Source organism: Thermoflavimicrobium dichotomicum (genome assembly GCF_900114055.1).
Taxonomy (GTDB): domain Bacteria; phylum Bacillota; class Bacilli; order Thermoactinomycetales; family Thermoactinomycetaceae; genus Thermoflavimicrobium; species Thermoflavimicrobium dichotomicum.
In genome coordinates, this window is the sequence record NZ_FORR01000018.1 from 1 (window position 1) to 57,671 (window position 57,671).

Here is a 57,671-nt window from a genome sequence, read left to right on the forward strand (position 1 = left end):
GGTATCCCTCCATATTCCTGGTGGAGCTAAGCGGATTCGAACCGCTGACCCCCTGCTTGCAAGGCAGGTGCTCTCCCAGCTGAGCTATAGCCCCATATCTGGTGGGCCTAGGCTGACTCGAACAGCCGACCTCACGCTTATCAGGCGTGCGCTCTAACCAACTGAGCTATAGGCCCATATCCTTTGATTATCTCTTTATTATTCGTTCTTTCATGTCCTGACAGGTATATACTATATCATCCTTCTAGTAGAAAAGCAATAGGATTTTTAATAAAAAATAATTAAATTTATTATGATAAATCGGATATTATAACAACATTGAATAAGACATGCCAATTTTATGAGGAAAATACCGATTATCCGTACAAAAATGCCGAAACTTCGGCACAAAACAAGAAATTAGGTATGCACTTTACTATATTTAGGGTTTGGCACACTTTTTGCATTTCTAGTTTTGTGAAACTGATTTGAAAGGGGACTTAAAAAAATGAAAGCAGCTGTAGTCAACGAGTTTAAAAAGGCACTTGAAATTAAAGAGGTAGAGAAACCAAAACTGGAGTATGGAGAAGTACTTGTAAAAATTGAAGCTTGTGGTGTCTGCCATACGGACTTGCATGCCGCACATGGAGATTGGCCTGTAAAACCGAAACTTCCATTGATTCCTGGACATGAAGGGGTAGGAATTGTGGTGGAAGTGGCCGAAGGGGTCAAATCTGTCAAAGTAGGAGATCGTGTTGGCATCCCTTGGTTATATTCTGCTTGTGGTGAATGTGAATATTGCTTGAGCGGACAAGAAACACTTTGTCCACATCAATTAAATGGAGGGTATTCGGTAGACGGCGGATATGCTGAATATTGTAAAGCACCCGCTGACTATGTTGCCAGAATTCCAGAAAATCTGGATCCTGTTGAAGTTGCACCGATTCTCTGTGCGGGGGTAACAACCTATAAAGCGTTAAAAGTTTCAGATGCAAGACCTGGTGAATGGGTAGCGATTTACGGAATTGGCGGTTTAGGACACATTGCACTTCAGTATGCAAAAGCAATGGGATTAAATGTTGTTGCGGTTGATATCAGTGATGAAAAAATGGAACTTGCCAAAAATTTAGGTGCTGACATCGCAATTAACGGGTTAAAAGAAGATCCGGTCGAAACAATCCAGAAAAAAGTAGGCGGCGTACAAGCAGCGATTAGCGTCGCGGTAACGAAAAAAGCATTTGAACAAGCCTATCAATCAGTAAAACGTGGCGGAACCTTGGTTGTAGTCGGTTTGCCAAATGCTGAATTACCGATTCCTATTTTTGACACAGTCTTAAACGGGGTGACTGTAAAAGGTTCCATCGTAGGTACGAGAAAAGATATGCAAGAAGCTTTGGAATTCGCTGCAATGGGGAAAGTCCGCCCAATCGTGGAAACGGCTCCATTAGATTCCATTAATGAAGTATTCGATCGAATGATAAAAGGGCAAATCAATGGCCGGATTGTGTTGACCATGCAAGAAACAAACTAATTCTTCTTCAAAAAATAGTGAGCGCTTTCATTTTAGCCGTTCAAAAAGGGGCTGAATCCCAAAAGAAATTTAACCTTTTGGGTCAGCCCCTTTTTCTTTTAATAAATATCTAAGTTTACGGACAGTGATGTTTAACCGTTCCGCCGCTTCTTTCCTGTTCCCTACCGTTTCCTTTAACGTTTTCATCACAAAAGACCGACCGATCTGCTTTTCCAAATCCTTTACTAAGGATAGCACATGTTCCAAATTTATTTGATCACTGTCCTTCCATAATGAGAGAATATAGTTTGTCCAATCATGCAGGTAAGTTTCCAAATCCATGTCATCCCTGGTGTTTTTTTCATCTGGGATCACGTGTAACGAATTTGTTTGCGTTCTCATTTTTTCAGGCAGGTAATGGGGAGTAATGACATTTGTTTCCCCTTCGGCCAATGTCACTGCCCGCTTCACCACATTAAAAAGTTCCCTCACATTTCCCGGCCAATGATATCGTTTCATTTGCAAGATCGTGCCATCCGAAAAAGATAGATTGGAATTCAATTTTTTCAAGAAGTATTCGATGAAAAGCGGCAGATCCTCTATTCGCTCTCTGAGCGGAGGAACCGTTAATTTCACTACGTCTAACCGATACAATAAATCTTCCCTGAATGTTTTTTCAGCTACGGCTTGGGCAAGGTTGACATGGGAAGCGGCAATGATCCGGGTATTTGTTCTTCGGACTGTCTCGCCGCCTACTCGAATGTACTCCCCTGTTTCCAACACCCTCAGCAATTTCACTTGAGTGGCAAGCGATGCTTCTCCAATTTCGTCCAAAAATAAAGTCCCTCTGTTGGCTATTTCAAAGATGCCCTTTTTTTCTTTCACAGCCCCTGTAAACGCTCCCTTTTCATGACCAAACAACTCGCTTTCCAAAAGGGTTTCAGAAACGGCGCCACAATTGATTCCGATAAAAGGTTGATCATAGCGCATACTCGCATGATGGATAAAATGCGCTAACACTTCTTTTCCTGTACCTGTCTCCCCTTCAATAAGCACATTGACATTTTTTTTCGCAATTTTGTAGGCCAGTTTGGCTAAATCGTTCATTACTTTGTTTTTTCCCACAATAAAACCAAGTGTTTCAGCCAACTTATACATATCCGTTTGAGATGATGTTGAACCGCTGCCTAATAATCCTTCGATCAATCTTTCCAATTCTTCAATATCGTCAAATGGTTTCTCGATATAATCGCTTGCGCCATATTTAATCGCTTCAACCGCTGTTTTCACCGTACTATAGCCAGTCATGACAATTGCCTTACAGGATGGCAATTCTGTTTTCAATTGTTTTAACAGATCCAAACCGTTTGTATCCGGTAATTTTACGTCAATTAATGCAAGATCGAATGATTGTTCTTTGATGAGTCTTGAAAAATCTTTTCCACTAAATCCGAGTTTTACGTGATAACCCTTTCCTTCCAGTAAGTGCAGAAAAAAATGGCCTACTTCCCGTTCATCATCAATCACTAAAATATTTTCCATGGATTTCCTCCATCCTGAAATTTAGCGTTACTGCTTTGCCGGAAGTTTCAATATAAACTGGCTTCCCTTTCCTAGTTCGCTAATCACTTCAATTGTTCCGCCGTGGGCTTCCGCTATTCCCAGACTGACGGATAATCCAAGTCCAGTTCCTTTTCCTGGCCGCTTTGTTGTAAAAAACGGGTTGAAAATTTCTTGTAAATGCTGTTCGCTTATTCCTTTTCCATTATCCTTGACTGAGAGAAGAACCCAATGTTTTTCATTTTCCAGGACTGATCTTGTTTCAATCGTTATCACTTTTTTGGGGATATTTGTATCTTCAAGAGCATCTTTTGCATTGATTAAAAGATTTAAAATGATTTGTCCAATTTGCTGAACATTCCCTTCAATGAATTCAATCGAATCATCTAATTTTTTTTGAATCATAATATTTTGCTTTTTGATTTGATCCCCTACTAACCCCAGCACTTGTTCAACAGCCTCATTGACTGAACAATCTTCAAACACGTATTCATCTTGCCGTGAGAAGGTCAATAAATTTTGGATGATAGTTTTGCATCGTTTCCCGCACAAATGGATATCTGACAGGAGTTTATACGAGCGGTCATCTTTTGGTACAGATCTTAACAACAGTTGAGCATTTCCGAGAATAGCCGTTAACGGATTGTTCAATTCATGAGCGATTCCTGCTGCCATCTCGCCAATTGCAGCCAGTTTCCCGGATTGCAATAATTGAGCTTCAATCCGGCATTTCTCTGTGATGTCATTGATATAAATAATGGCGGCATACATGTTTTGACTCTCATTAAACACAGGATATGAATGAAGTTCACATACCCGTTGCTGGATATGAATCTGCCGATGAACAGGTTTTTTGGTTTGAAGATTTTCCATGATCGGACTTTCATTGATATCCATTGATAGCAGTTGATGAACGTTTTCGCTATCACTTAATTGAAAAAATTCTTTCGCCGCGTCATTATAGCGTAAAATGTTTCCCTGCAAATCAACCACCAATATCATTTCGGAAACGGCTCGAAAGGTTTCCTCCCACTCTTTTTTACTGGTAAGAACCTCATTATAAAGTCTAGCATTTTCAATACAAACAGCCAATTGATCGCAAAGTTGCTGGAAAAAGGAAAGATCCGATTCATCATATTGGACGGTTTCCTTACTTCCCATACTTAGCACACCAATCACTTTCCCCTTGCTAATAAGGGGGATTAAGAGCACACTATGAATTCCTAACGCTTCATAAACTTTATTTTCAATATAATCGTCTTTTTTTGCCTGTACCTGATAGAAAATCTTTTCGAGGGATTGAATTACTCTCCAATAAAGAGAATTTTCTTTCGGTAGAACAAAACCGATTGGGAAATAAAACGCGTTTGTTGGATAAACATTGGTTAACACCAATTTTTCATTTTCATATAAAGACAAGCTGATCCTTTCTAGTGGGAAAATCTCTTTTAATTTATCAAAAATGTTTTTTAACATCTCGTCCATGGACATGTCAATGTTAAAACTTTTGGTTACATCATTGACAATTTCCAACTGCATATTTTTCTTTTTTAGTTCAACAACCATCTTCTTTAATTCTGTATAATAACTTTTTTTGGAAGACTGAACTCCTGTTAGAAGATTAATCATTTGTTGCCGTTCGTTTATCTGCATCATTACCATTCCTTTCTCAATATTTCTTCAATATCTTCAACCGTTATGTCTCGAGGATTTGTAATCATGCAGGCATCATTTAAGGCAATCAGGCTCATGTTTTGTATTTCCTCTTTCTCCAAACCAATATCGGATAATCGTTGGGGAGCTCCAATATCCACTGCTAGATTTTTTACATATTCAATTGCTTTTTTTCCTGCTTCCATATAAGACATACCTCGAATATCAATACCAAGGAAAAGAGCAATATCAGCAAATTTTTTGGGGTTCGCCAGAAGGTTAAATTCCATTACATATGGAAGCAAAATGGAATTTAAGTCGCCGTGAAGGATTGGATACTTCCCCCCTACTGCATGTGACATGGCGTGTACGGCTCCCAGAATGGCATTGGAAAAAGCAAGGCCGGCTTGCAAGCTTGCCATCGCCATATTTGTCTTGGCTTCCCTGTTTATTTGTGAAGCGACAGAAGGACGTAAATGTTCCGCTACCAATGAAATGGCATTTTTTGCCTGGACATCGGTTAACGGAGTCGCGGCCAAACTTACATACGATTCAATTCCGTGCGTCAAAACATCCAATCCTGTTGAAGCGGTTAAACGGGCACTTTTGGTTGATAATGTTTCCGGATCTATAATCGCAATGTCAGGAATAAGCGATTTGGAAATAATGGTCATCTTTTTTTGTCCGACAGTATCTACGATTACTGAAAATTGCGATACTTCCGAGCCTGACCCGGCTGTGGTTGGAACCATTACTTGCGGAGGAAGGGGATTTTTAATTTTGTCAATTCCTTCATAATCATGAATTCTCCCGCCATTCGTTACAAGAATCGCAATCGCTTTTGCCGCATCGATGGCACTTCCCCCGCCAACACCAATAATCGAATCACATTCATTCTGGATATATACTTCACATCCCTTTTCCACTTCTTTATCTTTTGGGTTAATGGTTACATCATAAAATGTCGTATGTTTTAAACCAGCTTGTTTACAACTTTGAATGACAATATCCACCCACCCAGCTTCCATAACACCCGGGTCACTTACAATAAATACGTTTGTAGCCCCCAGCCTAAGACAACTTTCTCCTACTTGGTGAATAGAGCCATTTCCGAAGATGACCTCTGGCATCACAAATTTGTGAATATTCATCTTCTCCCCACCTATCGAAGCGTTGTATGGTAACATTTTAAGCGCTTTCAGTATATAGTACAATACTATTCACGCTTATATCTTTATTCAAACCATTATTCCAGTATTTGATTCACAATCAGAATCAGTGAATCAAGAATATGTTTCCCTGATCAAAATCTTAAAATCTTTCTATACAAATGAAAAAACCCCTAATTTGCTATCTTAGGAGTTTTCTGCTGGTGCCGAGGGCCGGACTCGAACCGGCACGGTAGTTACCTACCGCAGGATTTTAAGTCCTGTGCGTCTGCCAATTCCGCCACCCCGGCATATTTTTAAGTTTTCGCCGGAACATTTTAGAGTATAGCATGATATTTTGCTAATGGCAATATATTTTTTATTTCTTTTATCACCTTTATATTGTAACCAGGATCAAGGCCGCTATCGATTCTCTTTTTATCCATGATCCTCATCTCAGGGATTTAGAAGCGGCCATCCTCATTTTCTGAGGATCAGCCCAAAGGATAGGTTTTAAGAACATGATACATGGGGGTCATCCCCAGCTTTGTTTCATAAAGAACGATTCGATCAACGATCCATGTTTGTTTCAGATTGGCTGGAAAAGCTGGAAGAGAGAAGGCGCTATCTTTACATTTCCGTGCCAGGGTAATATGTGGGCGATAAGGGCGATCTTCTGCTCTAAAACCAATGGGTTCCAATGTTTGAACCACTCGTTGTTGCAACATTTGCAATTGAGACAGGTCGCCTTCCATCCCCATCCAAAAAATGCGCGGCTGATTTTTATTCCCAAACGTGCCCAAATGAGAAAAAGACAAAGAGAAAGGACGAATAGTGGATACAACCTTTTCCAATGCTGAAACCACTTGATCGATTTTTCCTTCTGTACAATTCCCCAAAAAAAAGAGTGTAATATGGTAGTCTTCAGGATCTACCCATTTTTGAAACGGGAAAGCTTGCTTCCATTGTTCCACTTGACCAGCAAGTTGCTCTTTTGAACCGCTTGGGAGAGGAACTGCAACAAAAATCCGTTTCGTTACGATGTCTTTCATTTTGTGTCTCCTTTCTTCCAGTTGAAAAGTAGTGGCATATGATTATAATAACAGCGATCATACTAATGAAAAAACGATCGAAAGCCATCAATGAGACTATCCTGAAAATATGGATACATTTCTCCCGCGCTTCGGAATGGGTTCCTTCCTCCGTGACGACTTCTGTACCATCACAGTCACTCCGTAAGGAACCCATCCCTCCGCTTAATATTTTTCATTCTTCTGATGGTGTTCCCCGTCACATGAGGGTCTATTGACAACCCCGACATATTACGGCAACTTTGCCAACAAGCTGATCAATTAATGGACCAAGCAGATGATCCCAAGCAAGGTTACTCCCCAATAGCTCAAGCCATCTCACTCCCGTTCCACCTCTGGCTCAGCCAGAGTCACCTATTTCTCCAAAAGCTTTCCCAGCGGTTGAAAGATGGTTTGGATCAGCTGTGTAGGACCAGGCATGTCAGGAAAGAAAATCAGCAATACGAACAATATCCATCCAACTCCAATCAGCACTGCAAAGGTCACTTTATCTTTCCGCTCATTTTCCTTGATTTTCTTCCAATGATATCCGGAAATCAGCACCACGAGGACGGTGATGGATAATAATTCAACCCATCTCACTTTTGCTTGACCTCTTCTTCTGGTTTAGTCGTACCTATTGTAGATAATCCTAATCTTGCTACTTTGACTTTCGTTTCATATTTCACTTCCACTTCTGGAAATATTTGATCCCAACGATCCTTCTCTTTTTTCCACACTTGCGGATATTTACGGTGAAAAGTCTCTGCAAAACCAAATATATCCACATTCCATTCCCGTGCCTGGGCCAGAGCCATCCTCTCTCTATCTTCAATATCTTTGGCTACTGCCTTTTCCACTTCTTGCAAAAATTTCGGGTTTGTGAATTCCAGGTTTGTCGTATTTTGAATCACATCTACTTCCGTATCTATTTTTACTGTCATGCTCCATTTTCCATTTTGGATTTGTGGTATGAGTTGTGAATTACTCTTCACCAGATTCAAGGAAACCAATCCTTCTTCTGCTTCTTTCGGTTTTACTGTAATCAAAGCGGTTTCAATCTCATTTCTCAACCATAGCATTCCTCTCGTTACCCGATCATTGATCCATCCCACCATCCTGTCTTTTTTGAAAAGGGCAGTACCATAAATGTATCCAATAGATTTTTTCTCATCTTTTTCTTCATTAGAGGAAGGTAATTTTTCGACCCAGGGTAGAGCTGCCGTTCCACTCTCGCCCGTTAACATTTGTGCCAAATCTTTGACTGTCACTTTTATACCCGTACGCATTTCTGCCAGCTCACGCAGGACTTCTGACGAATTGCGCTCAATCTTTGGAATTAACATTAATATCTCCTTAGCCTTTCCTTTGCTCACAAATACATCTGCCCGTTCACGTGGTTCGGTGTATCTCATCCAGAAGTCAATGTGTTCACGAAAGCCTTCTTTTGCCAATTCCTCACCAATAATGAGTACTTCATTATGTCCCCAAAAGATACGACGTGGAAGCTTTTCCTGAAGCTTTGCCATGGCATCGGCAAGTGTCACTCCAACAGCAGATCGGACAAATGTATTCTCATCTCCACCACTGCCTTCCGTTTTCATGCCACTCATCTCTCCTCCACCACCTCTTGGTATGAACACTTGAATGGAAAGTTCCACGCCTTTGTCTTCCTCAGGTTTATCCAGAGCAGCTGCGGTAATCAGTATCAAATCATTCACTTCAATCCGGTCCCAACAACCCGCAAGGGGAAGAACCGCCAGCCACAGAGAAAAGAGGATCTTTTTACGAAACCGAGAAGGAGCGATCATGCCTGTTCCTCCTTTGCCGCAGCCACGCAATACATAACAAAAGAATCGGAATGAGGACTTGCACCGTCATGGAATAAAAATAAAAAACCGTACCCTTAAAATGGGCGACCTCCTGATAATTTCGGGCAATCCAAAGGCTAAGTGGGAGATACAGAAAATGAATGGGCCATACGATTGGGTGATAATGAGAAAGATTTAGCCACTGTGCCATGCCAATTACAATCGCATACGAAAACACACAAATCTTTAAAAAAGCACCCAATACCCAGATGGCCATCACGAGGGCTTCCACATGCTCAAAAAAATCAGCAATACTGATGTAACGTACTGCTTTGATCACTGGATACGTGATATGTTTTGTAATGTCTCCAAATAAAAAGAGAGACACAAAATTAAACAGGATCATCGTTAGCATAACGGCAAATACCGAGATCATACCCCATTTCATCCTGTTTTCCTGACCCTTCATAGCTGGAAGTAGAAAAGAGATCAGGAAGAATTCACCAAACCATCCCTGGGGTACAAATGAGCCAATAATCGAAGGAGTAATTCCCTCCTCCATGATTGGGAACATATATTCGAATTTCATATCTGGAATAAGTAAAAGAATGATCGAAACAAGAAGAAACAATCCTATAGGAACGAAGACCTCCCCACATCTCCCTAATACCTCTGCACCACCAGTTACAGCATATGTACAAACAAAAATCATTCCCAGGATCATCACAAGAAGCGGAGTTTTAAACAAAAAATTCTCCTTAACAAATTCGGCGTATTCCCTAAAAACAATACCAATCGTATGTAGATAATGGAACAAGAAAATCGCTCCAACCATCTTTCCCAGAAATCGCCCCAGTATCTTTTCACTATATTCGATGACTGTTTGTTTTGGATAGAGCTTGTGTAATTGATAGGCTACATATACAGTGAGAAATCCAATACTCGATGCCCAAATCGGCGAAATCCACATATCTCGCTCCGCATGTTTAGCAGTCATAGATGGAACGATGAGAAGCGCCGTTACTACAATAGTTGGATACATGAGTACCGCTACCTGGAAAGGGGATATTCTTCCTTTTTCGATCATTGTTCATCCCCCTTGATTGGATTTGGCTTTTGTCCAGGCGACTGTCGAAAGATACTTCCTTTATTAGCAGGATCTGGGCGGGTATCCATCTTCCACCATGGAGCCCGATACAATACATCTTTCAATTCGCGAGTTTTTAATGGAGCGATGGGTGATAGATAGGGTACACCAAATGAACGTAATGTACACAGGTGAATAACAAGCGCAATAACTCCCAGCATCATTCCAAGCAATCCCAAGATTCCCGAGAGAATCATAATCGGGAAACGGAGCATTCTAATCGCAATCCCCGTTGTATAGCGCGGAAGTAAAAAGGACGCAATTCCTGTAATGGCTACAACCATGACCAAAGGAGATGAAGCCAAACCCGCTGCCGTCGCTGCTTGCCCGATCACAAGTGCCCCGACGATGCTGATAGCAGCCCCCACTTGTTTGGGCAGTCGCACACCCGCTTCGCGTAATGCTTCGAACGTGATTTCCAAAATCAACGCCTCAATCAGGGCTGGAAACGGAATTCTTTCACGACTTTGGGCAATGGTTAACAACAAAGTGGTTGGAATCATCTCCTGGTGGTACGATAGAACGGCTACATAAGCTGAAGGCCCTAGTAAAGCAATGACAAGAAACAGGAAACGTAACCAACGAATCGATGATCCGATCATATACCGCCCATAATAGTCTTCCGGCGCCTGCAATAAGACAAAGAATGTAATTGGTGCGACCAAAACAAAGGAAGTTCCGTCCACCAAAATAACCACACGCCCTTCAAGCAAACTGGCAGCTGCCACATCGGGGCGTTCTGTTGCCAGGAGCTGAGGAAACGGAGAGTAAGGGTTATCTTCAATCATCTCTTCAATATAACCGGTTTCCAACACACCATCGATCTCGATCCGTTGGACTCGCTGCGTTACTTCTTCGACCAAATCCGGGTTTGCCAATCCCTCGATATAAGCAATGGCTACCTCTGTTCGAGTGTAATGTCCAATACCTAACGATTTCATTTTTAATGCTGGGCTCTTAATCCTTCTCCGCAATAGTGAAGTGTTCACTCTCAATGATTCGATGAACCCTTCACGCGATCCGCGTATAACTGATTCAGCTGTCGGTTCCTCAATATTCCGCTGCTCCCATTTACCCAATCCGAAAATGATTGCCTGTCTTTGCCCATCCATCAGGAGTACAGGGTTTCCATTGGCAATGGCTTCAACGGCTTCTATGACCTTGTCTACCTCTACGATTTGGGAAACAGGTATTTTTTCTCTCATCGTATCAATGGAAATCACTTGCTCATGATGATTTTCTGATATCAGCGGAGCGAGTACATGCTGATTAACCTCTTCGATATTGGTTAATCCATCGATATAAACAAGAACGGCACGCGTATTACCCATCATGTTAAAATGATGAAAAACAACATCCGAACAGTCTCTATATATGGATTGTAACGTTTGTACATTGCTATTCAGATCAAATGAAAGCCCCTCTTTAGCCTGTTTTTGAGGTATATTTTGCTGCCTGGACTGATCTAACCATTTCCTGTTTCGCCTGAAAATGCTCATTCCGATCCCCTTGTATTCGTTTTTAATCCATTCTATCCATCGTAAAATGTTCTAAAACATGAGTGTTTACCGTTTGACGAAACCAGCTCTTTCTTGGATCACCAAAGGTTAACTGACGGAACCCATATACGCTGATTTCAAAAATAAAAAGAGAGAGTCTATCACTCTCCCCAGATTGTTGACAAAGTTTCTGTTATATACCGGTTTTCCTTTTCCGTTTCACTCCCGTTGCTTAAATACGAGCAAGAAGTCGTTCAACTGGAAAAGGAAAACCGGGTTTGTCAACGGCCTGGCCTTAGAGAGTCTACCACTCTCCACGTTTCTCCCTCGCTTCGGGCTGGGCTCCTTCCTCCGTGACAACTTCTGTACCATCACAGTCACTCCGTAAGGAATCCATCCCTCTGCTTTATAGAAAATTTGCTCGGCAACATGAGGGGCTTACTTTCTAAAATTCAACTCAACTCTTCCGCCATTTTTGAATCTTTTTTGATCGATTTATTTGTTAATAAGCTTCCAACCACAAAGACAACGGTTGCAATCGGTAAAGCATAAAAAAGCGGATCTACATGTGTCCATGGATAAGCCAGCAAGGTATCCATTCCAAACAGTGTTTTCGCCAGACCGAATGCTTTGGCTTCTTTTGCATGTAAAAAGAGAAAACCGAAAGCGCTGACAACAAAGCCTGCTACCATACTGGCAATCGCTCCTTGTCTGGTGGCTCGTTTCCAATACAGCGCTCCGATTAAGGCTGGCAAAAAACAGGAAGCACAAAGCCCATACCAAAAAGCGGTTGACTGGGCGATGATATTTCCCGGCAATAAGTAAGCCAGGACAACAGCAGCGAACATGCCCAGGAACACACCGATTCGTGATAAAAACAGCGGATTTTTGACTCGTAAGTTGATTCCCAATGTTTTGATAATGTCTTCACTAAATGCACTTCCTTGAACATGAAAAAGAGAAACAATCGTGGAAATCGCTGCCGACAATAACGTAAACAGGATCAAATAGAGAAACCACTCCGGCATGATCTCCTTGATAAATATGGGCATAATCGAATCGATATTGTTATTGGCTACAGCCATCGAGATTTTTCCCTGGGTATTTTTGAAATACAGGTTCGTGAGGGGGCCAATCATAAACGCAGCCCCTGTCATAAAGAACATAAAGACCCCACCGGTCATAACCGAACGGTTCAACGAGCGCTTGTTTTTTACGGTCATACAGCGCATGATGAGTTGTGGTTGAGCCAGTACCCCAATTCCCACTCCCATAATCATGGTACTAACCAATGTCCACCACAGGGGAGAACCCAAACTTGGCATCGCTGTCCAACCCTGGTGCCCTTGTTCAGCGAGTGAAGGTGGAACCATGTTTTTCATCGCTGTTAATCCTTCGTGGCCGGCAATGACCCCTCCAACCGATTGATAAGCGGCAAAGAGGAGAATCACCATCCCCAGTAACATCACAACAGCACAAAACGTATCTGTATACATGACGGCCTTTAAACCGCCACTAATCACATAAGCAGCAATCAAAATCGCGAGTACCCACAATGCTAAATGAAAATCCATGGACAGGCTTTCTTCCAAAAAGCGAGCCCCGCCAATCAATACCACACTTGTATATGCAGGCATGAGCACAAATATCATCAAACCAGAGAAAACAGTGACAAACCTGGACTGATACCGCTTCCCCAACAGGGTTGGAAACGTACTCGCTCCCAATTCGACAGACAATTTTCGTACTCGAACTCCCAGAAAAGCAAACGCAATAAACACACCCACTACAATGTTTAATAACGCCAACCACAGGAGTCCAAAACCATATAAAGCAGATACACCTCCAAATCCGACCAATGAAGAGGTACTGATGAAGGTTGAGCCATAAGACAGGGCCATAATGAGCGGATGAGCATTGCGGCCAGCGACCAAATAGTCCTCCTCGGTTCTGGTTCTTCGATTCCCCAAATAGGCCAGATAAGTCATGATTCCTGTATAGATGAATAGCATGATGATCAGGACAGGCAGGTTCATTCGGTGTCATCTCCTTTATTCCACATCACCAGGCTATAGATCACACAAAAGACTGCTGACAAGATGGTTCCGAGCCATGCTACCGTGATCCAACCATCCGCCATTCCCAGCATCTCTCATTCTCCTCCTATCTACTGCAAGATGAAGAAGATCCGATTTCCTTCCCGCTTGAAGCGCCCTATTCATAAGGACAGGAAAATCGGTTGTTTGCGAAAAACCGATTTCACCCTCTCATTTCTCCTTATAGGATGTTCTCTGGTTTCCTTCTTTCCAGCGTGGGTGGATGAACAGGTATGGACAAACCGGTTCCATCCAAAAATGAAGTCGCTTCAGTAAACCAGCTATCAGGGGCTTTATGTCCCCACAAGGTTTGTCGTCTTGGATCATCCAAGTCCCAACGAATCGGTTGAAAGTCCGGATCACTTGTGAGATAGTCACCTGTATATAGCTCCACCCGGTTGCCATCCGGATCTCTCAAGTATAAGAAGAAGGCATTGGATAAACCGTGTCGTCCAGGCCCACGCTCGATCGCTTGTGTGTATCCCAATGAAGCCAACATATCGCAAGTATGAATAATACTCATCGGTTCACTTACCCAAAACCCGACATGATGAAGCCTTGGACCGTCTCCATTCATAAAAGCAACATCATGCACGGTCGGCTTGCGATGTAACCATGCCGCCCAAATTCGTTCATTTTCCGTAACGGTATATTCCGAACAGGCAAATCCCAATTCATTTACATAAAACTGATAGGCTTTTTCCACATCGGGAACCATGCAGTTAAAATGATCGATTCGTTGCATTCTCGCCCCTTTATATAAATCATACCTTTGCAACAGTCGGTCAACCGTTTTCATCTCGACAAAAAATTCGAGCGGAATCCCAGAAACATCCTGAACCCTGAATGCCCGTCCCATGGCATGCTGACTGCCCTTTTCCAGCCACTTGGTCTTAAAACCCTTTTCTTCAAAAAATCGTGCAAGCGCTTCCAAATCGACTTCTGAGTAAACCTTGTAACTGAGCACCAAAGCCCCTGGCTTGTTCCCTTTCTGAAGTACCAAACAATGATGATGCCGTTCTTCCAATCCACGCAAATACAAATGTTCTCCATCGGATTCAGTTTCGACAAATCCCAAGGCATCCACATAAAAACCCCTCGCTGCATCCAGATCCGTTACCTGCAAAACTGCTCTCGCCGCCCTTATAATATTGAAAGCCATGCTTTCCTCCCCCTGTATCACTTCGGTGCCTTCATGTAATATGGTTTCGGCGATTGGATTTGTCGCAAAAAGTCCCGTACATATTCTTTCAGTGGCTCTTTTTCAAACTCATCAAAATAAGCCATACCCATTTTGATGGGATCGCCAAAGAAGTAATACTCATAATGCGTTTGACGGCCTCCGAACGCACTGAGTGTAATATCCCAGGCCAAACGGAATAACTGGACACGCTCATATCCACCCAGATTTTTCCCTTGCACCGCTCTTTCCAATAAATGTCCGATCTCTTCATTTTCAAAGTCCGCATGCGTCGGGATTCCCATCAAACCAGAAGCGCCCAGGATACGTAAAATTCCGACGATCCGTGGATACATGCGAGGATACCAATTGCGCGCTGCGTTTAAAGGAGCAAAATCGGGTGTCATGACTCCCCACCGATCCAGCTTGGCCTGATGCTCTGCCCGATACAAATGCGACTTCATCGTCTCCAAAATCAGCATGACCTCCGTTCCCTTGTCTTTGACATGCTGAAACTGGTCAATGCCGATCGCTTCCATCAAGCATAAAATCACACCCAATATAAACTCCGTTTTCACGATGTTTTTCGCAACCACTTGATGCGACATATGCACCACCGCATTGGTTTCCCGAAATGTCGCATTGCAAATCTCCGCACTGCCGCAAATAAAGATCCGATCCCATGGTACAAGCACCTTTTCAAACAGAACGATGGCATCGCCTTCCTCAAATCGGGAGCCAAGTGGATGATCCCATTCATTTTTGCCATAATCAAAAGACTCCCGGCACACAAATTTTAACCCTGGTGTATTGTTTGGGATGGCAAATGCGATGGAATATGGATCATCTTTGGAGGAAGCTTTGTTGACAGTAGAGGGAAACACCAAAATTTCATCGGTAATCCCACCTTGTGTGGCGAGCAATCTCGCTCCTTCGACAATGACCCCATCCTTTGTTTTTTCAACAATATGCAAAGCCACATGGGCATCTTTTTGCTCATACTGTGCTTTGGCCCGGTTCACTTGTGGATGAATCAGGGTATGGGTCAAACTCACATCATTTTCCCGGCAATATTCATAATAATTTTTGGCATTTTCCGCAAAAAGTGGATCTCCTTGCGCAAACCACTGATGCGCTGTCCCATAAGCCATCACGCTTGCATTTAAATAATCCGGTGTCCGACCCATCATTCCGCCTGAAACCCGTGCCCATTCCATAATCATTTCTCTTCTGGCAATCAGATCGTCTATCGTCTGTGGGGCAATAAAAGATAGCCCCACTTTTTCTCCAGTCGTTGGAGAAGGATATAGCATTTTCTCCGGTTTTTCATACTGTAAATCATACAGGCGCGCCATGGAGCGAACCACATTCCGAAAAGCTGGATGTTCGGTTACATCTTCCACTTTTTCCCCATGAATATATACATGATTGTTCGCTTTTTTTAACCCCTCAATATACTGCTGACCATTTCTAGCCGGCATTACTTTCGCCCCCTTTGATCCATATGATCAGCTTGATGCCTTTCCAAAGCGAGGAATGGGATGGTTTCCCAATGCAACATGAATCACTTGCATCTCCGTATAAAACTCAAAAGCATAATGTCCACCTTCACGCCCAATCCCACTCTGTTTCATTCCGCCAAAGGGAATACGTAAATCTCTGGTATTTTGCGAATTGATCCAAACCATGCCTGAATCAACCGCCTGAGCCACCCGATGCGCCCGGCTCACATCCTGTGTCCAGACATACCCTGCCAGCCCGTACCGCACATCATTCGCAAGTTCAATCACTTCCTCTTCCTCCTGAAAGGACATCACCGCCAATACAGGACCAAAAATCTCTTCTTGTGCGACTCGCATATGATTCTTCACATGCAAGAGAAGAGTGGGGACAACAAAATTGCCTCCTTCCAATCGTTCATCCAGTTTTGGCTGTACGACTTCAGCTCCTTCTTCTATGGCGATACGTATATACTCCCTTACCCTTTGGGCATGCTTCGGATGAATAAGCGGTCCTACTTCTGTCTTCTGATCCAACGGATCTCCTACAACAATCTTCTCCAAACGTTCCCGCAATGCCTGGACAAATGAATCGTAAATCGCCTCCTGTACAAACAATCGGGAATTGGCCGTACAACGCTCTCCGTTAAACGAGAAAATCCCCCAAATGCAAGCATCCAGAGCCCGATCCAAGTCGGCATCATCAAAGACGATGATTGGTGATTTTCCTCCCAATTCCATCGAAACGCGCTTCAGATGGCCGGCCCCATTTTTCATAATTTCCGAACCGGTAGCCGTTTCCCCCGTAAAAGAAATCAGACGTACATCTGGATGGGCGACCAGCGCCGCTCCAGCAGTTTCACCAAAACCGTGGACAACATTAAACACGCCTTCTGGCAAACCCGCCTGATGAATGATTTCTGCCAGTTTGTGAGCGGTAAGAGGTGACCACTCCGCTGGCTTTAGCACCACTGTATTTCCCGTCGCAAGTGCTGGAGCCACTTTCCATGTTTCGAGCATAAAAGGAGCATTCCATGGAGTGATGAGCCCTGCCACTCCTACGGGTTTGTGGATTGTATAGTTGAGAAATTCATCATCCACCTGATAAGCCTCACCCACCATACGACTTGCCACCATTTCCGCATAAAAACGAAAGTTCTCTGCTGCTCGAGCCGCCATTTTTTGGGTCTGGCGAATCGGCAATCCTGTATCCAATGATTCCAGATATGAAATTTCTTCTGCATGCGCGTCAATTATATCCGCAATCTTGCGAATATACTTGAGTCTCTCTTTTACTTTCATTCGGCCCCAAGGTCCCTGCTGAAACGCCCGAACAGCAGCTTCCACGGCCAATGCAATATCTTCTTCCCTGCCTTCCGCAACTCGATTGATGGTTTCATTAGTAAAGGGATTGATATTTTCAAACGTTCTTCCCGCCTGTGCTTCCACAAATTCTCCATTGATGTACAAGGGAACATCTTTCACTTTTTGCGCTAACATACTTTCCCTCCACACTTTTCTCTATTTTTCTGTTCGTCCATCGATCACCGTATTTTCCAGCGCACCCAAACCATCAATTTCCAAACGAAGCACATCGCCGGGATAAATATGGGAAATCCCTTTTGGTGTTCCTGTTAGAATCACATCATTCGGCTCCAATGTCATAAAAGAGCTGATAAACTCGATCAATTCCGGGATGGTATAAATGAGATCCTTGGTGTTTCCTTCCTGTCTCAATTCCCCATTGACGTACGTACGGAGAGTGAGGCGATTCACATCGGGAACATCATCCCGATCAACCAAATAAGGACCCATCGGCCCGAAGGTATCATGCCCTTTGGCACGGATGGGTGGCCGATAGTAGTTATGAACAAAATCCCTGACCGTTACATCATTGGCAATGGTATATCCTTTTACATATTGAAAAGCATCGGCTGCCCTGATTTTTCGCCCCGCTTTTCCAATCACGACGGCCAACTCATTTTCATAGTGCATATACGTGGCGCCATCCGGATAAACGATCGCTCCCCGGTGACCGATCAGAGAAGTATTGGGCTTGATAAACAGCACCGGCTCCGGTGGCTTTTGAAGTCCTAACTCCTCAGCATGATCGGCATAATTCAGGGCCAAACCGATGACCTTGTTTGGTCGAATGGGCGGCAACCACACGTCGATCTCGTCTTCTGTGTAGGGTTTACCTGACAGGGAAAGCACGATCGAATCCTTTACCGTACCCAATTGTTCACGACCTTCAGCAATAAATCGGACATGCTTCAATTCGCCTCTCCCCCATTCGTTCTCACACCGGAAATTTCACTTCCGTGTAACGTCTTAATACTTCGCAAATTTCCTGTTGCAATTCTTTGGAAGGCAAATCCATTGGCAAACGCAATTTTGGGTAAATTTTGCCCATCATCGCCAATGCCGCTTTAACCGGTCCAGGATTGGTATCCTTGAAAAGGACATCATTCAGGGGCATGAGTTCAAAATGGAGATCCTGTGCTCGTTTGACATCTCCCTGTGCCCAGGCATTGTACAGCTCGGCCACTCGATCTGGAACAACATTGGCCGTTGCACTAATATATCCAGCTCCACCGATGGCGAGCATCGGATAACACAATAATTCAATGCCGGAATATAACAGAAAGTCTCTTCCACAATACCAAAGCACACGATTAACATGCTCAAAATCCTTGTTGGATTCCTTCACGCCGATAATATTGGGACAATCTTCCCGAAGACGGGCGAGTGTTTTGGCTTCCAAATTGACAGCTGTTCGTCCGGGGATGTTGTAGATAATAATCGGAAGGTCAACAGAGTCTGCTACTGCTTTGAAGTGTTGATAGAGGGCATGTTGTGAAGGGCGGTTATAGTAAGGAACAATCACAAGAGCGGCATCTGCTCCCATTTCCTGTGCCAGCTTGGTGAGATAGAGGGTTTCCTGATGGTTTGTGGAGCCTGTCCCAGGAACAACCGGAACACGACCCCGACTCGTTTTGATGGCGATTTCCATAACCCGTTCCCGCTCTTCCAATGTTAACGAACTGGGCTCACCCGTGGTTCCTGTCACGGAAATCGCATGACTTCCACTGGCAATATGCCATTCGATCAATTCGACCAAAGCGGTTTCATCGATACTGTCATCTTCGCGAAATGGGGTGACAATCGGAGCAATGGAACCACGTAATTTTTCTTTTGCTTCACTCAGTCGCACGCGAACCTCCCCTTTGGCACTTTCAATGATGCTGGAAAAGAGCGGCACAGCGATTCCAAGCCACTGTGCCTTAAACCGCACTTACTCCCGATTCGGTCTTCATTTCATGAATGAAAAATACTGGTACCCTGTTTCTTCATGTGATTGAAAAACTTCACCATATTCATCTTATGTTCACGGGCAAATCTTTCAATTTCATCAAAGGGTCGCTGATTTTTCAGCATGGAAATAAGTTGATCATGCTCTTGAACGGACTGTTTGGCACGGACGGGAATAAACAGGGAACCCATTCTGCGGATTGAATCGAGCCGACTCCAGGTTTGGCGAATGTTTTCAATCAAATATTGATTTTGGCAGTATTCATAAATCTGATCATGAAATGTGCGGTTCAATTGACCAAAGCGAACAAAATCAAATTCCTTGAGTGCCTTTTTCATCGCTTCATTCAAATCCTGCAGTTTGGCGATTCTCTCGAATGGAAATGCAAGCGAGCTCAAAGCCGTTGCATAACCTTCCATCACCGCCAGAACCGATAGCGTCTCTACATACTTTTGTTCATCGATGGGTGTAACAACGGCCCCACTATACTGCTTGTACTCAATCAGGCCATCCGCTTCCAGCTGACGGATCGCCTCTCGTACCGGAATGGCACTTAAAGACAGCTCCTTGGCAATTTGACTGATGACAATGCGATATCCTGGTGAATAAGTTCCATCCAAAATACGAGAACGCAAAATTTGATAAGCATATTGTTGTTTATTGACAGGATTTTGTTTTTTCATATCTTTATCATATATGAAATCATATATGATTTCAAGAATATTAATAGAAAATGTGTAAGATAAATACAATTCGATCCCTTTTCTATTTCAGAAAAAGTCGCTCAACCAGAAAAGGAAAACCGGGTTTGTCAACAACCTCAGAGAGTCTACCACTCTCCGAGGCTATACTGATCCGTTTCTCCCGCGCTTCAGGATGGGTTCCTTCCTCCGTGACAACTTCTGTACCATCACAGTTACTCCATAAGGAACCCATCCTCCGCTTCCTTTCATTTTCCATTCGCGGCCTCTCTCTTAAAGAAAAAACCAACTTCCCTCATTCCAATGAGAAGCTGGTTAATTCATCCAAAAATGGATCGAACCGTTTCGGTTCCCGTTATTTGACTATTTTAAATAGTACCATAACAGCTACGATAAAAAGAATCCCCAGTATGTATATCTTGCTGGATTTTTTCGCTGGCTCTTTGGCTCTCGCCAATACAAGCCTTGCTTCATTGGAACCTCGATCAGCCGCTTTTTGTAACCACATTTCTCCTTCGGTTGTGTTTTGCGCCAACACCTCTCCTTTAAGCAAAAAATACCCCAGCTGGTACATCGATGACACATCGCCGGCTTCTGCTGCTTTTCTTAGCCATTTTTCGCCTTCTGCCACGTTTTCCTGATCCAATAAAAGCCAGCTCAAGCTTTTCATGGATTCCAGATCACCAGCTTCAGCCGCTCTTCTTAGCCACATTTCTCCCTGTTCCTCATTTTTGGCTACACCTTTGCCTTGGGAATAATAGTGGCTTAACTGCTTCATCGCAGCAATACTTCCCGCATCAGCCGCCTTGGTCATCCATTCGATCCCTTCCAGTATTTGCTCTTTTCCTTCGATGAGGTATTTTCCCCATTCATACATGGCTTCCACATACTCTGCTTCTGCCGCCTGCTGAAGTAACTTCACACCTTCTGCACGATTTTCGGGATCATTTAAAAGTTTTTTCGCTGAATGGAACAATTCTTCAATATCTTCGGAAGCGCTTGTTTTTTTAGACTCTGTCATCTCGATCTCCCTTCTCACTTTCTCAACAAACTATTTCATTTTTGTAAACGCTCCAGTCATTGGATATAAGGATAAGTGTATGAATTCCCTTTACTTCTTGTTAAATATCTATTTTATTATATACTAATTTTGTAACTTAACTGTACTAAAAAACCAAAAAATATTCAAAGAGCACAAAAACGCCGAACGAGGGAGAAAACGCCCTACGTTCGGCTTATATACTCATCTTTCAGGATATTTTCAGGGGCTCCATGTTAAAAATCAAAGTTGTCCGGATCCGGACCAAAGCGATGGTTTTTATTTAAACGGTCGATTTTTTCCATATCTTCAGGAGAAAGTTCAAAATCAAAAATCTGGGCATTTTCTACAATCCGATGTTCTTTGACTGATTTGGGAATGGTCACTACTCCTTTTTGCAGATCCCAGCGCAAGACAATTTGCGCAGGTGTTTTTTTGTATTTTTGGGCCAATGCCTGAATCGTTTCATCCTGGACCACATGTCCTTGCATGAGTGGGCTCCATGCTTCCAGTTGAATTTGCTGTTCCTGACAAAAGGCCAGTAATTCTTCCTGCGTGAGATAAGGATGAAACTCGACTTGATTGACCGTAGGCTTCACTTCACAGTCAGCCAAAAGATCCTCCAAATGATGTATCTGGAAATTGCTGACACCAATGGCCCGTACCAGACCATCCTTATATAATTTTTCCAAAGCTTTCCATGTATCTTTGTATTTTCCTTTCACCGGCCAGTGGATTAAATACAAATCTACATATTCTACCCCTAACTTCTTCCGGCTTTCTTCAAAGGCCTTCAAAGTAGAGTCATAGCCTTGATCAGCATTCCATACTTTGGTGGTGATAAAAATATCTTCACGGGGAATCCCTGATTCTTTGATGGCTTTTCCCACTCCGGTTTCATTCTTGTAGGCAGCCGCTGTATCGATACTGCGATAACCGGAACGGATGGCCGCTTTTACTGCTTGCTCTACTTCTTCTCCTTCTTTCGTTTTCCACACACCCAGGCCAAGCCATGGCATTTTTACGCCATTGTTAAGCAGGGTCGTATCATGAATGGATTTAGCCATATGTATTCACCTGTTCCTTTCATATCGTTTGATTATGGTGTACTTGAAAAAGTTTATTATATTTCTATTTTTATTGTAACATTTTTTTTAAAATATGAACAACAAAAAACCACCGACACAGCGATATGTGTCAGTGGTTTTTGCCTGGCGTGCCCTGGAAGATTCGAACTCCCGACCTTCTGATCCGTAGTCAGACGCTCTATCCAGCTGAGCTAAGGGCACATGGTTGGAGCGGAAGACGGGATTCGAACCCGCGACCCTCGCCTTGGCAAGGCGATGCTCTACCCCTGAGCCACTTCCGCAAAGAAGAGATGGTGACCCGTAGGGGATTCGAACCCCTGCATGCCAGCGTGAAAGGCTGGTGTGTTAACCGCTTCACCAACGGGCCACAATCAAAAAGCCAACCCTGGTGGCTCGGGACGGAATCGAACCGCCGACACGAGGATTTTCAGTCCTCTGCTCTACCGACTGAGCTACCGAGCCAAATCTGGTGGGCCTAGGCTGACTCGAACAGCCGACCTCACGCTTATCAGGCGTGCGCTCTAACCAACTGAGCTATAGGCCCATATGCTTCTGTTTTCTCTTGTTTTCTCCGTTTTATGTCGCTCACAGGTATATAATTTAACATGATTTTATAATGAATGCAATAGTTTTTTTAAAAAAATCTTTTTGGCCATGCATTCGATTCCATCGCCAAGGTTGCCCCTTCATGGAAGCAACCTGGCAGTATTTTTGAGATTTATTTCAATCGCACTTTCAATACTGGATGATGTCCAGCCTGCACATCTCCTTGTGCCAATACCTGCAGATCCTCTACAAGTTCCATATTATTGATCACCATAGGGGTTACGATCGAACATCCAGACTCTTCAATGACATCCAAGTCAAACTCAATCAATAATTCCGATTTTTTTACCTGTTCACTGACCCGAACCCGTGATTTAAATCCTTCCCCATATAATTTAACCGTATCCAGGCCAATATGAATAAGAACTCTCAAGCCGTTTGGATTCTGTATACATACAGCATGGTGCGTATCAAATAAATGAGAAATCACTCCATCCATGGGTGCAACCGCTTTCCCTTCTGCCGGTATGATCGCAATGCCATCACCGACCATCCGCCGGGAGAACACCATGTCTCCCACTTCATCCAATGAAATCACCTTTCCTGTTACGGGGGCAACCAAAGTGATCCACTTATCCTCTTGCTTTCTTCCTGTCATTTGATCCACTCCAGTTCATTTGTCTCTTTTCATGGAAGAAAAACAATCCTGGCAACAAGTGAAAACTTTTATATATCTATCTATCAACCATCCATTATGCAACGTATTAATTATATTTTCATATATTTAACATTTCAATGATCAATTTAAATTCCCTTTATTCCGTGGATATTTGTACAAAGGAGATCGTCCAGCTTGTTGATAGAGTATCCATCGTATGTTTGTCAACAGACCTCAACACTATAAGAGGGATTTAATAGAGGTTATCCGCAGGCTGAAAAAATACAGTGGGTTCTCCACTTTTTAACCTATTGTTCATACACGATAAACATTATTTTGCAAAAATATGTAGGTATCATACAGTGTGCAGCCAATTCTTTGAGATAAAATCTCCAAAAATGAAAGGCGGGAAAGGATGAGTGAAAACCAATCTTCCACTTTTTCAGAACAAAACAGAGAAAAATGGATTCATGCGATAAACCTGAATGATATCGACTCCATGATCCACGATGGTACTCAAATTCAAAAAGAAATGATCATCTTTATTGAAAAAATATTAGCTTCTATACGTGTGATCGATCAACTTCATTTTGCTGATCTCTTGACGGGGCTACTAAAGGAAGTGGAATCGATCGATCTTGAGCGGTTAAACCGAACCCGTCATTTTGCTTTTCTTCCCGTGATCAACAAGCTGTGGAATCCCACCAGGAAGTGGATCGTTCAATATCAAAAGAAACAACAGCAAATAGACAGATTCATTCACCAACTGGAACAATCCAGAACGCTGTTGATCCAATATACAGAAAAGCTCCAGGAACTAACCATCCAAAATCACGATTTTTATCACCAACTCACCTTCATGATTGAGGCCGGTGAACAGACTTTAAAAGAAATAACGCAGATAAAAATTCCCCATCTTCACGAACAAATCAAGCATGCCAAAAACAGACATCAACAAACACAAGAGCTGCATCGCCTCATTAACTTCGTGCAGCAGTTCGAAAAAAAACTCTACGATTTAAAACTGAATCGCCAAATCCCTCTACAGGTGGCTCGTCAACTCAAGAGAATCTACCCAAATAACCAAGCTTTCGCTGAACAAATTCAAGCATCGGTTATAAGTACTTTTCTCTTATGGAAAAAACAATGGGAACTTGCCATGACCATCATGAATGAAAAAAGAATCATCCCATTGGAAGACCTAAAAAAATCCCAACAGGAGATAATTTCATCCTTAATTAAAACTATTCATATAGAAAAGGAAGGAAGAAAAAAGCGTAAAGATGTGGAAGATGAATTATACAAAATTGGTGAAGAAATAAGAGAAAGCTGGAAGCAAACCCCTGTATAAAATGTAAAACCTCCCGACTTCATCTCATCGGAAGGTTTTACATTTTATGTTTCCGTTTTTCTTCGGGAAGATGATGGTAAGATCAGAAGAGACTGGTGGAGACTGAAGACTGCTAGCCGCTGTAAGGCAGCTTTTTTCTTTGTCTTGCCACCTTCGCACTTTGATCTCCAAGCATTATTATGGATCTTTTGGGGTAATTCATATTTTAAAGACGTATTCATGAAATCATGCCATTGCAATCCATCTTGGGAAACATGTTGAGTTACCACAAGGACAAGAAGGATACAAGATCAGCTTTATTTTTTGAATAGACTGTTTCATTTGACATTTGAGGAGGATATTAGAGCCCATGTCAGATGTATGGGGTGTCATATTCATTATTGCAGGTTTCATACTGGTTATCTACAATTTCACCGTTGTTTATCGAAAAGAAGGCGTGAAGGAGACATGGAAAAAAATCTTTTTCCTATTTCTGGAAACTGCGTCTTATGGAGGGGTCGGCGGTTTGGGAATGTTGCTGATTCTATTGGGAGTTATATTCGTTTTTGTATGGTAGAAACGGAAAAAATAAGGATTTTGAGTAGCAAGCATCGGTGATTTGGTGTTCTGCCAGGCAGATGCCAAATCGCTATTTAATGATGGCAGAGAACAACGAGAAGAACGTTCAATGTCAAATAAAAAACAAGCGATTTGGTATCTTAGTATAGCTGGAAAGAATACCAAATCGCCATGATGAAAAATCACATTTCTTGTGCAGAAGAAGCATTTGTTGATCCGGAACCTCCTGAGCCTCCAGATTTGTAAAGGTATCCAGGTGGATAAGTTGTAACCGACTGAGTACCAGACTGAGTTCCAGGTTGAGTACCACCACCAAGCTGAGTACCACCACCTGGTTGGCCGGGTGTCTGGTTGGTAGGTGGTGGATTGGTTGAATTGTTACCTGTTCCCGGTTGTGTAGAGGGTGGTTCGGTGGTAGCAGGATCCGTTGGTGGTTCGTTGGTTGAAGGCGGATCGGCTGTTGGATTTTCATCCGAATTTGGTGGTTGAGTATTTGGATCTGTGTTGTGATCCTGATTGGGTGTTTGTTGGAGAGGATCGATAATGACCTGGTTTGTTATCCCTATTCCGTACATCACATCAACCACATCGCCATAGGTGTACCAGTCATCTGTTCCGTAGTGAGCATCCAGAGCTTTTACAAAATAACCGGCGTCTACCAGGATTTGATAGCCATTGGATCTCCATTGTTGCAAAATACTTTCAACCACGCTGTATTTTTGTTTTTCCTTCTCTTCTTTTTGGGTGTGATCAGTCTGTTTGGGGGCGAGTGCAACAACCTGAGGGACAGGTTTTTCAACTGCATTTTTCTTGTTTTGCGGCTCTTTTTTGGAAATCTGAATGGGTTTATATACTTTTTCATCGACGGATACCAGAGGGGATTTGCTTTTGGTCTGTTGATAGTAAATATATCCTGCACCTGAAAGAACAACAGCGATGACCATCCCGATGAAAATAAAGAAGAGGTTTTTTCTCATGATGTCCCACCTCTCGCTGTGAACCTCTTTTTCTATATGGGAGCTTTTGAACTTCCAGTTTTATCGTTTTTCATTTATTGATCAGATCAAACAATTCCATTAAAATGACAAATCAGACATATTCTATTCTATCACAACTGTAAAGAAAATGGCTACCTGCAAATTTCAGTTTTACAAGGAAAAATATTGGGGGATCTCTTACCATTTTAACTTAAAGCCCTATCCCTTCCCTAATGGATAGGGCTATATATATTTTCTTTTACTTCAAACCAAACTGCGCTTTTGAAGTCAATTTGTTATTTTGAAACATGGCATTCATATTGGAACCATCTTCATTTTGCCAGGAGTACATCACCGTTTTAATCCCGGCCACCTCGCTTGAGCTCATTTCCGTTCCTTCAAAGCCGATAATTCTCACAACCTCTTCATAGCTCATACCATTTTTGATCTTTTTGAATTTCTTCATTGTCACTTCTTTTTTCTCTTCTGAATCTGGATCTGCTGGTTGAGAAGAGGATTCAGATGTATTGATATCGGATGTATTGGTTTCCTGTTTAGTACTTTCTGGTGTAGCCTCTGTTGTTTTTTCTTCGGCCACACCTGTTTTTTGATCATCATTCATCGATCCAATGATTGCAAGCAGTACAATAAACGCTCCGATTCCCGCCAGCCATTTTTTCATCTGTGATTTCCTCCCGTTGTATTGATCAAATGACTAACTTGAACAGAGCGCAAAGAGTTCGATAGAATAAGTGGAGAGTGTATATGGGGGATGTATAACGAAACTCTTTGCGCAAAAAAACTGGAGTGTAAGTACATCCATTTGGCGATGGCGTACTTACGATCTGCTCACCTTGTTGGCGCAAGATGAGCAGAATCAAGGCGATGTGAATGGAACTGGCACTTCCATCCACAGTCTTCTCTATGTTCGCTTGCTTTCCAGGCATCCCCCCTTTCACATATTCCATTTGCCTAGACGATTAGCCTGGAAGGTGCACCGTAGGAAGTAATAAACACTTTCTCACGGGCACGGGTAGTTGCAACATAAATCAACGAGCGTTCCTGCTTGATAAACTCATTTTTTTCCTCCTCGTCCTCCATCTTATCGATGACCCACTCCGGAGGAACATGTTCTTCATTCATCTCCACGAGAAACACGACACGGAACTCCAGCCCTTTGCTATTGTGCATCGTGCCACACTGAACCTCCGCTTGCGCTTTGGTCATATTTGGCGAAAGCTTTTGCGCCTGGATGCGATGTTTCCCCAATTCTTTGATATAGGCCTCCGCAATGTGATTAAATCGGGCTAATATGGCGATTTCATTGGGCTGAATGCCTTCAGCGATTAATTCTTTTACTTTTTCAACGACAAACTCTTTTTCTTGCTTCGATGTGGCAAAATTTTGGATCTCAGGGACTGTTCCAGACAAGAGCGAAATATCTTTTCCTTGATCTTTGCCACCATCCAGATTATCAAACTCGACACCAGCAATGATTTCAACTGCTTTCCTACGGATTTCTTCTGTTGTGCGATAATTGATTCGCAAACGCTTCGAACGCTGTCCTCTTACATTAATACCACAGTGACTGAGTATCACTTTGCGTGAATAAATACGCTGGTGCGCATCGCCGACAATAAACAGGTCATTTTCGGTCTTTGGCACTAAAGCCCGCAGCAACTTGAATCCTTCCTGGTGCATATCCTGTGCTTCGTCAATAATTGCTGCCCGATAGACAAATGTATTCTGATCCGGATTGGCTTCTAACCATTTCCGTGCTTCTCTTAACACATCCGTATACTCATACAGATTTTTGGCCTTCTTCTGCTCTCTGATATAAGTAACGGTATCCCAAATCCGTTTCCGTTCCGCACGCGAAATCGATCTTTTTCGGCCAATCCGCGGTGTGCTTAGATACTCCTGCCAAGTTTCGATACCATTGAGTTGAATCACCCGTTCATACTCATTGCGCAAGAATACCCCATCTTCTTTGGTCCATCCGAAGCGTTGAAGGGCTTCTTCCCACATGTCATTCATCGTTTTACTATTGCTATCTACACGGCGAATCGTGATTTTTTTGGCTTTCTCCACGATTTGTTTGGCCAAAGCATCAATAGAGATCACATCAATTCGTTCCATTTCTTCAGGCGTACACATGGTCGCCAGGACTTCACGAATATTATTTGCCAGAGTGACCGTAAAGGTGGTAAACAGGACCTTTTCGTTCGAATCCGGGTACAGATCCCGAACCAGGTAGCGTGCCCGATGCCACAACCGTTTTTCCTGTGCCAGCTCCCCCCAATACGCGAACAGGGCCTCGATAACTTCTCTCTACCGTTTCTCTTTGCCGTGGATGGAGGAATACACGCCAACGATCCAGTGGCTCCTTTAATATCTCATCCAACACCTTGTCTGAAGTCACCACCGTAATGGTACGGCTGGAATTCAGACTGGTCACGGCTTCCGCAAAAGTAATGGTTTTTCCTTTCGGTTTGGTATCTACGGCAATCTCTTGTGCAAAGGCCAGAACTTCTTCAAATGATTCCCCACTGACCAATAAATCCAGATACTCATAGGTTTCGTTGGGGAAAATCGGTTTATGGAGCTTAAAATCATCCAACGTTCTGATCCGGCGCACCAGCGGCAGGAACTCACTGGGAACACCTAACTGCTCCAATTGCTCATCCGTAAAAGCGGCAAAAAGCGGTGGCTGCTGTTCAACTGCCGTTTGTACAGGGGTCGGATCTTCCACTTCCACGATCGTGCTTGTCCACATTTGCAGAGTTCCTGTCGTCTGATTGACAATAAACCGTTTTCTCTCAGCCCAACGATAGGCCTCATCATGGTGGTCTACCCAGACAAGCAAAAAGACATCTTCATTGTCGGGACGAACCAGGATGACCCGATATCCCTGGCTTAAACGGGCCGAATAAACATGCGGATCGATGGTTTTACGCAAACGCTCCAGGTTTAATCCATTTATCCACTGATCATAACGCAGTTGGTCGATCATTTTACGCATCCGCTTTTGTTCGCTCTTGGGCAATTTGGCAAAAGAATCCAAAAAAGTGTCTTGAAGCGCAACAATACTCATTTTGAACCTCCTTTTTCTCCCACCGATGCCCAAGCGAACATCGGTGGAGTTTTTGCGTTTCGATCACCTTACTGCCCATTCACCAGGCGATGCCACTGGCTGACATAATCCACTTGCTCGATATCGACTTCTGGCAAGAGCCAAACTTTCCAACCACGCGCACGGATTTTGTCACGGAAATCCGCTTGCAGAGGAGTGAGGAAGCATACTTTCTGATCCGGCCAGGCAAACTCCGCTTCCGCTTCCACAGTGCCGGCACTATTTACAAATTCATAGCCAATCTTTGGCTCCGGGACTCCGCCCAAGACCAGTTGCTTCGCTGCCTCCTGGTATTGCTCATGAATCTGGGACAGCCATTCTTCCGAAAGCTGGACAGAGGTGCTTGTGACACGTACTTCGATCTCTGGACGTTCTTCGGCAATGAGCGGTTTTTCTTCTTCTTTGGATAGTGAATATTCCGTTTCATCGACAGGCTTTTCTACATTTGGCAGCTGATTATTGGAAAGGTCGCTCTCTTTCTCTTCTTCAAATCCGCCATACTCTTCAAGCACTTCACATTGCTGAATGACGACATCCACCGCCTGTTCATTTTGTTCAGGCGGAAATTGATACTTTCGCAGCAGACGCTTGACCATCCGTTTTAAATTCGCCCGGGCACTTTGGCGAACACGCCAGTCGACTGTCCGGCTTTGCCGGATCTTTCTTGCCAGCTCACGAGCCATTTGCTTCAAAACATCGACGCCTAACGCATCCTTTGCTGACTCATATTGCGAAAGGGCATCATAAAAAGCAACTTCATCGTCCGAAAGCCCCAAATCATTTCCGCGTCGCTGAGCCTGATTCATCTCTTTCGCCAAATCGATCAATTCCTGGATCACAGCCGATGATTCAATCAATCGGTTATGGTATTTCCGGATCGCCTCTTCCAACATCTCGGACAATTTCTTCGATTGCACGACATTTCGCCGTGAAATCAGGCGGACTTTATCCTTCAAGAGGCGGTTTAACAGCTCGACCGCCAGGTTTTTATGTTCAAGCTTGCGCACATCTTCCAAAAATTCTTCGGACAGTTCGGCGATATTGGGCTTATCCAGCCCGACGGCGGAATAGATATCCACGACCTCATTGGTAATCACGGATTTGTTGATCAATTGGTTAATCTGCGCCTCAACCACATCCGGAGATTTTTTCGGTTTACGCGAAGGTGCCGTTAACTTCACGATAGCGGCTTTTACCGCTTTAAAAAATCCGATCTCCACACTAAGGGCTTTGGCATCGGGGTGAGTGACACACAAGGCAAAGGCTTGTGCCATGATCGTCACATGCTTGACAAATTCCTTTTTCGCCTCTTCACCGAGACTGATCACATAGTCCGTAGTGGCAGCAATCTGCCGCGCCTTTTCTTTCGCCGTTCCTGTCAGGAAACGGGAATAATCATGCGGATAAAGCATATGCCGGATAATATCGTATTTCTCTTTGACCAGATCCATCGCTTTCTCCGTGTCAATCCCGGTCATTTCCCGGTCGCTGGGGGTATACACTTTGAGGGCTTCTTTCAGTGCCTGGCCGATCCCAATGTAATCGACAACCAACCCCCCCGGCTTATCCTGGAAGACACGGTTGACCCGTGCGATGGCCTGCATCAGATTGTGCCCTTTCATCGGCTTGTCGATATAAATGGTATGCATGCACGGCACATCAAAACCGGTCAGCCACATATCACAGACGATCACGATCTTCAGCTCATCGTCCGGATTTTTCATCCGCTTCGCCAGCAGATCCCGCTGGGCTTTGGTCGTGTGATGTTTCTTTAACGCCTCGGGATCATCCGCCCCGGATGTCATCACCACTTTGATCGTACCTTTATCGATATCGTCATGGTGCCACTTTTTCCTTAGAGCGATAATATGCTTATACAGCTCAGCGGCAATGCGGCGCGACATCGTCACGATCATCGCTTTGCCCCTGATTTGCTGTTGACGCTGTTCGAAGTGTCCGACGATATCCTTGGCAATCAGTTTGAGCCGCTTTTCCGCTCCAACCAGAACTTCCAATCTGGACCATTTTCCTTTGACGGACTCATCCACTTCCTGCTCTTGCATCAGCTTTTGGTACTCTTCATCCAGCTTTTTCTTTTCTTCTTCCGGAAGCTCCACCTGTGCGAGACGGCTTTCGTAATAAATTTTGACCGTCGCCCCATCTTCAACGGCCCGGGTCATATCATAGATATCGATGTAATCGCCAAACACAGCCGGCGTATTCCGATCTGCCAGCTCAACCGGGGTGCCGGTAAAACCGATATAGGAAGCTTGCGGCAAGGCATCGCGCATATGTTTGGCAAACCCGAATTTCACCTTGGCCTCGTCCTGCTTTTTTTTGACTTCGGCCTGGAAACCATATTGACTGCGATGCGCTTCATCGACGATCACGACCACATTGCGCCGATCCGTCAATACGGGGTATTGGTCTTCATCTTCACCCGGTGTAAACTTCTGGATCGTGGTAAAGATGATGCCTCCCGACTCGACAGACAGGAGTTGGCGCAGCTCTTGACGCGAAGTCGCCTGTTTGGGAGTTTGCCGTAACAATTGCTGCGATTTGCTAAAAGTGCCAAAGAGCTGATCATCGAGGTCATTGCGGTCCGTGACTACCACCACGGTCGGGTTATTGAGTTCCTGGACCAATTTCCCGGTATAAAAGACCATGGACAAGCTTTTGCCAGACCCTTGTGTATGCCAGACGACCCCGATCTTCCGGTCTCCGGATTCCTCCGTCGCCCGGTGGGTACTTTCCACCGCTTTGAGTGTGGCAAACACCTGATGGTAAGCGGCCACAATCTTGATGATCTCTTCTCCGTCTACCTGGAATAGAATGAAATGCCGAAGGATATCCAGAAATCTGTCTTTTGCAAACATCCCTCTGATCAATACCTCCAACTGAGAAAGCGACGAAGGAGCCAGCTCTTTGCCATCAATGGTTCGCCAGACCATATAGCGGTCAAAGTCAGCGGTTAACGTTCCATAACGTGCCTCCGTACCATCGCTGATCACTGAAAAAGCATTGTAAGCAAAGAGGGTCGGCAAACTCTGTTGATATGCCTTGACATCTTCAAAGGCATCCGCAATTCCCACTCGCTCATCCGCTGTATTTTTTAATTCAAAGACGGAAAAGGGAATCCCGTTGACAAACACCACGAGATCCAATCGCTTGGGATGAGCGCCACGGTCTTTTACCTGAAACTGGTTGACCACCAGCCAGTCATTTTGCTCCACATTCACTGGATCAACGAGCCAGACCTTTTTGGTCAGATAGCTACCGTCTGCCTGACGTACCGAGACATCGACGCCATCGGTTAACAGTTGGTGAAATGCCTTATTGTTGACCAGCAGGCTCGGGCTTTCCAATGTGCAAACCTTCCGCACCGCTTCCTCGATCACTTCGGCGGGGTACTGGGGATTGATGCGGGAAAGAGCTTCCCGCAACCGATTTTTCAACACCACTTCATGATAATCGTCCCGTTCACGCGCTTCTCCATCCGGGGCAAAGTCAGGGCCATAACCCGTTTCATAATACAGCTCTTCAAACAGCTCCATCGCTGACTGTTCCACATCAGACTCGTAGTAATTCATCGTCTTCGCTGCTCCCTTCTTCGGATAATGGCACACGAATCTCTCCAGACATCAGCTTGGGTAGGAGGGTGTCACGGAGGGTTTTTAGATTATTTGATTCTATAAGATTTAAAGAGATTTTTTCGTAGATAGGTTGAACAATTTTAATAAATTCACGAACAATATCTAAATTTCTTGGGAATGGAAGTTTAAATTCCAATGTTTGTTTTGGCGATACACGTTGTCTACTATTTGTAGATCCAGTAGCATGTTGCTGTAAAAATTCGTTAAATGCGTCACTATTGACAAGCGAAAAAACAAAGTAAGTAAATTCTTTATCTTTTGCCAAATAGTTAATAAACTCTGTCGAGCTCACTGCATTATTAGTTAAACATAACGGTTTCCAGACCCGTTTAGTAGATGGATTCAGTTTTGAAACCAATATTGTATCGGATGTTACCACATACTTATTACTTTTAATTTCACATCCTTTTTCCATTGATGGAAATCTTTTAGAATCAAATGAAGGAATACTATAATGCTCAAAAAGCTCTTCAGGAAATTCTTGTGGCTTTACACTCTTAGTACTTATTGTAGCAATATCTTTAAATTGAATTACTTCCCACCCCTTCGGAATCATGCCTAGCTCGCTTTCGACAAACTCGCCATCTTGAAAAGGTTCGAAGTCGACAAACCAGGATTTAAAGATCGCTTGTGCCATTTCTTCGAGGTCTTTGTTGATTTGGTTGTTTAAATAAATCTTTCCATCAATTGAATCTAATATATTAATAATCTTCTTCATTTCTTGTTGTTTTTTTGGATAAAGAACAGGAAATTTACGTAATGCTCCTAAAGTTAAATATTGTTGGGTTGACCCTCTTAGATTTGAATAGATATATTCTTGAGCAAGATTCGATTTCAAGAAGTAATAAAACCACTTAGCTTTCAATTCATCACCATTAAACTTAAATAAACCAACATTTTTAATTGCATAATTTATTTCTGGGTTGCGCTCAAGATAAACTTCTCCTACCGTTCCGATCATACTAAATAAAATATCCCATTGTTCTACCTTACTTCTTTCATTTATCTTTGCAAAATCTTCATTACTAATAAGATAAGCATTTTGAAAGTCCAATTCATAACCTTTCAAATGTCTAGATGTTACTAAGTACTTCCCACCTTCAACTTTCTTTGGGGAATCATGTGTCCCATCAGTCACTTTAAAACAAAAGTCATCAGCAGTTGTTTTCTCCCACTCCTCAAAACTCATACCCAATCCCCCTCAGACTCTCCCGAATCTTTTCTTCCAATTCTCTCGACTTGGCAAATTTCTCAGCCAAAGATGCGGTGAGTCTTTCCATTTTCTCTTCAAACGGCTCATCATCGTCATCATCTTCCGCAATGCCCACATAGCGTCCGGGTGTCAGGATATACTCATGCTCACGCACTTCGTCCAAGGTCGCTGACTTACAGAAGCCTTGGATATCTTCATAGTTTCCAGCATCTTTGAGCCCGCGCCATGCATGGAAGGTGCCTGCGATTTTCCGGATATCCTCATCGGTCAACTCCCGGTGCACGCGATCCACCATCTGGCCCAACTTCCTTGCGTCAATAAAGAGAATTTCCCCTTTGCGATTGCGTTGTCCATTGGCTGCTTTATTCTTGGTCAATACCCATACACAAACAGGGATTTGCGTCGAGTAGAAGAGCTTACCAGGTAAAGCAATAATGGCTTCTACCAAATCATCCTCAATGAGTCCTTTCCGAATCGCTGCTTCATCCTTTTGGTTGGTCGACATCGAACCATTGGCAAGAACAAATGCGGCTGTTCCACTTGGGGCCAATTTCGAAACCATATGTTGAATCCATGCATAGTTGGCATTGCCTTTGGGTGGTACACCATACTGCCAGCGTGGATCATCAGCCAGGCTATTATGCCACCAATGACTGACGTTAAAAGGTGGGTTGGCGAGTATGTAGTCGGCACGCAAGTTTTTATGCAAATCATTGATAAAGGTATCCGCATGGTGTGGACCAAGGTTATTGTCAATGCCCCGAATTGCCAGGTTCATTTTACACAAACGCCAGGTCGTGGGGTTGAATTCTTGTCCATAAACAGCCACATCACCGATCCTGCCTTGGTGCGCCTTAATAAAGGCCTGGCTTTGGACAAACATGCCGCCTGAACCACAGCAGGGGTCATAGATGCGTCCTTTGAAGGGTTGGATGAGTTCGACCAGGAGCCTGACGACGGTCCGAGGCGTATAGAACTCTCCACCGTTCTTTCCTTCCGCACTCGCAAATTTATTGAGGAAGTATTCATAGACACGCCCCAACACATCCTGTGCTTGCGCTTCCTGATCACCCACTTTAAAGGAGAAGAGATCGATGACTTCCCCCAACCTTTGCTTGTCCAGTTCGGGACGAGCGTAGTTCTTTGGCAGAACACCCTTAAGGGAATCATTTTCTTTTTCAATAGCCAGCATGGCATTATCAATGATCTGCCCGATCTCTGGCTTTTTTGCGTTTTCTTTGATATAGGACCAGCGCGCTTCTTTCGGTACCCAGAAGATATTTTCCGCTATGTATTCGTCCCGGTCCTCTGGATCTGCCCACTCGTCCTGCTTCAACTCCTCATACTTCGCCTCAAAGGAATCTGAGATATATTTCAGGAATAAAAGTCCTAACACGACATGTTTATACTCAGCGGCATCCATATTGTTGCGCAGTCTATCTGCCATTAGCCAAAGTCTTGACTCAAAACCCAATTCTGTACTACCGTTGTTAGAAACTGCCACTTGCTGTCACCTTCCTATTTGATTAATTGATCGTAGATGGTTTGACGCATTTGTTCCCAGCGACGTCTGGCCTCGAGGAACAATTGCCGCTCCCGCTGATACTTCTGGACTAATGTGCGCTGATCCGCTAAAGTAGGCATTGGGATCTTGAGCTCGCCGAGATCAGCGGGGTGGATATTCATGACCGTCGTGCCCCGTTGGAACGTCTGGACAAGCTTTTCGCCAACAGGACTTTCGAGGAAGATTTTGAGATATTCACTTTCCACTTCCTTACTGTTACACCGGATGACGATGAGATTGGCCGAGGCGATGGTATAAAACGGCAGTTCCCGAACGATCGCTACCTTGATTTGTGTACCCCGACAGGTAATGACAACATCGCCGACTTCCAGCTCATAGCGCCTCACTTTACGAATCTCTTCGTTGATGGTGTCCATCGCATCCCAAAGGATCTCCCCATCCTCGATATTGGAAATATTGAGGACGTGGACATCCCCGGGTTGGAGCTTGTTTTTGGTAATGGATTTCCCCCGAAAGAGCTCGGCAATCTCACCTAGCTTCACCACTTTGTATTTCTTAGGCTGAAGCGATTCGAACTGCTCGACATCTGCGTGAGAAAGAAGCGCATCCAGCCGCCAGTCTTCGCGCTCCCGGAATGACTGAGGATCCATCGCCTTCAGGTGATAAAGAGCCAGCTGATTCTCATCATTCAGGTGCAAACTTCCGAGTTCGATCACTGGATTTGGCTCACGCGTCAGCGTAAGCAGGTAGCTCTTGCCCTTATAGTTGCGCAAAGTCCCATCAGGCAAGGAATGGATCGATTTGACAAAGGCATGGCGCAAGATCCACTTGCGCAGCTTGGCAAATCCCCCGCCCGAAAAGGTGAAACGCGAAGGGATGATGGTGGTGAACTCCCCCTGTTCACTTAAAAAGTCAAGGAGATTTTGCACAGCAATCCCTTCGGATTCTCTCGTGAAATAGTAGTCCGTATCCAGCTCCATCTTTACCCCAAACGCGGGAATGGCCAGAATATAGTCGAAATCCTGTTCAAAGTCGAGTGAACTGTAGATGGACAGGTGATGGATCGTCACATGGAATTCATCCCGATACAGAAATCGCAAGACTTCAACCAACCATTTTTCCTGTGCTGTCAGTACAAACTGTTTGTCTGGACATACTTGAATCAAATGAGAAAGCCCAGGTAAAAATTTATGCGCTTCCGGGATGAGCACTTTCTCCACTTGAGCGGGAATGATCCGCTCTGTAAAATAGTCTGTCAGATAACTTGGGCTCACAATCACGCCCGTTCGATCTTGTTCAAATAAGGCAAGGAATCCTTGCAAGAAATCGATCTGCTCTCCAATGACATATAACTCCTTGAACCAATCAGGATCGCCATAAAAATAGCCGAGACGCTGTTCTGTCTCTTCTTTCATCCGCTCATACAGGGTGTGTTCATCGTGGTATAAACCTTCATCCCCCTCGGTGAGACAAGCCTCTTTGGTGAGATGAACACGTAACAACTCGGTGGCGATCTGACGTAACTCTGTCACCTCTCGTTCGATTAACAACTGCTTAAAGCGAGTTAATGGTTCCACGTTCCGATCCTCCTAATCCATCCACTCCTCTCCTATTTATTATACGGTTTTATGAATTGATTTTACAATATTATTTTTTAGTATTGAAATACCAAATATAATACAATCCATTTACAAAATTCTTTTCTGTTACCCATCATCGAGTCACTCTCCCATCGGTCTAAGCGATCGCATCTAATTTTTTCAATATGTTCTCTAACGAAGCTCCCAAAAAATAGTCTTCGATCAGTTCCCAAAATACCTCTGTCGATACTTCTTTTTGAAATAGATGCGTAAGCAGATCGACCGATGTCCGGTGTCGTTCATACACATTGGACAGCACGATATTGTGATAGCCATCCGGATTATCCACGACTCTCTTCAACTGGTAAAACGAGTTAATCCGAATATAGATTTCCGGATTATCCCCTCCAATCACCGAATAAACCAACAATCCCATGGCCTCGAGCAATCCAAACAGCAGAAATGACTTTTCTGTCTTCTGTCTGTCCTTTTTGGAGAGATAGATTTCATAATGATCCAGCTGTCGTGTCGACCACCCTTTCTGGCGCAAAATCTTTTGTGTTTCAATTTCCAGCCATTCGGTAAAGGAGCTGAAATTGCTGTTTACCGTGAATCTTTTCCGGTCTTCATCCATACGCAGAAAAGATCGATAAAAGTTCGCATACTTTTTGTTCAATCGTTCAAATGCCTCTGCACTGGTCAAAAACACGGTGGCGATATTTTCACAGTAATATTTATCCTTGTGCATCTGTTTTCCAAGTGAATGAGCCAACCGCTGTGTAAACTGTTCAATGGTAAAATACTTCCCACTTTGCGCAAATTTCCCCAAAACAATATTGAAGGCCCGCAGGATTGTCCCAAACTCTTTCAGAAAGGTTGACTCACGAGTGGACAGCGAGAAATCGATAAACAGGATCGGATGGATTTCATGGAGAAAATCAAATTCCAGGCAAGGATCTTTCGTATGGAAAAAATACTTGAATTGGGCAAAAGACATTGTTGGGTGATAATCCTGCCACAGTTCTTTCAGGTTACAAACGATGATCGATTTCCCTTTATAATCCGAAACCCGACTGAAATAGCGCCCATACTTCTGCATTAATTCCGTTTCTACATCCGGTTCCACCTGAAAGTACTCTTTCGTAAACAAACTGCGTGGCCGGGCAATAATCGGCGAGTAATTGAGTTTCGCCTTGAAATCTTTCTCAATGATCAGTAAAGCCGTTTTCAGTTTATTATCCACATCTTCTACCTGGTCCAGATTTCGACTACTTTCAAAGATGTAACGAAACTCATCAGAGCTTACTAACAGATTGCGCTGCATTTGCCCTTTGGAATCCTGGGCCAAATTCAATATTTTGCGTACTACTTGGACCAGCTGTTGTTTGCGCAAAGTGGAAATGCCATGGAGCCGTTTTACGTGAACAAAGTCTTTCGACAGAAAATCAAAGTAAGCATACCCCTTGTCCAAATGTCTGGCCGCCCGCCCTATCTCTTGAACATAGTCACACACATTACCCGTCGGAGCAAAATGGTAAACATTGCGAATATCCGGAATATCGATTCCCATCCCAAATGCTTTGGTAGCCAGCATGATCAGCGACTCATTATTTTTAAAACGGAGATAATGTGTATTTTTCTTCTCTTTCGACAAACTTCCATAATAGTAACACAGATGGGAAACCAGCTCTTTAGATCCATATGAACGGGCGAAATTCAAAAACTCATGAATCAATCGAACCATCGGAAAGTAAACCAACGTTTTTTCACGTCGTTCTAGAAAACGGTTCAGACGAAATAGCAAGACTTTGTACTTGATATCCAAATACTCCTTGAACTTCGTCTCAGACATTTCTTTTTGCTGGATCCGAATCTGGATATTTTCCCGTTTGATATAGCCAAAATAACTGATCGGATGAATCAGACCCAAACTGTCTCGCGTCTCGGCATACATGTCTTCAAGTCCGCCATAAATCGCTGTAGCCGTAAAAGTTGCAACCGGGAAGGGAAGTTCTTTTCTCAATTTCTGCAAATAGGCTCCCAAGTACCAGTAATCAGACCGAAACGCTTTTCCCCAGGTAGTGACAATATGCGCTTCATCGATCACAAAAAGCCCGATCTGCCGTTCTCCGATGAGATCGGAAATATCGGAACGACTGAGCAGTGTCTCTGGTGAAATGTAAAGAATGGAGATTTGACCTGCCTTGATTTTTTCGATAATCTCCTGCTTTTCCACTGGCGTGAGGTTTGAGTTGATTGTCGCCGATATATCAATGTTTTTGTTATGGAGCCCCTGTACCTGATCCGTCATCAGACCAATCAGCGGAGAAATGACAATCGTCATTAATCCATACTGCTGGGCCAGGTAGATGGCCGGAATCTGAAACATGATCGACTTTCCTGCTCCAGTGGGAGAAGTAACAAAAATATCCTGATAACTCTGCCCCTGATAAGCCCGTTCTGCTTGCTGGACCAAATCATCAATGATTTGGCCTTGTGATATTTCAATCGTTTCTTTCTTTTTATCCGTTTCATTGACATCACGATACATCTTGAGCTTGCGAAAAGAATCATATCCCCAATATTTTTTGAGAATCTCCAGATAGCGCTCTTCGGGCACAGGCTTGGCATCCAGTTTTTTGGTTGTGAGGACGATTTGCACTTGATCGCGATATAACGACTGAATCACCCGCAAGCGTTTCTTATACGCATGTGGAAAAAGCTCCAAGTCACCCGAATAGGTGATCACAATCTTTTTTTGGTGGAGCTGCCCACTAGTCAGTTTGACCAGGAAAGATAAAAATGGTTCTTCATCTTCCGACAGCTCTAAAAAGCACTCCTGGTACACGCTTTGTTGATCGATTAGTACGTCCTCGCCTTCCATAATAAAAAAGTCGACAACGTTCTGTGGCAGTTCCGTATAAGAAATAAAAAGTTTCCCATCGATCGTCCGGATCTCCCCATAGTATTCCAAAACGTTATGGATTCCTTCTGGCATTTCTTCATCGCTCAGATATTCATTGGTTTCAAGATATTGTCTCATCAGCTTATCATTTTCAATTTGATAGCAACATGGATACATTTTGTCAAAAAGGTTGTTACGCAAAAACAACAGATCGAAATAAAGGGGTAATATGGTTTCTTTTCCCAAGGTGATATATTCTTCATAGGTTGCCCAATAGATGGATGGATCCGGGTTCCCAATCACCTGAAATACTTCAGGGAGCAGGTTTGCCTTGGCTTGTGCCAATGCCTGGATACTTTGGTTGAGTGGTGCGGAAACCAGCTTTTTATATGGGAGTGTTGTCAAAAATGTTTCGTCAAAGCCCTGGAAGATGATGAGGAGTTTCTCTTTGGTTTGTCGGGACCGAAATCGTTCCATATGTTCATGCAATTGGTTCAACATTCGATCTGTCATCATCATAGAATCACCCCATCTCGATGTCTTATGAAACCAAAATCTTTTTCTTGCGAGCCATTCTCTTTAACTTTTTTAATGCTTTTTGTTCAAGCTGACGAATACGTTCGCGTGTTAATTTCAATTTACATCCTATTTCTGCCAGTGTTTTCGCTTCTCCATCTATGAAGCCAAATCGCTGCAGAATGATTTCACGGTCTCTAGGTGGTAGTTGATCAAGCAGTTGCATTATCTCTTCTTTTTCCAATTTCTTTTCTACAAAACGGGCTGGATCTAAAAATTCCTCACTCTTTTCGCTGAGTAATGTGAGATAACTGTTGTCAATCACATCCATTAATTGGAGATCACTATCTGTTTCGTCGCTTATAGGCGCATCCAGAGAATGTATGCGAAGAAAACGATGTTCTGCCAGCTTGGCCTCTTCATATTGATCAGCGGTAATTTGACATTCCCAACAAATCGCTTCTTTATCGATAGAGGAGCCCGTTAATAATTGGCGCTGTTCCAGTCTCTTTATCTTCAAAATGCGCTCATACAAATGAACGGGAATACGAACTGCCTGACCCTGATCCATAATGGCTCGTGTGATACTCTGTCTGATCCAGTAATAAGCATAGGTAGACAGTTGATAGGATTGATCCGGGTCAAATTTTTCAATCGCCTTGATTAACCCCACGACCCCCTCCGCCACCAGGTCATCAGCACTCAAGTCATGACAAAAGAAGCTTCCTGTTACGTACTTTCCAGCGAACTTTTTCACCAGTTGCATATTTTGAACCACCAGTTGTTCGAGAACCTCCGGATTACGAGTGCGCTGATATTCTTCCAATAAATATTGATTCATGCGATAACTGAATGCCTCTCCAGATGGCTCCTGATTCTCCAATTGCACTTCAGGGAGTTCCGCTTCAATAAGATCATCGAGATCCTCCCATTCATCCGGCTCATCACCACTGCGAAATTCCTCTTCTTCTATTACTACACACCCTTTTTCTGCCAGATAAGAGCGAATGGTTTCATCATCAATCTCTATTTGAAAAATCTGCCGAAGCAACTCCCGTGCTTCCGTCAAACGGATCTCCTGATACCCGGAAAAAGCCTGATCCAGTTTTTTTATCCATTCTTTTCGTGATCGATGTACATTCATGGGATCAACCTTCTTTCAAGTTCTCGCTGTTCATCACGAAATCTCCCAACACCATGACGAATCGAAATGCAATCATTTGTCTGAATAGATTATCTGTTATTCCGATTATAACTTCTAACTTTTGATTATTCAATACGATTTTTTGGTATTGTAATATCAAATTTTTGATGAGAAAAAATGGACAAGGTATACAGATAGACGCAAGCCCTTAACCGTGCCATTTTTCTTTTTATTAAACAAAAAAAACAGGCCCACTTCCGGGCCACAGCTTATTGACAAAGTTTCCGTTATATGCCGGTTTTCCTTTTCCGTTTCACTCCCGTTGCTTAATTACGAGCAAGAAGTCGTTCAACTGGAAAAGGAAAACCGGGTTTGTCAACAGCCTCAGCCCACTGCTAGGCCATTTCATTGCGCTTTTGTTTTGTCGAGTTCGACAGCTTTTCTCGGTTCTGGTTTTATTTCCTGCATCCGCTCTTTTGTCATCAGGAATACGCATAGCAGGGATAGAACGGCTGGTATCAAGGTCCAGACGAACGTTTGCGCGATCGAGGATGACAACGCCTCGCTGATTTGATCCAAGATTTGCGGCGGAATGCCAGCTCGCGTTTCGGGCGAGAGCAGGGCATGCGGATCGTTCAGCAGAGAGTTCGTCGGCGGTTGGGCACCTGTGCCGTTTCCGGAAGCGCCGTGGAACGTCTCGGTCAATTTTTCCGTAAAAAGGTTCCGCTGAATAATACCGAATACCGTAACGCCGATCGCCATGCCAAGCGAACGGAGGAACGCGATCGTCGATTGGGCCGTGCCGCGCCGCGATTTGTCGAAGTGGTGGATGGCAGCCATCCCCAATACCGAGAACGAAGCTCCGATTCCAAGACCGACCACGATCATGAACATCGTAACCACGAAACGGGACGTATCCGTTGACAGCGTTGTCAGCATGAAAATGCCTGCTACGAAAATGAGACTGGAGATGATCATGACGTTTCGGTAGCTTGTTTTACTGGACAAAAAGCCTCCCAATTGGGCGGAAACTGTCGTTCCAAGCACCATCGGAAGCAGCAGCAGCCCGGAATTCGTGGCCGAACCTCCCTGAACCCCTTGAATGAAAATCGGGATGTATACAGTAGCGACAATGAACGCCGCACCCGAGAAGATGCCAAAAACAGACAAACATATCAAGGCCGCCGAGATCAGCAACGATCGAACCCATGGCGGTCGCCACGATCGTATTGTCCATCGCCGCGATGAAGATGCCGATCAGGAGACCCGCGACCACGATACCCAGATTACTTTTTTTCTCCTTCATTATTATCCATACTCCTTTAAACTCGCTTGCTTTCCAACACTTTTGCATTTTTGTCCTGATCGAAATGCTGCCTGTATTCGACCATGTCGATGATGCAGCCAGGGCCGATCGTGACATTCGTACCCCGAACGACTTTTGCCCGGGTATATTCCAGATGAATGTCGTCGCCTTCAATCGTCTCTACTGTCAAAACATCGATTCTGGGCAAGATCGACCGTATGAATTTACTGAACGGACTGACCGCTCCCGGCTTTTGAATCCGGATCGTTTCGCCGCCGATTTCTTTGGCCTCGCATGGCGCATACAGCTGAATGTCGATCGTTCCGGCATTCAGCAAACCGTTGATTCGAAAACCGCCCCTTGCGCAAAAAGACTCCGCTTCGCAATGGCTATTGACTTTCAGAAAGCCGTGAATTTCGATTTCTTCACCGGACACATATCCTCCGACGTTTGTTTTGCCATGAACTTTCAATTTACCCGACTCCAAATTGCCGGCAATGCGGGCATCCCCATGAATCTCCGCCATTTGCTCCACCTTTACGTCTCCCTGAATTTTCACTCTCCCATGGCAATGAAAATGGATACAGTCCAGATGGCCGTTTACTTTTCCGACACCGTTAAGGTTCACGGAATGGTACGTGCCACCCTGGCCTCCCATAATACCGGAAATGGTCAAATCGCGTCGCCTCTTTTGTTCCATCATCGTTCTCCTTTCCGCAGATTCGTTACACCTGTGTAAGTTTGCCTATATTCGAGCCGTCCGTTTTTTCAAAGCGGTTCGCATATTCGACGTGCCCGATCCTGCATCCCGGACCGATCACGACGTTCGCTCCGCGAATAACTTTCGCCGAAGTATGTTCCACGTAAATGTCATCGCCTTCGATTGTGTCGACATGAAGAACACCTTCGAAAAAATCGGACGGAAGGTAAAACGTACCAAGCAGTCGTTTCAACACGGATCCGGTACCGCGGCGTACGTCAATTTTTTCCCCGCCAATTTCTTTTATCCGGCACTTGCTGTGAGTTTTCAGCTCCACCGAACCGGCATTTAGCAGCCCGTCAATCGTAAATACCCCCTTCATATGGAGGATTTCAGCTTCGCAGTTTCCTTTGATCGCAAACATACCTTCCAAATTGACGTCTTCGCCGGCCAAACCGCCACGAATGCGGATTTCACCGTTGGATTTCATTTCTTTCGTTTTCACGTTGCCGTCAATATCCATGATTCCGGTGATTTTTGCTTCCCCGGTTTCCAAATGGCCTTTGAGGTACACCTCGCCGATGATATGGCAAGATGTGCTTTTCATATTGCCGGTAATTTCCGTCGTTCCGGAGCATCTAAAAGCGAGACAGTCGAGATCGCTGTCGATTTTCGCATCGCCTATGATTTTTACGTTCTTGAACACCCCTCCTGAAGAACTTCCATTGCCGGTAATGGTCAAATCATAGCGGATGTCGCTTTGCATAAAGCATCCTCCATTTCATTTCAATTTCAAATTCAACTCTTCAATACAGCGAGCCACATCGAGACGGACGACGATTTTGACTCCGTTATCGAAATGGATTTCGCTGGAACTCGAGACCAGCATGATCGAGGAGACGCCCATTTTGCGGGTGACGATCAAATCGCACTTTTTGCCTTCAAATTTCTTGTAATGCTCCTCGAACGTCTGCAACATCATTTTTCCTTCGTCCAGGCTCAATTCTCCGGTTTTCAGCAATGTTTCGAGCAAATAGACACAGAGAATCTGTTGATAAGGAAAGACGGTCCTGTCTCCCATCTGTTGTAGATAAAGGTTCAGCGTCATTTCTGAAACAATGTTACGTTTTATTAACTCTTCTTTCTGCAAAGCAATCTTCGGATTCGGGGACGGTACGGCAGACGATTCGTTCGAAGACAAAAACAGGTCGGCCAGTTCATCCAAAGAATAGTCATCCTTCAATTCCTTGATTTTATTGATACGGTCCAGTATTTGCTGTTTGCGGAAAAACGTCTCCTGTCCGGTAAACGTCGATTTACGGATAAACCAATCTTCGGGAATCAGTTTTTTGCGTTTCCACCGGTACAACTGCCCATACGAAATTCCGGTCAGCTCCAGCAGCTCTTTTTTGGAGATCAGTTCCTGTTCCATCTTTGATACCTCCTTGCGGATAATATAACATAACACTGTTACGTTGTAAAGGGAGAGAAAGTGTATAATCACGAAATTTCCGCCCCCAAGGTATCTTGTATGTATAGCCCTATTTTGAAAACGAAGCTGGAAAAGCCGAAATCACTGATGTAGCATTCAGAGGTATATCCGAAGCTGTTTTTCTGCGGCATTTGCAGTCGAACCAGCAACCGGGGTCACCATACTCAAAAAAGAAAATCATGTGTTAAGAGCAAACAAAACACCCAGTCTTGGACTAAGTGTTTCATTAGCGTTTACAGGTTATCTCTTTTTTCATTCACTTTCATTGCAATCAACTTTTCCACTCGTTGAACGGTTTGCTGGAAATGAACCAGATTCTCGATCATGGATTGGCTTACTTCATGCTTCTCGCCATAACGCTGGATAATATCATCTATTCGTTCCTTAACCGAAATCTTCTTTCCCAAAGGCGAAGTATGCAAATCACAATATGTGATCAGATCGATGAAAAGCCGATCCGTTTCATCTAACCATTGTCCATTATAGGAATAGAGGGGAACAAGATCTGGTCTTGTCCTTTTCACACTCTGATAGGCTCCTGAATGAAAAAGCACGGCTGCCACCACCGGTTTGGGGAAATCTTGCTGATGTGCAAAAATCGCTCCATCTACCGGGTGGAAATGATGTACATTTAATTTCTCGCTGTAACCAATGTCATGCAAATACGCTGACTGAATGAATAAGGGCTTTAATCTTTCCTCCAGATTGAGCCGATTTACAAGCTGTTTCATTTGCTGAACAACGCCAAGAATATGTTGGTACCGATTCGTACTTGGAGAGATGTATTCTGCCAAAACCTTTTCGTCAATCAGACTTTTCGCTTCTACATTTCTGATGTCCAGTAAACGAACTGGATGAGCATCTAGCTCCTCATTCTTTTGATCCATTGTTTTTTCCTTTACATAGATTTTGCTATTAGATTTATATTATTATAAATATAAATTTAATTAAAACCCAACAGAAATCCTCTAAGAAGGTGAAAGCATGAAATTGGTTGGAAACCATGTCTATATCCGCTTTTTGCAGGAATCAGATGCAAACGCCTTGCTTGACTTGCATGTGAGAAACCGGGATTTCTTTCAGCACTACTTACCCCTTCGGGATGACTCTTACTTTACTCTGGAATCCCAGTTGTCAATCATTCAGCAGGCAAACGAAAAGCGAAAACAAGACCAAGCGTATTCTTTTGGCATTTTTCTGAAAGAGACCAACGAGCTTATCGGCAATGTCGCTTTAACAGAGGTTCTTCGTGCTCCTTTTCTTTTAAGTTGTTACATCGGTTATTATCTGGACCAAAAACACAATGGAAAAGGCTATATGACAGAAGCGGTTACCCTTGCAGTCAAGTTTGCATTTGACGAACTCAAGCTGCATCGGATCGAAGCAGGTGTCATGCCGCATAATATCCGTTCGATTCGCGTTTTGGAAAAGGCAGGTTTTCAAAAAGAGGGCATTGCCAGAAAGAGTGTCAAGATCAACGGGAAATGGGAAGACCATCAGATTTTGGCCATTATTAATGAAAATGAATGAGCAAAGAATGGAACTTCATGAAATCATCCAGGATCCATCTTTGAATCCCATTGCAATAATGAAACCGCCTTCCCTCTTTCGATGTAAAAACGCTGAGATGAAAGGCGGTTTTCAACATAATCAAACCGGCAACTTGATCCGGAGTCATTCCAGATTGGAATGCTTGGAGAAAGCGGCCTGATGATCCACAGTATGTCGCGTTGCATAGCTTAAGCAAATCGCATCAAACAAGATATGGACACACTGATCAAACAAGGAACCAAGCGGCTGGACACTCGCCAGTTCACCTTCACGGCGATATTTCGTTGCCGCTGGAATATGCAACACATGGGTAGCCACTTTCGCCAATTCCGATTCCAGATTGGCAGTCACAGCCAAAACAGGACAGCCAAGCTCACGGGTTTTCTGTGCGACCATACAAACGCTTTTGGTGGTGCCAGAGCCAGAAACTGCGACAAGCACATCTCCTTTTTCCAAAGCTGGTGTAATCGTCTCACCCACAACGTACACCGTTAACCCCAAGTGCATCAGACGCATCGCAAACGATTTGCCCATCAGTCCCGAACGCCCTTCTCCCACGACAAAAATACGCTCGCCAGCCTGCAGCAGATCGACGGCGTGTTCCATGCTTGCCCTGATTACCTGTTGAAGGACTGCCTGCATTTCCTTTAAGATCGTTTCAATCTCATTCATCTCGACTAACTCCCTTCCATGAGAAAAGGAATTCCCTGATCGAGGAAGCAGCCGTCACCGGAACAGCTGCTTTCGTAATGGCGGACCCGATAATCAGAATATCCGGGTTGGCCGGAACCAGAGCAGGGAGTGATTTCAGACTGATTCCTCCCGCCAACGCTATTTTCTGTTCTCTCTCACCAAACATCTTCAGCATGGAATGTAACGAATCAGCCGACTGCTGTTGATCTCCCTTTTCCTGCTGGTCTTTGCTCACATGTACGCAGAAAATGGCCTCTTTATATTGACTCAGCATTTTCCTCTGTATCTCCGATGTATGAAGAAGATCAATCATGACCTGTTTTCCATGTTTTGTGCCCATTTCCATGCATGTTTCCACAGTGACCAGCGGCGCTGCCCCCATGACTGTTGCAACATCGGCACCAGCTGAATAGCACATCTCAAATTCGTACGCTGCATTATCAAAGGTTTTCATATCGGCCACGATACACTTCTCCGGAAACCGGGTGCGCAAGACCCTTACACTTTCCATTCCGAATTCCTTGATCATTGATGTCCCTACCTCAATCCAATCCACATAGGGACGGACTTGCTCCGCCAATTGGACTGCCTCTTCAATCGTCATCCGATCCAGTGCCAGTTGAATTTTCATTGGACGTTCACCCCATCTGCATCGGAATCGCTTTTTCTTTTTTCGGTGACCTGACCGCAATGGTTAAAATAACGGACAGGACGAGCGAAACAGCCATGAAAATATAGGAAACACCTGGACCACCCGTGATGGCATTGAGATAACCAACCACATATGATCCGACAAAGGAACCCAATGCTCCCATACTGTTGATCAATGCCATTGCCCCACCGGCAACATTACGTGGCAAAATTTCTGGAACAATGGCGAAGAACGGTCCATAAGGAGCATACATCGCTCCACCGGCGATCACCAACAAAAGGAAGGATAGCCAGAAATTCGAATCCCCCAGTGCATAAGAACCGTAAAAGGCAATGGCACCTACCAACAGGAACGGCCAGACGAAGACTTTCCGTTTTAACAACCGATCTGAATAGTGAGATGCCACCAGCATCAGGATCACCGCTAGGAGATACGGAACCGAAGAGAGCCATCCAGCTGCGACGATTCCAAAGTTGGAAGCCTTTTTCAGAATCGATGGCAGCCATAAAACGAAACCGTAAACACCGATGCTCCAGAAGAAATATTGGAAGGAAAGAAGAATCACATTGCCATTTTTAAACGCTTCCCAATAGTTTTTGACCGGTTTCATTCCCTGTTGTTCCTGTTGCAATGCATCCGCAAGGTCTTGCTTTTCCTGATCGTTTAACCACTTGGCATCTTCGGGTTTATCATCGACCAGCTTCCACCAGAAGAAAGCCCAGATTACCGCTGGCAATCCTTCAAGAATAAACATCCAGCGCCAGTCAAACGCTTCTACCAAATAGCCAGAAACGACAGACATCCAGAGTACCGTTACCGGGTTTCCCAAGATCAGAAAGGTATTGGCACGGGAACGTTCTTCCTTTGTAAACCAGTGGCTGAGAAAGACCAGCATTGCCGGCATAACCGCACTCTCCACAACCCCCAGTAAAAAGCGAACGACAAACAATCCCGTCACACTGGTCAGCATGCCAGTAGCTGCAGCAAGAAATCCCCATAAGATCAAGGACCAGAAAATCAGTTTCTTGGCGCTTCTTTTCTCTGCATAGTGAGCACCGGGAATTTGGAAGAAGAAATATCCAAGGAAAAATAAGGCCCCAATTAAAGAAGATACACTTTCGGTGATGTTCAAATCTTTAGCCATCCCTGCTGCCGCACCAAATCCATAGTTGGCCCGGTCGAGATAAGCCAGGCTATACGTAATGAAAACAATCGGAATCAATCTGAGCCAACGTTTTTTCGCCAATGCGCGCTTTTCCATCTGATTCACTCCTTCGTGTCATTCCTACATTCATTGATAAACCTCGTTAATTGGTCTCGCGTTGGCAGACCATCCATATCCCCCGGAGACATCACGGCCAAAGCCCCAATCGCATTTCCACGAGAAACAGCCACCGGAATGGAAATACCATCCAGAATCCCGCTAATCAATCCAACAGCAAATCCATCTCCTGCACCTACCGTATCGATGACTTCTTTTACCGGAAATCCCGGAACGACCATTTCTTCTGTTGCTGTTCGATAATAAGCGCCTTTGGGTCCCAATTTTACAGCGACCAGCTTCACCCCCCTGTCAAGATAAAAAGCGGCGATATCTCTTGGATCCGAATAACCCGTTAAGATCTGTCCTTCCGCAATGCCCGGAAGGACCCAGTCTGCCTGTACAGCCAGTGCGTTGAGGACGCGAATCATCTCATCCTGACTTGCCCACAATTGCGGACGCAAATTTGGATCAAATGAAATGGTACGTTTGGCCGACTTCATCACAGACAGGGCATGCTCGGCAAACTCCCGTGCAGTATCGGACAACGCTGGCGGAATTCCCGTCATATGCATGTGGCGGGCCGAGGTAAAATACTCCGTATCAAAATCATTCACACTGATCTTGCTCGCCGCTGATCCTTTGCGAAAATAATGGATCTCGGGATCGCCCGAAACCACTTTCGATTTGAGTTGAAACCCGGTAGGATATCGATCATCGATCCCCACCCGAGTGATATCGACGTTTTCACTCTGTATTTTTTCGCGAATATATCGGCCAAAAGGGTCATTCCCCACCTTACTCACCCAGCCAACCCGGTAACCGAGACGGGCCAGACCGATGGCCACATTCGTCTCAGCTCCCGCCAAATTGCGTGTAAACTTTTCCACTTGATGAAGCTCTCCAACCTGCTCCGCAATAAACAAGACCATGGCTTCCCCAAAAGTAACCACATCTAACGCTTTCATTCTGAACTCCTCTTTCTCTATATGGAATCGAGTTATGGCACACATGTAGAAACCGGTTTCATCAATTTATCTCCTATGATGAAAAGATTTTTCTATATCTCTTTCCACATAAATCAACACTTTTTATGAAACCGTTCCCATAAACATATAAAAGAAATTGCTGTATATTTGACAAACCCGGTTTTTCTTTTCCAGTTGAACAACATTTGCCCGTTTTTATTGAGTGGGAGTGAAACTGAAAAGAAAAACCGGCATAAATCGAGAACGGTATCAACAAGATGGAAGCGCTTGCATTATAGACTATACAACAGGCGGAGTTGATCCCCGGATGATCAATTTTCCTGCAAAAGCGATATTTTGCGCAGGCGATCCATCCCCTTCCATGCGCTGAAAAATACGTTCCATCGCAGTCATACCAATTTGATAGGTTGGCTGCGCGATGGCAGTAATCCCTGAGCCAATGAGAGCTGCCCATTCGGTGTCATCAAAGCTGATCACAGCCACATCTTCAGGAACGCTTATCCCTTTTGATTGCAAAGCTCGAATCAACTTGAGCAACACCACACCGTTTGCCGCAAAGATGACTGGTTTTTCCCCTTGTGTTCGTTGTAAAAAGTGATCCAACACTTCACTTAATCGTTCAGGTGATTGAAGATTCACTTCATACAAGTCATCGGCCGAATATCCATATTGATCCGCCAGAGCAGTAAACACAGCGGCACGCTCTCGTCGGGAGCTGACTCCAGCTATCGGCTCACTAACATAAGCAATTCTTTTATACCCTCGATTCAGGAGAAAATGAATCGCTTCACTGGTAGCTTGCTCATTGTCCAGACCCACCGTGTCAAACCCCAGCACAGGTACTTTCCGGTCGATCAGCACGACAGGTGTGCAATCATTCGCCAGCTCACGCAAAAAATCATTGTTTTTCCCTGTTGTATTGATCAGCAAGCCATCAATCCGATGGGACTGTAGCATCAGGATGTATTCCCTTTCCTTCGCCGGATCATTATCCGTATTGCAAACCAGAATACTGTACCCCTTTTGCTTGCAGACATCTTCTGCTCCCCGGAGAACAGCAGTCGAATAGGGGTTAGAGATATCCGCCATGACCATGCCAATCAGATAGCTACGATCCCGTTTTAATCCTCTCGCCATCTGATTTGGCCGGTAATTCAGCTGCTCAATCGCTTCCTTGATCCGGGCTTGTGTACTCTCCGACAGAACGTGATACTGTCCGCCCAAATAACGGGAGACCGTAGTCTTGGAAACACCCGCAACCCGTGCAACATCGGTAATCGTCACTCGGTCTGTCTGCTTTTTTCTCGTCATCTTTATCGATCAACCTTTTTCGGTTTTTTCAATATTTAATGAAACCGGTTTCTGAAATCGGTTTCATTATAGCATATTTATGATAAAAATAACAATAGGATTATTATTAAAAATAATATTTCATTTAGGCCGTGATGCTAGCCAATATTTCGATTTTTAAAACACTAAAAGTCGTGGCTCAAAGATTGGATATGGTATGGTAACCTTATTCTTTCCTTTGATTTTTTCTATCGAAGAAAGAACTAATAATAAAAGAAATAACTCCAAAGACAAACAATATGATCATGATCCAGTAAAAGGTATGATAAACCAATTCGCTGCCACTACGTAAAAACTCTTGAAGTACTACACTCTGTCTTTCATTAGGTTGCTTTACATGTAAGATGATCTGAAAAAAATAGAAGATCCCATAAAGAAAAGTGGAACATGCAATAGCCCAAAAACCAACCAATTTCTTTAATGAAATCATCGTGCTTCTTTTAAATAAGTAATATAGACTAAGAATCGGGTAGAGAATTAAACTCCCTAACAGGATTAACCAGAACTTGGTATAAGGACTGTGATGAATAAAAGACCACAACATAAAAAACCCACCATCATCCCGGGAGTGATAAAACAAAATAGCTGAGGCCAAGAAATGAATAGCCAATAAGTAAATAAACAAAGTAAACCAGCCTATAGATAGATATCGAGAGCGCAAAACATTTCCCCCTTTAGTGATTTAGGAGCAGATTCATTTAATTATTCAAAAAACAAGAACCATTAGTCTAGAGATTGGAAATGAAAAAAGAATGTTTTAAAAAAATGGGAAGGAAGGTTGAGTAGAATACTACAAGAGGATCCACGGTGAATAGCTGTCTAGTATATACTTGGTACAATTGATAAACCTGCTTAACATCAAAATGATCTTATTAGTTTATTATAACAAAAGGAGCCATAACTGATAAAGCGGCTCCTTTTGTTATTGTATGTTTAAGCGTCTGCATGATCTTCTCATATAAAAATAAAGGAACTGAGGAGACCACTGTCCAACACATCCAAAAAGGGGATGACTACCTTAGCCTCTCATTGTATCTGTTCATATAAGTTTACACGACAGCATGCGCAATGAAAACCTATTTTAATTTATTCATCCCAAACAGGGTTCAAGGTGGATAAATTGTCAAAGCCATCATTGGTAACGAGTAAATCACTGTTTTTTATTACTGATATAGAGAGCATCCATCTTCTAAAGATGGGTTAGATCTGTGCAGAGTGGTTAAGACTGATCATCGACCGAATCAACTCAGATTTAGCAAAGATGCAAAGGAAAATGAAGTCATTGATCGATTGAGATATCAGTAAGTGTCATTTATGCTCCTCTGTTACTCAGGTGGTCAATTTTTTGTTTGACATTCACATTAAAAATATAATTATCTTTCCTCTAATTCATTAATTAATTGTGCAAGATTAGGATCATCAATATAATTTTCTATGGTAATGATTTTTTTATTCGTATGAGAGAGTCTCGCTCTTTCTAATAAATTTTTATGAACCACGATGATATCAGTATCCTGAGGAACATCTTCTATTCTATAGTGTTTTACTTCGATACCATTAATATTTTTCTTTTGTAGCCTTTTTCTAAATGACGTTGCACCTAATGCACTACTACCAGCTCCTGCATCGCAAGCAAATGCAATTTTACTTATTTTATTTGTAATAGAGTGATCAATAGATGAACTTAAAATTTGTTTGCCTTCGGATTTCATAGATTTTGATCTTTCTATTGAACTGGTAAAGTCTTCTTCCTCATCTGATTTTTTATCCAATTTTAATATAATAGATGTAACGATGAAGGAAACTGCGGTAGCAACAAGTACTCCTGAAATGATTCCTAAAAAGTTACCTTTAGGCGTTAACGCAAGATATGCAAATATTGAACCAGGACTTGGTCCTGCTACAAGACCTGCATTGAAAAGATTGAAAACTGTAATCCCTGACATTCCTCCAGCGATCATAGCTAAAATTGTAAGTGGTTTCATTAATACGTATGGGAAATACAACTCATGGATACCACCGAAAAAGTGAATGATTATAGCACCAGGAGCAGTACGTTTAGCAGCCTTTTTACCAAACAAGGCAAACGCTAATAATAAACCAAGTCCAGGCCCTGGATTAGAAGCTACCGTAAAGTAAATTGACTTTCCTGCTTTAAGTGTTTCTTGCATACCTAAAGGATAATAAATCCCTTGATCAATTACGTTATTTAAAAATAACACCTTAGCAGGCTCATTGATAAGAGAAAGCAATGGTAAGTAACCAGTATCTACTAATGCTTTAATCGCAGATGTTACAAAGTTATTTGCCAATTCAATAACTGGACCTATAAAGTAGAAGGATAGAATCATTAATAAGAATCCCAAAATACCAATAGAAAAGTTATTCACGATCATTTCAAATCCGGCAGGAATTTTATTTTCAATTGATTTATCGAATTTCTTTATTACCCAACCTCCTAAAGGACCAATAATCATTGCCCCTAAGAACATGGGTATTTCTGATCCAACTATTAGCCCTATAGCTCCAATTGCACCCATTAAAGCTCCTCTTTGACCAGCAATCATTCTGCCCCCTGTACTAGCTAAAAGTAAGGGTAACAAGTATTTTATTGCTGGACCAACTATTTTAGCTAGACTTTCATTAGGTATCCAGCCGGTCGGAATAAACAAAGCTGTAAGTATACCCCATGCAATAAAAGCTCCTATATTAGGTATGACCATATTGGTTAGAAAGCCCCCAAAAGCCTGAAACCGAGCACGAATTGATGGGGTTTTAGGGGGTTCAACGACATTCGCTACATTAGCCATACTTTTATCGCTCCTTTGCTCATTATTAGTTTAATCATAAATACCAATTTATAGGGAGGAAAGTACTGTGCAGTTATACACCAAATTAGGCATATCGAAATTTGTGTATATTATTCAACCATCTTAATTAGATTGATTATTTCCTCTTCGCTGTTTGAATTTTTAAATTTAGTCATAATATCCTCATCAATTAGTAAAGAAGCCAAATCAGATATCAACTCTAAATGCTCCGAGCTATCTACAGCAGCTAAAACAAAAACAATACTTACCTCCTTTTCTTCCGGATAAAACACAGAATTTTTTAATTTTAAAAAAGATATACTGGTTTTTATTACACCTCCTTCATTTTTTGCATGGGGCATAGCAATCCCTGGGGCTATCACTATATAAGGGCCATTAATATTGACATTTTCAATCATATCTTGAATATATTTAGCAGTAATAAATCCCTTTTTTAGTAAAGGATCGGCAGCTTCTTTTATAGATTCCTCCCATGAAGAAACTTCATCTAAAAAGTTTATATTATCTTTTAAATACTCACTTAACATTTTACTTCCCCTTTCAGATTTGTGCTAATATACTTTTGCAATCAGTATTTTTTAATCGATAATAATTTGTTATAATTTTATCTGTAATTTTTTTATTATCAACTTGAGTAACATGCAAAATTGCTTGTTCTATGCCTTTTTCATTTATATATTTTTGTAAAATGACAGACTCTTCATCATGAGGATTATCGAATAGAAATGCAGCAGCAACTGCAACAGTTACATGTTCTATTGAAAGCCCTAAATCAAAAAGTTCTCTGGTTGGTTTAATTAACCGTTCATCATAACCCAGTTTTCGGATTGGAGATCTCCCTACTCGTAAAACATCATCATTAATATTTTTATTTTTAAACCGCTTTAAAGTCTTTTCAATAAAATCACTCATGTCTTCGGATTTAGTATTGAATTTTTGAATGAAATATTGAGATACCTCCTTTAGTGTTCCCCTTACAAAATTTTCAATTTCAGGCTTCTCTAAAGAACTTTGAATAGTACATTCTCCTGCTAGAAATCCAATATATGCAGTTGTTGCATGTCCCATATTTACAATATATAACTTTCTTTCAATATAAGGTTTTAAATCCTCAACATATATGGCATTTTTTATAAAAGGTAAATCTAAATTAACCATTTCCAATTTATTGATTATCCACTCGTAATAAGGTTCTACAAGAGCAATCTCACCCTCTTCACTTTTTTTTGATAAAGCCAGGCGATCAATGACTGAATTAGGGAACCCAACAAAGGAACATATTTCATTCATTTCACTGCTTGAAACATGTCGTTCAATTTCTTGCTTTAAAGTAGAAGAAGCATTGATAGCGTTTTCATTTGCTATAATGTCAATCTTTTTTTTATTTATCTTTGCTCTTTTTAAAAGACCTTTAGATATAATACTAGCAATCTGAGATAAATTATTAACTCCAACAGATGTTGTGATTAGATCGGCATTTACGATCGCATTAATTACTTCTTCTTCTTGTGTAGCACTATTCAATGCTGAAACAGGAGCTATTGTTTCCACTGTATGACTATCATCTAATATTTCAACTTTGTAACTATTATTATTGTTATAACTATCAACCATTTGTTGATTGATATCAACAAAGCAAACTTCATAGCCGGTTTTGTTTAACAAATATCCGATAAAACCTTTCCCTATATTTCCAGCACCAAAATGCAGCGCTTGCATCTTTATAATCTCCTTTACTGAATTTCTATTCTAAATTTGCGTGATATTTCCATAGACTACGCATATCAATATTTTGCTCTCTAATGATCATTAATGCTAGAGTGTCCCCCAGTAATAATAAACTTTGTTCAAATAAACTTGTCATTGGTTGTACAGACGGAATTTCATCAGGTAATTGTAATTTTGTACTTACAGGTATTTTGACGAAAAGGTCCGAAAATTCCCTTATTGAACTCTCAGGATTTGCACCAATATGAGCAACTCTGGCATTAAATTGTTTTGCTTTTTTTGCAATAATTAACGGAAAAGCAGTTTCTCCACTTCCCGAACCTACTATCAATAAGTCTTTTTCAGTAATAGCTGGTTCAGTAATTTGTCCAACAACATAGGTGTTAATGCCAAGATGTGCTAACCTTTTTGCTATTGCTTGTAATGACAATAAAACTCTTCCAACCCCTACAAAGAATACTTTTTCGGCCTTTTGTATTTCTAACAACAATTTATGAACGTCTTCACCATTAATCTTACTTAAAGTAGTGGAAAGTTCATTTGTAATTTCCTTTGCAACATCATAGTAATTAACCATTTTATTTAACCTCCTCGCTTAAACCCTCTAAAATATATTTTTCCATAGACTTTTTATTTTCCGCCAAACTATTACTAGGCATAAATAGACTTGTACTGCCAGCAACTAATATATCAGCACCAGCTCTTACCAACCCTGGTATAGTGTCAAAAGATACTCTACCGTCAACCTCAATCCTTGTATCTAGTCCTTTCTCTTTTATTAGTTGATACAAATCCTCTACTTTTTTTATTGCATAAGACACTTGTTTTTCATTTTTATCAGTAGCAAACCCTGGATTTATCAACATTAGCAAAATCGTATCACACTGTGGTAATACATAATCTAATACGGATAAGGATGTAGCAGGATTAAGTGCTATCCCTACTTTAATTCCATTTTTTTTAATTAATTGAATATAGCGATCAATATGTATGCTTGTTTCTACATGAAATGAAATTTGTTGAACACCAATCTTTATCATCTCTTGTATAAAAAACTCATTATTAT

49 protein-coding genes, 8 tRNA genes and 1 pseudogene (1 of these 58 running past the window's edge) are annotated in these 57,671 nt (G+C 43.0%); 4 read left to right on the plus strand and 54 right to left on the minus strand.

Annotated elements, in window-relative coordinates; translation table 11 throughout:
- Positions 1–18 precede the first annotated feature (18 nt).
- Both BMZ78_RS14515 and BMZ78_RS14520 read right to left on the minus strand, forming a co-directional pair.
- Positions 19–94 (minus strand) — tRNA-Ala (locus tag BMZ78_RS14515).
- 5 nt (positions 95–99) lie between these two features.
- A tRNA-Ile gene (locus tag BMZ78_RS14520) sits at positions 100–176 on the minus strand.
- A gap of 311 nt (positions 177–487) precedes the next feature.
- Here BMZ78_RS14520 and adhP point away from each other — a divergent pair.
- Complete coding sequence (gene adhP / locus BMZ78_RS14525; protein WP_093231161.1) at positions 488–1,510, plus strand: alcohol dehydrogenase AdhP; 1,023 nt, start codon at positions 488–490, stop codon at positions 1,508–1,510.
- A 69-nt stretch (positions 1,511–1,579) separates the two neighbouring features.
- Here the strand turns inward: adhP and BMZ78_RS14530 are convergent, their stop codons facing one another.
- The 26 genes from BMZ78_RS14530 to BMZ78_RS14645 form a co-directional block, all read right to left on the minus strand.
- Positions 1,580–3,031: a sigma-54-dependent transcriptional regulator gene (locus tag BMZ78_RS14530; RefSeq protein WP_093231162.1), complete on the minus strand. Its 1,452-nt coding sequence runs from the start codon at positions 3,029–3,031 to the stop codon at positions 1,580–1,582.
- A 27-nt stretch (positions 3,032–3,058) separates the two neighbouring features.
- Entirely contained in the window at positions 3,059–4,702 is a 1,644-nt protein-coding gene (locus tag BMZ78_RS14535) for a sensor histidine kinase (RefSeq protein ID WP_093231163.1), read from the minus strand.
- Between the two features lie 2 nt (positions 4,703–4,704).
- Positions 4,705–5,853 (minus strand): iron-containing alcohol dehydrogenase, encoded by a 1,149-nt coding sequence (locus BMZ78_RS14540; RefSeq protein ID WP_093231164.1) that lies wholly within the window; start codon positions 5,851–5,853, stop codon positions 4,705–4,707.
- 219 nt (positions 5,854–6,072) lie between these two features.
- Positions 6,073–6,161, minus strand: a tRNA-Leu gene (locus BMZ78_RS14545).
- Between the two features lie 183 nt (positions 6,162–6,344).
- Positions 6,345–6,902, minus strand: coding sequence for an RNA 2',3'-cyclic phosphodiesterase (thpR, locus tag BMZ78_RS14550; protein ID WP_093231165.1), 558 nt, complete (start codon positions 6,900–6,902; stop codon positions 6,345–6,347).
- 393 nt (positions 6,903–7,295) lie between these two features.
- The gene (locus tag BMZ78_RS14555) at positions 7,296–7,523 is read right to left on the minus strand and encodes a hypothetical protein (RefSeq protein WP_093231166.1); all 228 of its coding nucleotides are present in this window, start codon (positions 7,521–7,523) and stop codon (positions 7,296–7,298) included.
- Positions 7,520–8,731 (minus strand): Ger(x)C family spore germination protein, encoded by a 1,212-nt coding sequence (locus tag BMZ78_RS14560; protein ID WP_093231167.1) that lies wholly within the window; start codon positions 8,729–8,731, stop codon positions 7,520–7,522. Before BMZ78_RS14560 ends, BMZ78_RS14555 begins: the two co-directional genes overlap by 4 nt.
- Positions 8,706–9,818, minus strand: coding sequence for a GerAB/ArcD/ProY family transporter (locus BMZ78_RS14565; RefSeq protein WP_175482502.1), 1,113 nt, complete (start codon positions 9,816–9,818; stop codon positions 8,706–8,708). The genes BMZ78_RS14560 and BMZ78_RS14565 overlap by 26 nt, the downstream gene beginning before the upstream one ends.
- On the minus strand, positions 9,815–11,377 hold the full coding sequence (locus tag BMZ78_RS14570) for a spore germination protein (RefSeq protein WP_093231168.1): 1,563 nt from the start codon (positions 11,375–11,377) through the stop codon (positions 9,815–9,817). Before BMZ78_RS14570 ends, BMZ78_RS14565 begins: the two co-directional genes overlap by 4 nt.
- 452 nt (positions 11,378–11,829) lie before the next feature.
- Positions 11,830–13,413: a sodium:solute symporter family protein gene (locus tag BMZ78_RS14575; protein ID WP_093231169.1), complete on the minus strand. Its 1,584-nt coding sequence runs from the start codon at positions 13,411–13,413 to the stop codon at positions 11,830–11,832.
- Positions 13,410–13,526 carry a symporter small accessory protein gene (locus tag BMZ78_RS19505; RefSeq protein ID WP_341849646.1) on the minus strand — a complete coding sequence of 39 codons (117 nt, stop codon included), beginning with the start codon at positions 13,524–13,526 and terminating at the stop codon, positions 13,410–13,412. The genes BMZ78_RS14575 and BMZ78_RS19505 overlap by 4 nt, the downstream gene beginning before the upstream one ends.
- A 128-nt stretch (positions 13,527–13,654) precedes the next feature.
- Entirely contained in the window at positions 13,655–14,635 is a 981-nt protein-coding gene (hpaD, locus tag BMZ78_RS14580; RefSeq protein WP_093231170.1) for a 3,4-dihydroxyphenylacetate 2,3-dioxygenase, read from the minus strand.
- A 17-nt stretch (positions 14,636–14,652) separates the two neighbouring features.
- Positions 14,653–16,134 carry a 4-hydroxyphenylacetate 3-monooxygenase, oxygenase component gene (hpaB, locus tag BMZ78_RS14585; protein WP_093231171.1) on the minus strand — a complete coding sequence of 494 codons (1,482 nt, stop codon included), beginning with the start codon at positions 16,132–16,134 and terminating at the stop codon, positions 14,653–14,655.
- Between the two features lie 27 nt (positions 16,135–16,161).
- Complete coding sequence (gene hpaE, locus BMZ78_RS14590; RefSeq protein ID WP_093231172.1) at positions 16,162–17,652, minus strand: 5-carboxymethyl-2-hydroxymuconate semialdehyde dehydrogenase; 1,491 nt, start codon at positions 17,650–17,652, stop codon at positions 16,162–16,164.
- Between the two features lie 21 nt (positions 17,653–17,673).
- Positions 17,674–18,429, minus strand: coding sequence for a fumarylacetoacetate hydrolase family protein (locus tag BMZ78_RS14595; RefSeq protein ID WP_093231173.1), 756 nt, complete (start codon positions 18,427–18,429; stop codon positions 17,674–17,676).
- A gap of 22 nt (positions 18,430–18,451) precedes the next feature.
- Complete coding sequence (gene hpaI / locus BMZ78_RS14600; RefSeq protein WP_093231215.1) at positions 18,452–19,366, minus strand: 2,4-dihydroxyhept-2-ene-1,7-dioic acid aldolase; 915 nt, start codon at positions 19,364–19,366, stop codon at positions 18,452–18,454.
- A 104-nt stretch (positions 19,367–19,470) separates the two neighbouring features.
- Positions 19,471–20,148, minus strand: a complete 678-nt coding sequence (locus tag BMZ78_RS14605) for a GntR family transcriptional regulator (protein ID WP_093231216.1) — start codon at positions 20,146–20,148, stop codon at positions 19,471–19,473.
- An 82-nt stretch (positions 20,149–20,230) separates the two neighbouring features.
- Positions 20,231–20,401: a hypothetical protein gene (locus tag BMZ78_RS18890; RefSeq protein WP_175482503.1), complete on the minus strand. Its 171-nt coding sequence runs from the start codon at positions 20,399–20,401 to the stop codon at positions 20,231–20,233.
- A gap of 120 nt (positions 20,402–20,521) precedes the next feature.
- Positions 20,522–21,187, minus strand: coding sequence for a tetratricopeptide repeat protein (locus tag BMZ78_RS14610; RefSeq protein ID WP_093231174.1), 666 nt, complete (start codon positions 21,185–21,187; stop codon positions 20,522–20,524).
- 254 nt (positions 21,188–21,441) lie between these two features.
- On the minus strand, positions 21,442–22,272 hold the full coding sequence (locus BMZ78_RS14615; protein WP_093231175.1) for an aldo/keto reductase: 831 nt from the start codon (positions 22,270–22,272) through the stop codon (positions 21,442–21,444).
- Between the two features lie 145 nt (positions 22,273–22,417).
- Positions 22,418–22,494, minus strand: a tRNA-Arg gene (locus tag BMZ78_RS14620).
- Between the two features lie 5 nt (positions 22,495–22,499).
- A tRNA-Gly gene (locus BMZ78_RS14625) sits at positions 22,500–22,574 on the minus strand.
- 10 nt (positions 22,575–22,584) lie between these two features.
- Positions 22,585–22,660 (minus strand) — tRNA-Glu (locus BMZ78_RS14630).
- A 19-nt stretch (positions 22,661–22,679) separates the two neighbouring features.
- A tRNA-Phe gene (locus BMZ78_RS14635) sits at positions 22,680–22,755 on the minus strand.
- Between the two features lie 5 nt (positions 22,756–22,760).
- Positions 22,761–22,837 (minus strand) — tRNA-Ile (locus BMZ78_RS14640).
- A gap of 174 nt (positions 22,838–23,011) precedes the next feature.
- Entirely contained in the window at positions 23,012–23,497 is a 486-nt protein-coding gene (locus tag BMZ78_RS14645; protein ID WP_093231176.1) for a PTS sugar transporter subunit IIA, read from the minus strand.
- Between the two features lie 415 nt (positions 23,498–23,912).
- Here BMZ78_RS14645 and BMZ78_RS14650 point away from each other — a divergent pair, with 415 nt between their 5' ends.
- Both BMZ78_RS14650 and BMZ78_RS14655 read left to right on the plus strand, forming a co-directional pair.
- Complete coding sequence (locus tag BMZ78_RS14650; RefSeq protein WP_093231177.1) at positions 23,913–24,848, plus strand: toxic anion resistance protein; 936 nt, start codon at positions 23,913–23,915, stop codon at positions 24,846–24,848.
- Between the two features lie 349 nt (positions 24,849–25,197).
- The gene (locus BMZ78_RS14655; RefSeq protein ID WP_093231178.1) at positions 25,198–25,404 is read left to right on the plus strand and encodes a hypothetical protein; all 207 of its coding nucleotides are present in this window, start codon (positions 25,198–25,200) and stop codon (positions 25,402–25,404) included.
- A gap of 184 nt (positions 25,405–25,588) precedes the next feature.
- Here BMZ78_RS14655 and BMZ78_RS14660 read toward each other — a convergent pair whose 3' ends face one another.
- The 16 genes and pseudogenes from BMZ78_RS14660 to BMZ78_RS14735 form a co-directional block, all read right to left on the minus strand.
- Positions 25,589–26,383: a hypothetical protein gene (locus BMZ78_RS14660; RefSeq protein WP_093231179.1), complete on the minus strand. Its 795-nt coding sequence runs from the start codon at positions 26,381–26,383 to the stop codon at positions 25,589–25,591.
- Positions 26,384–26,642: 259 nt separating this feature from the next.
- Positions 26,643–27,065, minus strand: coding sequence for a DUF3862 domain-containing protein (locus BMZ78_RS19190; protein WP_245739872.1), 423 nt, complete (start codon positions 27,063–27,065; stop codon positions 26,643–26,645).
- A 25-nt stretch (positions 27,066–27,090) separates the two neighbouring features.
- Positions 27,091–27,330, minus strand: coding sequence for a hypothetical protein (locus BMZ78_RS14670; protein WP_093231180.1), 240 nt, complete (start codon positions 27,328–27,330; stop codon positions 27,091–27,093).
- A 25-nt stretch (positions 27,331–27,355) separates the two neighbouring features.
- Positions 27,356–28,657: a 3'-5' exonuclease gene (locus tag BMZ78_RS14675; RefSeq protein ID WP_093231181.1), complete on the minus strand. Its 1,302-nt coding sequence runs from the start codon at positions 28,655–28,657 to the stop codon at positions 27,356–27,358.
- Positions 28,563–29,477 carry a type II toxin-antitoxin system RelE family toxin gene (locus tag BMZ78_RS14680; protein ID WP_093231182.1) on the minus strand — a complete coding sequence of 305 codons (915 nt, stop codon included), beginning with the start codon at positions 29,475–29,477 and terminating at the stop codon, positions 28,563–28,565. The genes BMZ78_RS14675 and BMZ78_RS14680 overlap by 95 nt, the downstream gene beginning before the upstream one ends.
- 545 nt (positions 29,478–30,022) lie before the next feature.
- Positions 30,023–33,106, minus strand: a pseudogene (locus BMZ78_RS14685) (type I restriction endonuclease subunit R); the annotation flags it as partial.
- Positions 33,087–34,358 (minus strand): restriction endonuclease subunit S, encoded by a 1,272-nt coding sequence (locus BMZ78_RS14690; protein WP_093231184.1) that lies wholly within the window; start codon positions 34,356–34,358, stop codon positions 33,087–33,089. The gene BMZ78_RS14690 and the pseudogene BMZ78_RS14685, both read right to left, overlap by 20 nt.
- On the minus strand, positions 34,348–35,886 hold the full coding sequence (locus BMZ78_RS14695) for a class I SAM-dependent DNA methyltransferase (RefSeq protein ID WP_281244583.1): 1,539 nt from the start codon (positions 35,884–35,886) through the stop codon (positions 34,348–34,350). Before BMZ78_RS14695 ends, BMZ78_RS14690 begins: the two co-directional genes overlap by 11 nt.
- A 14-nt stretch (positions 35,887–35,900) precedes the next feature.
- Positions 35,901–37,484, minus strand: coding sequence for a restriction endonuclease subunit S (locus BMZ78_RS19195; RefSeq protein WP_093231185.1), 1,584 nt, complete (start codon positions 37,482–37,484; stop codon positions 35,901–35,903).
- A gap of 160 nt (positions 37,485–37,644) precedes the next feature.
- Positions 37,645–40,908, minus strand: coding sequence for a DEAD/DEAH box helicase (locus tag BMZ78_RS14705; RefSeq protein WP_217645016.1), 3,264 nt, complete (start codon positions 40,906–40,908; stop codon positions 37,645–37,647).
- Positions 40,909–40,933: 25 nt separating this feature from the next.
- Positions 40,934–42,052, minus strand: a complete 1,119-nt coding sequence (locus tag BMZ78_RS14710; RefSeq protein WP_093231187.1) for a sigma-70 family RNA polymerase sigma factor — start codon at positions 42,050–42,052, stop codon at positions 40,934–40,936.
- A 405-nt stretch (positions 42,053–42,457) separates the two neighbouring features.
- Positions 42,458–43,249 (minus strand): MFS transporter, encoded by a 792-nt coding sequence (locus BMZ78_RS14715; RefSeq protein WP_425263940.1) that lies wholly within the window; start codon positions 43,247–43,249, stop codon positions 42,458–42,460.
- Between the two features lie 125 nt (positions 43,250–43,374).
- The gene (locus tag BMZ78_RS14720; protein ID WP_175482504.1) at positions 43,375–44,058 is read right to left on the minus strand and encodes a polymer-forming cytoskeletal protein; all 684 of its coding nucleotides are present in this window, start codon (positions 44,056–44,058) and stop codon (positions 43,375–43,377) included.
- A 25-nt stretch (positions 44,059–44,083) separates the two neighbouring features.
- Positions 44,084–44,824 carry a hypothetical protein gene (locus BMZ78_RS14725; RefSeq protein ID WP_093231190.1) on the minus strand — a complete coding sequence of 247 codons (741 nt, stop codon included), beginning with the start codon at positions 44,822–44,824 and terminating at the stop codon, positions 44,084–44,086.
- Positions 44,825–44,839: 15 nt separating this feature from the next.
- The gene (locus BMZ78_RS14730) at positions 44,840–45,490 is read right to left on the minus strand and encodes a YhbD family protein (RefSeq protein ID WP_093231191.1); all 651 of its coding nucleotides are present in this window, start codon (positions 45,488–45,490) and stop codon (positions 44,840–44,842) included.
- Positions 45,491–45,783: 293 nt separating this feature from the next.
- On the minus strand, positions 45,784–46,437 hold the full coding sequence (locus BMZ78_RS14735) for an HD domain-containing protein (protein WP_093231192.1): 654 nt from the start codon (positions 46,435–46,437) through the stop codon (positions 45,784–45,786).
- Between the two features lie 97 nt (positions 46,438–46,534).
- On the opposite strand from BMZ78_RS14735, the gene BMZ78_RS14740 reads away from it, so the two are divergent.
- Positions 46,535–47,080: a GNAT family N-acetyltransferase gene (locus BMZ78_RS14740; protein ID WP_093231193.1), complete on the plus strand. Its 546-nt coding sequence runs from the start codon at positions 46,535–46,537 to the stop codon at positions 47,078–47,080.
- Between the two features lie 144 nt (positions 47,081–47,224).
- Here the strand turns inward: BMZ78_RS14740 and hxlB (BMZ78_RS14745) are convergent, their stop codons facing one another.
- From hxlB (BMZ78_RS14745) to BMZ78_RS14795, 10 genes are all read right to left on the minus strand, one after another.
- Positions 47,225–47,773 carry a 6-phospho-3-hexuloisomerase gene (gene hxlB, locus BMZ78_RS14745; protein WP_093231194.1) on the minus strand — a complete coding sequence of 183 codons (549 nt, stop codon included), beginning with the start codon at positions 47,771–47,773 and terminating at the stop codon, positions 47,225–47,227.
- Entirely contained in the window at positions 47,766–48,425 is a 660-nt protein-coding gene (gene hxlA / locus BMZ78_RS14750) for a 3-hexulose-6-phosphate synthase (protein ID WP_093231195.1), read from the minus strand. The genes hxlB (BMZ78_RS14745) and hxlA overlap by 8 nt, the downstream gene beginning before the upstream one ends.
- Positions 48,426–48,432: 7 nt before the next feature.
- Positions 48,433–49,707, minus strand: coding sequence for an MFS transporter (locus tag BMZ78_RS14755; protein WP_093231196.1), 1,275 nt, complete (start codon positions 49,705–49,707; stop codon positions 48,433–48,435).
- A gap of 5 nt (positions 49,708–49,712) precedes the next feature.
- Positions 49,713–50,675: a sugar kinase gene (locus BMZ78_RS14760; protein WP_093231197.1), complete on the minus strand. Its 963-nt coding sequence runs from the start codon at positions 50,673–50,675 to the stop codon at positions 49,713–49,715.
- A 300-nt stretch (positions 50,676–50,975) separates the two neighbouring features.
- Positions 50,976–52,007 (minus strand): LacI family DNA-binding transcriptional regulator, encoded by a 1,032-nt coding sequence (locus BMZ78_RS14765; RefSeq protein ID WP_093231198.1) that lies wholly within the window; start codon positions 52,005–52,007, stop codon positions 50,976–50,978.
- A 1,412-nt stretch (positions 52,008–53,419) separates the two neighbouring features.
- Positions 53,420–54,856, minus strand: coding sequence for a PTS mannitol transporter subunit IIBC (locus BMZ78_RS14775; RefSeq protein WP_093231200.1), 1,437 nt, complete (start codon positions 54,854–54,856; stop codon positions 53,420–53,422).
- Positions 54,857–54,966: 110 nt separating this feature from the next.
- On the minus strand, positions 54,967–55,404 hold the full coding sequence (locus BMZ78_RS14780; protein WP_093231201.1) for a PTS sugar transporter subunit IIA: 438 nt from the start codon (positions 55,402–55,404) through the stop codon (positions 54,967–54,969).
- Positions 55,405–55,417: 13 nt separating this feature from the next.
- Positions 55,418–56,596, minus strand: a complete 1,179-nt coding sequence (locus tag BMZ78_RS14785; RefSeq protein WP_093231202.1) for a mannitol-1-phosphate 5-dehydrogenase — start codon at positions 56,594–56,596, stop codon at positions 55,418–55,420.
- 25 nt (positions 56,597–56,621) lie between these two features.
- On the minus strand, positions 56,622–57,182 hold the full coding sequence (hxlB, locus tag BMZ78_RS14790; RefSeq protein ID WP_093231203.1) for a 6-phospho-3-hexuloisomerase: 561 nt from the start codon (positions 57,180–57,182) through the stop codon (positions 56,622–56,624).
- Position 57,183: 1 nt separating this feature from the next.
- Positions 57,184–57,671, minus strand: partial view of a ribulose-phosphate 3-epimerase gene (locus BMZ78_RS14795; protein ID WP_093231204.1) — the 3' portion only. It continues 217 nt past the right edge of the window; only the last 488 of its 705 coding nucleotides appear in the window; the start codon falls outside the window, past its right edge — the gene reads right to left on this strand; it ends in the stop codon at positions 57,184–57,186.

Excerpts from the sequence above, each read along its gene's own strand:
- BMZ78_RS14655 (WP_093231178.1), top strand. The coding sequence starts at position 25,198 with ATGTCAGATGTATGGGGTGTCATATTCATTATTGCAGGTTTCATACTG.
- BMZ78_RS14570 (WP_093231168.1), bottom strand. The coding sequence starts at position 11,377 with ATGAGCATTTTCAGGCGAAACAGGAAATGGTTAGATCAGTCCAGGCAG.
- BMZ78_RS14710 (WP_093231187.1), bottom strand. The coding sequence starts at position 42,052 with ATGAATGTACATCGATCACGAAAAGAATGGATAAAAAAACTGGATCAG.
- hpaE (WP_093231172.1), bottom strand. The coding sequence starts at position 17,652 with ATGTTAGCGCAAAAAGTGAAAGATGTTCCCTTGTACATCAATGGAGAA.
- hxlA (WP_093231195.1), bottom strand. The coding sequence starts at position 48,425 with ATGAAAATTCAACTGGCACTGGATCGGATGACGATTGAAGAGGCAGTC.
- BMZ78_RS14720 (WP_175482504.1), bottom strand. The coding sequence starts at position 44,058 with ATGGAACAAAAGAGGCGACGCGATTTGACCATTTCCGGTATTATGGGA.
- BMZ78_RS14575 (WP_093231169.1), bottom strand. The coding sequence starts at position 13,413 with ATGAACCTGCCTGTCCTGATCATCATGCTATTCATCTATACAGGAATC.
- BMZ78_RS19190 (WP_245739872.1), bottom strand. The coding sequence starts at position 27,065 with ATGAAAAAATGGCTGGCGGGAATCGGAGCGTTTATTGTACTGCTTGCA.
- BMZ78_RS18890 (WP_175482503.1), bottom strand. The coding sequence starts at position 20,401 with ATGGGTTCCTTATGGAGTAACTGTGATGGTACAGAAGTTGTCACGGAG.
- BMZ78_RS14760 (WP_093231197.1), bottom strand. The coding sequence starts at position 50,675 with ATGAAAGCGTTAGATGTGGTTACTTTTGGGGAAGCCATGGTCTTGTTT.
- BMZ78_RS14775 (WP_093231200.1), bottom strand. The coding sequence starts at position 54,856 with ATGGCTAATGTAGCGAATGTCGTTGAACCCCCTAAAACCCCATCAATT.
- BMZ78_RS14735 (WP_093231192.1), bottom strand. The coding sequence starts at position 46,437 with ATGGATCAAAAGAATGAGGAGCTAGATGCTCATCCAGTTCGTTTACTG.
- BMZ78_RS14650 (WP_093231177.1), top strand. The coding sequence starts at position 23,913 with ATGAGTGAAAACCAATCTTCCACTTTTTCAGAACAAAACAGAGAAAAA.
- BMZ78_RS14660 (WP_093231179.1), bottom strand. The coding sequence starts at position 26,383 with ATGAGAAAAAACCTCTTCTTTATTTTCATCGGGATGGTCATCGCTGTT.
- BMZ78_RS14740 (WP_093231193.1), top strand. The coding sequence starts at position 46,535 with ATGAAATTGGTTGGAAACCATGTCTATATCCGCTTTTTGCAGGAATCA.
- BMZ78_RS14690 (WP_093231184.1), bottom strand. The coding sequence starts at position 34,358 with ATGAGTTTTGAGGAGTGGGAGAAAACAACTGCTGATGACTTTTGTTTT.
- hxlB (WP_093231203.1), bottom strand. The coding sequence starts at position 57,182 with ATGGTTAATTACTATGATGTTGCAAAGGAAATTACAAATGAACTTTCC.
- BMZ78_RS14530 (WP_093231162.1), bottom strand. The coding sequence starts at position 3,031 with ATGGAAAATATTTTAGTGATTGATGATGAACGGGAAGTAGGCCATTTT.
- hpaD (WP_093231170.1), bottom strand. The coding sequence starts at position 14,635 with ATGGCTTTCAATATTATAAGGGCGGCGAGAGCAGTTTTGCAGGTAACG.
- BMZ78_RS14780 (WP_093231201.1), bottom strand. The coding sequence starts at position 55,404 with ATGTTAAGTGAGTATTTAAAAGATAATATAAACTTTTTAGATGAAGTT.
- BMZ78_RS19505 (WP_341849646.1), bottom strand. The coding sequence starts at position 13,526 with ATGCTGGGAATGGCGGATGGTTGGATCACGGTAGCATGGCTCGGAACC.
- BMZ78_RS14725 (WP_093231190.1), bottom strand. The coding sequence starts at position 44,824 with ATGCAAAGCGACATCCGCTATGATTTGACCATTACCGGCAATGGAAGT.
- BMZ78_RS14540 (WP_093231164.1), bottom strand. The coding sequence starts at position 5,853 with ATGAATATTCACAAATTTGTGATGCCAGAGGTCATCTTCGGAAATGGC.
- BMZ78_RS14670 (WP_093231180.1), bottom strand. The coding sequence starts at position 27,330 with ATGCCTGGAAAGCAAGCGAACATAGAGAAGACTGTGGATGGAAGTGCC.
- BMZ78_RS14560 (WP_093231167.1), bottom strand. The coding sequence starts at position 8,731 with ATGATCGCTCCTTCTCGGTTTCGTAAAAAGATCCTCTTTTCTCTGTGG.
- BMZ78_RS14605 (WP_093231216.1), bottom strand. The coding sequence starts at position 20,148 with ATGAAAAAACAAAATCCTGTCAATAAACAACAATATGCTTATCAAATT.
- adhP (WP_093231161.1), top strand. The coding sequence starts at position 488 with ATGAAAGCAGCTGTAGTCAACGAGTTTAAAAAGGCACTTGAAATTAAA.
- BMZ78_RS14645 (WP_093231176.1), bottom strand. The coding sequence starts at position 23,497 with ATGACAGGAAGAAAGCAAGAGGATAAGTGGATCACTTTGGTTGCCCCC.
- BMZ78_RS14785 (WP_093231202.1), bottom strand. The coding sequence starts at position 56,596 with ATGCAAGCGCTGCATTTTGGTGCTGGAAATATAGGGAAAGGTTTTATC.
- BMZ78_RS14765 (WP_093231198.1), bottom strand. The coding sequence starts at position 52,007 with ATGACGAGAAAAAAGCAGACAGACCGAGTGACGATTACCGATGTTGCA.
- BMZ78_RS14680 (WP_093231182.1), bottom strand. The coding sequence starts at position 29,477 with ATGAGTATTGTTGCGCTTCAAGACACTTTTTTGGATTCTTTTGCCAAA.
- hxlB (WP_093231194.1), bottom strand. The coding sequence starts at position 47,773 with ATGAATGAGATTGAAACGATCTTAAAGGAAATGCAGGCAGTCCTTCAA.
- thpR (WP_093231165.1), bottom strand. The coding sequence starts at position 6,902 with ATGAAAGACATCGTAACGAAACGGATTTTTGTTGCAGTTCCTCTCCCA.
- BMZ78_RS14615 (WP_093231175.1), bottom strand. The coding sequence starts at position 22,272 with ATGGCTAAATCCATTCATGATACGACCCTGCTTAACAATGGCGTAAAA.
- BMZ78_RS14730 (WP_093231191.1), bottom strand. The coding sequence starts at position 45,490 with ATGGAACAGGAACTGATCTCCAAAAAAGAGCTGCTGGAGCTGACCGGA.
- BMZ78_RS14565 (WP_175482502.1), bottom strand. The coding sequence starts at position 9,818 with ATGATCGAAAAAGGAAGAATATCCCCTTTCCAGGTAGCGGTACTCATG.
- BMZ78_RS14535 (WP_093231163.1), bottom strand. The coding sequence starts at position 4,702 with ATGCAGATAAACGAACGGCAACAAATGATTAATCTTCTAACAGGAGTT.
- BMZ78_RS14755 (WP_093231196.1), bottom strand. The coding sequence starts at position 49,707 with ATGGAAAAGCGCGCATTGGCGAAAAAACGTTGGCTCAGATTGATTCCG.
- BMZ78_RS14705 (WP_217645016.1), bottom strand. The coding sequence starts at position 40,908 with ATGATGACAGATCGAATGTTGAACCAATTGCATGAACATATGGAACGA.
- BMZ78_RS14610 (WP_093231174.1), bottom strand. The coding sequence starts at position 21,187 with ATGACAGAGTCTAAAAAAACAAGCGCTTCCGAAGATATTGAAGAATTG.
- hpaB (WP_093231171.1), bottom strand. The coding sequence starts at position 16,134 with ATGCCGGCTAGAAATGGTCAGCAGTATATTGAGGGGTTAAAAAAAGCG.